43 protein-coding genes (1 of these 43 running past the window's edge) are annotated in these 57,671 nt (G+C 36.3%); 36 read left to right on the top strand and 7 right to left on the bottom strand.

Annotation, left to right across the window (positions count from 1 at the left end):
* Together FN817_RS12810 and FN817_RS12805 are read right to left on the bottom strand one after the other, a co-directional pair.
* Nucleotides 1-1,417: the 5' portion of a contractile injection system tape measure protein gene (locus FN817_RS12810; RefSeq protein ID WP_142718282.1), read on the bottom strand. Its footprint begins 26 nt before the window's first position; 1,417 of the gene's 1,443 nt are visible here — the first part of the coding sequence; its start codon is at nt 1,415-1,417; the stop codon falls past the left edge of the window.
* 46 nt (nt 1,418-1,463) lie between these two features.
* The gene (locus tag FN817_RS12805; RefSeq protein ID WP_142718281.1) at nt 1,464-1,784 is read right to left on the bottom strand and encodes a hypothetical protein; all 321 of its coding nucleotides are present in this window, start codon (nt 1,782-1,784) and stop codon (nt 1,464-1,466) included.
* A gap of 515 nt (nt 1,785-2,299) precedes the next feature.
* Between FN817_RS12805 and FN817_RS12800 the strand changes: the two genes are divergently transcribed.
* The 17 genes from FN817_RS12800 (at nt 2,300) to FN817_RS12725 (ending at nt 26,677) form a co-directional block, all read left to right on the top strand.
* Nucleotides 2,300-2,884: a DUF4255 domain-containing protein gene (locus tag FN817_RS12800; protein WP_142718280.1), complete on the top strand. Its 585-nt coding sequence runs from the start codon at nt 2,300-2,302 to the stop codon at nt 2,882-2,884.
* Between the two features lie 54 nt (nt 2,885-2,938).
* Nucleotides 2,939-4,657 (top strand): phage tail sheath family protein, encoded by a 1,719-nt coding sequence (locus FN817_RS12795; RefSeq protein WP_142718279.1) that lies wholly within the window; start codon nt 2,939-2,941, stop codon nt 4,655-4,657.
* Nucleotides 4,658-4,743: 86 nt separating this feature from the next.
* A complete protein-coding gene (locus FN817_RS12790) occupies nt 4,744-6,468 on the top strand; it encodes a phage tail sheath family protein (protein ID WP_142718278.1) in 1,725 nt (574 codons plus the stop codon).
* Nucleotides 6,469-6,503: 35 nt separating this feature from the next.
* Nucleotides 6,504-6,935: a phage tail protein gene (locus tag FN817_RS12785; RefSeq protein ID WP_142718277.1), complete on the top strand. Its 432-nt coding sequence runs from the start codon at nt 6,504-6,506 to the stop codon at nt 6,933-6,935.
* A gap of 24 nt (nt 6,936-6,959) precedes the next feature.
* Nucleotides 6,960-8,333, top strand: coding sequence for a phage tail sheath family protein (locus FN817_RS12780; protein WP_142718276.1), 1,374 nt, complete (start codon nt 6,960-6,962; stop codon nt 8,331-8,333).
* A 35-nt stretch (nt 8,334-8,368) separates the two neighbouring features.
* Nucleotides 8,369-8,800, top strand: a complete 432-nt coding sequence (locus FN817_RS12775; protein WP_047378138.1) for a phage tail protein — start codon at nt 8,369-8,371, stop codon at nt 8,798-8,800.
* A gap of 2 nt (nt 8,801-8,802) precedes the next feature.
* Entirely contained in the window at nt 8,803-9,270 is a 468-nt protein-coding gene (locus FN817_RS12770) for a phage tail protein (protein ID WP_047388278.1), read from the top strand.
* A 202-nt stretch (nt 9,271-9,472) separates the two neighbouring features.
* Entirely contained in the window at nt 9,473-9,634 is a 162-nt protein-coding gene (locus FN817_RS23170; RefSeq protein ID WP_167498859.1) for a DUF5908 family protein, read from the top strand.
* A complete protein-coding gene (locus FN817_RS12765) occupies nt 9,634-10,353 on the top strand; it encodes a CIS tube protein (protein ID WP_142718275.1) in 720 nt (239 codons plus the stop codon). The genes FN817_RS23170 and FN817_RS12765 overlap by 1 nt, the downstream gene beginning before the upstream one ends.
* A 1-nt stretch (nt 10,354) precedes the next feature.
* The gene (gene vgrG / locus FN817_RS12760; protein ID WP_142718274.1) at nt 10,355-12,100 is read left to right on the top strand and encodes a type VI secretion system tip protein VgrG; all 1,746 of its coding nucleotides are present in this window, start codon (nt 10,355-10,357) and stop codon (nt 12,098-12,100) included.
* 2 nt (nt 12,101-12,102) lie between these two features.
* A complete protein-coding gene (locus FN817_RS12755) occupies nt 12,103-12,393 on the top strand; it encodes a PAAR domain-containing protein (protein ID WP_047421512.1) in 291 nt (96 codons plus the stop codon).
* 155 nt (nt 12,394-12,548) lie between these two features.
* Entirely contained in the window at nt 12,549-12,959 is a 411-nt protein-coding gene (locus FN817_RS12750; protein ID WP_142718272.1) for a GPW/gp25 family protein, read from the top strand.
* An 89-nt stretch (nt 12,960-13,048) separates the two neighbouring features.
* A complete protein-coding gene (locus tag FN817_RS12745) occupies nt 13,049-16,099 on the top strand; it encodes a baseplate J/gp47 family protein (protein WP_142718271.1) in 3,051 nt (1,016 codons plus the stop codon).
* 24 nt (nt 16,100-16,123) lie between these two features.
* On the top strand, nt 16,124-18,967 hold the full coding sequence (locus FN817_RS12740) for a hypothetical protein (RefSeq protein ID WP_142718270.1): 2,844 nt from the start codon (nt 16,124-16,126) through the stop codon (nt 18,965-18,967).
* Nucleotides 18,967-21,966 carry a PKD domain-containing protein gene (locus FN817_RS12735; protein WP_142718269.1) on the top strand — a complete coding sequence of 1,000 codons (3,000 nt, stop codon included), beginning with the start codon at nt 18,967-18,969 and terminating at the stop codon, nt 21,964-21,966. Before FN817_RS12740 ends, FN817_RS12735 begins: the two co-directional genes overlap by 1 nt.
* An 85-nt stretch (nt 21,967-22,051) precedes the next feature.
* On the top strand, nt 22,052-25,663 hold the full coding sequence (locus FN817_RS12730; RefSeq protein ID WP_142718268.1) for a PKD domain-containing protein: 3,612 nt from the start codon (nt 22,052-22,054) through the stop codon (nt 25,661-25,663).
* A gap of 105 nt (nt 25,664-25,768) precedes the next feature.
* Nucleotides 25,769-26,677 carry a hypothetical protein gene (locus FN817_RS12725; RefSeq protein WP_142718267.1) on the top strand — a complete coding sequence of 303 codons (909 nt, stop codon included), beginning with the start codon at nt 25,769-25,771 and terminating at the stop codon, nt 26,675-26,677.
* Nucleotides 26,678-26,751: 74 nt separating this feature from the next.
* On the opposite strand, the gene FN817_RS12720 is transcribed toward FN817_RS12725, so the two are convergent.
* On the bottom strand, nt 26,752-27,414 hold the full coding sequence (locus FN817_RS12720) for a S24 family peptidase (protein WP_047421519.1): 663 nt from the start codon (nt 27,412-27,414) through the stop codon (nt 26,752-26,754).
* 753 nt (nt 27,415-28,167) lie between these two features.
* Between FN817_RS12720 and FN817_RS23165 the strand changes: the two genes are divergently transcribed.
* From FN817_RS23165 to FN817_RS12655, 15 genes are all read left to right on the top strand, one after another.
* Nucleotides 28,168-28,326: a hypothetical protein gene (locus FN817_RS23165; RefSeq protein WP_156106583.1), complete on the top strand. Its 159-nt coding sequence runs from the start codon at nt 28,168-28,170 to the stop codon at nt 28,324-28,326.
* A gap of 385 nt (nt 28,327-28,711) precedes the next feature.
* A complete protein-coding gene (locus tag FN817_RS23160) occupies nt 28,712-28,879 on the top strand; it encodes a hypothetical protein (RefSeq protein ID WP_156120969.1) in 168 nt (55 codons plus the stop codon).
* A 64-nt stretch (nt 28,880-28,943) separates the two neighbouring features.
* Nucleotides 28,944-29,312, top strand: coding sequence for a hypothetical protein (locus tag FN817_RS12715; protein WP_142718266.1), 369 nt, complete (start codon nt 28,944-28,946; stop codon nt 29,310-29,312).
* A 350-nt stretch (nt 29,313-29,662) separates the two neighbouring features.
* On the top strand, nt 29,663-33,673 hold the full coding sequence (locus FN817_RS12710; protein WP_142718265.1) for a hypothetical protein: 4,011 nt from the start codon (nt 29,663-29,665) through the stop codon (nt 33,671-33,673).
* A gap of 6 nt (nt 33,674-33,679) precedes the next feature.
* Nucleotides 33,680-34,213, top strand: a complete 534-nt coding sequence (locus FN817_RS12705) for a hypothetical protein (RefSeq protein WP_142718264.1) — start codon at nt 33,680-33,682, stop codon at nt 34,211-34,213.
* A 149-nt stretch (nt 34,214-34,362) separates the two neighbouring features.
* Nucleotides 34,363-34,773 (top strand): 5-fold beta-flower protein, encoded by a 411-nt coding sequence (locus FN817_RS12700; RefSeq protein WP_142718263.1) that lies wholly within the window; start codon nt 34,363-34,365, stop codon nt 34,771-34,773.
* A gap of 409 nt (nt 34,774-35,182) precedes the next feature.
* Nucleotides 35,183-36,040 (top strand): hypothetical protein, encoded by an 858-nt coding sequence (locus FN817_RS12695; RefSeq protein WP_142718262.1) that lies wholly within the window; start codon nt 35,183-35,185, stop codon nt 36,038-36,040.
* A 524-nt stretch (nt 36,041-36,564) separates the two neighbouring features.
* On the top strand, nt 36,565-37,302 hold the full coding sequence (locus FN817_RS12690; RefSeq protein ID WP_142718261.1) for a hypothetical protein: 738 nt from the start codon (nt 36,565-36,567) through the stop codon (nt 37,300-37,302).
* Between the two features lie 367 nt (nt 37,303-37,669).
* Nucleotides 37,670-37,876 carry a hypothetical protein gene (locus FN817_RS12685; RefSeq protein WP_142718260.1) on the top strand — a complete coding sequence of 69 codons (207 nt, stop codon included), beginning with the start codon at nt 37,670-37,672 and terminating at the stop codon, nt 37,874-37,876.
* Between the two features lie 103 nt (nt 37,877-37,979).
* A complete protein-coding gene (locus FN817_RS12680) occupies nt 37,980-39,296 on the top strand; it encodes an ATP-binding protein (protein ID WP_142718259.1) in 1,317 nt (438 codons plus the stop codon).
* Nucleotides 39,297-39,372: 76 nt separating this feature from the next.
* Complete coding sequence (locus FN817_RS12675; RefSeq protein WP_142718258.1) at nt 39,373-39,942, top strand: hypothetical protein; 570 nt, start codon at nt 39,373-39,375, stop codon at nt 39,940-39,942.
* Nucleotides 39,939-40,379, top strand: a complete 441-nt coding sequence (locus tag FN817_RS12670) for a lysozyme (protein ID WP_142718257.1) — start codon at nt 39,939-39,941, stop codon at nt 40,377-40,379. Before FN817_RS12675 ends, FN817_RS12670 begins: the two co-directional genes overlap by 4 nt.
* Nucleotides 40,380-40,703: 324 nt before the next feature.
* The gene (locus tag FN817_RS12665) at nt 40,704-41,543 is read left to right on the top strand and encodes a hypothetical protein (protein ID WP_142718256.1); all 840 of its coding nucleotides are present in this window, start codon (nt 40,704-40,706) and stop codon (nt 41,541-41,543) included.
* Nucleotides 41,544-41,557: 14 nt separating this feature from the next.
* On the top strand, nt 41,558-42,577 hold the full coding sequence (locus FN817_RS12660) for a hypothetical protein (RefSeq protein ID WP_142718255.1): 1,020 nt from the start codon (nt 41,558-41,560) through the stop codon (nt 42,575-42,577).
* Nucleotides 42,577-47,631, top strand: a complete 5,055-nt coding sequence (locus tag FN817_RS12655) for a hypothetical protein (protein WP_142718254.1) — start codon at nt 42,577-42,579, stop codon at nt 47,629-47,631. Before FN817_RS12660 ends, FN817_RS12655 begins: the two co-directional genes overlap by 1 nt.
* 172 nt (nt 47,632-47,803) lie before the next feature.
* On the opposite strand, the gene FN817_RS12650 is transcribed toward FN817_RS12655, so the two are convergent.
* Nucleotides 47,804-48,250, bottom strand: a complete 447-nt coding sequence (locus tag FN817_RS12650) for a hypothetical protein (RefSeq protein WP_142718253.1) — start codon at nt 48,248-48,250, stop codon at nt 47,804-47,806.
* Between the two features lie 527 nt (nt 48,251-48,777).
* On the opposite strand from FN817_RS12650, the gene FN817_RS12645 reads away from it, so the two are divergent.
* From FN817_RS12645 to FN817_RS12630, 4 genes are all read left to right on the top strand, one after another.
* Complete coding sequence (locus tag FN817_RS12645; RefSeq protein WP_142718252.1) at nt 48,778-49,629, top strand: hypothetical protein; 852 nt, start codon at nt 48,778-48,780, stop codon at nt 49,627-49,629.
* Nucleotides 49,630-49,631: 2 nt separating this feature from the next.
* Nucleotides 49,632-51,050, top strand: a complete 1,419-nt coding sequence (locus FN817_RS12640; RefSeq protein ID WP_142718251.1) for a phage tail protein — start codon at nt 49,632-49,634, stop codon at nt 51,048-51,050.
* Nucleotide 51,051: 1 nt separating this feature from the next.
* Nucleotides 51,052-53,682 (top strand): pyocin knob domain-containing protein, encoded by a 2,631-nt coding sequence (locus tag FN817_RS12635; RefSeq protein ID WP_142718250.1) that lies wholly within the window; start codon nt 51,052-51,054, stop codon nt 53,680-53,682.
* Between the two features lie 307 nt (nt 53,683-53,989).
* Entirely contained in the window at nt 53,990-54,661 is a 672-nt protein-coding gene (locus tag FN817_RS12630; protein WP_142718249.1) for a hypothetical protein, read from the top strand.
* Nucleotides 54,662-54,731: 70 nt separating this feature from the next.
* Here FN817_RS12630 and FN817_RS12625 read toward each other — a convergent pair whose 3' ends face one another.
* The 3 genes from FN817_RS12625 to FN817_RS12615 all read right to left on the bottom strand — a co-directional run bounded on the left by FN817_RS12625 (nt 54,732) and on the right by FN817_RS12615 (nt 57,387).
* Nucleotides 54,732-55,976: a radical SAM family protein gene (locus FN817_RS12625; RefSeq protein WP_142718248.1), complete on the bottom strand. Its 1,245-nt coding sequence runs from the start codon at nt 55,974-55,976 to the stop codon at nt 54,732-54,734.
* A gap of 22 nt (nt 55,977-55,998) precedes the next feature.
* Nucleotides 55,999-56,964: a hypothetical protein gene (locus FN817_RS12620; RefSeq protein ID WP_142718247.1), complete on the bottom strand. Its 966-nt coding sequence runs from the start codon at nt 56,962-56,964 to the stop codon at nt 55,999-56,001.
* A gap of 126 nt (nt 56,965-57,090) precedes the next feature.
* Nucleotides 57,091-57,387: a hypothetical protein gene (locus tag FN817_RS12615; protein ID WP_142718246.1), complete on the bottom strand. Its 297-nt coding sequence runs from the start codon at nt 57,385-57,387 to the stop codon at nt 57,091-57,093.
* Between the last annotated feature and the right edge of the window lie 284 nt (nt 57,388-57,671).

Genomic DNA, 57,671 nt, shown 5'->3' with positions numbered 1-57,671 from the left:
TCTGCCATGGCAGCTTGACAAGGCCAATGCCCCAGGAAAGCTTTTCCAGAAGAATGTCCTGTGTTTTTCGTTCTACAGTAAGTGTGTAATCAGCGTCAGTGATAACTAATTTCCCTGGTCGTTGGAAAAACTCGTTCTGTAATAATGCAGCAGATGATTTTTTCATGGGAGCCCAGTTGTGCTGCACACTTTCTATAACATTTTTAGCCTGCGTTTTATGCTTGCGTGAAAGCTTAATATGCCTGTTAATCGTTTGATGCATCGGAATATTACATAGGAATTTTTCAAAAATCATGTCATATTCAGGAGCATTTGTTCTTCCGGTTGCGATATAATGCAATAGATGGGCACACAACTCCGGATCCGTGAGCTGCTGAGTTTTTGAGTCAATGAGCTCACAATGTTCAAAGAGGGTTCTGACAAATGGATGGATTAAAATAAGTCCTGCATTCTGAATATAGTGTCCTTCATCCCGGATTGCACTTTCCTGAATTATTTCATTTTTTTCCTGAATGGTTTCTATTGAAGTTCTCACATTTTCAGGCTGATCGGCTGCATTCGTTGTGAGGCTTTCTGAAATTTCGTTTTCTGTAATAAAAGGGAATATCTTAACCAGTGTTTTCCTGTTTTGATGATTGCTTTTTGCTGCTGATAAGCTAATCTGTTTTTTTGTTGAAATTTCTTGTAAAAGATACTCCCTGAGATGGTTATCAGATGTATCCAAATACTCCGATATTACATGAAAGACCAATCGCCATATTGCAAATCTATCTGTATGATCTAGTTTCGATAGATGACGTATTGTATCGCTGTCCAGGTTAATGTTCAATTCATTATTTTTCAAAATTGCCAGGCATAACTGTGCAGTTTGTTCATTGGAAAGCTGATTGATTATCCGGTTCCGGACATTTTCTTTTGATAAGGCAGGTATAATGCTTTTTTGAAAATTTCCTGTCGAAATAATGTGATCAAAAACCGTTGATTCCAAAATAGTCATGCTATTGCTCCCCGAATTCCACCAAGGCATAGTTCCTTTTTCTAAAAAATAGATAAAAGCTTTGAGCATCTTTTCCTGATCATCTACAAGATGAGCTTTAGTATTATTTTTTGTTTCCTGGGGGGAAGTTTCAATGGGTTTGGTAATTTCTGACAGTTCTTCTTTAAAGAGTTCGGCTATTTTATCTTTTAACTCAATATTTAATGCGCTGCTTTTTACATCCACATTTAATTCTAAACGCGGAATCTGCAGGGTATGACCGGCTAATTTATATTCTAAAGCCCTGATATGGTTTTCTATTTCCGGAAAAACATCAATAGACAAAAAACTATTAATATCATCTTTTATACTCAATGCTTTTGCTTTGTTGTTCACGGTAATTTCAACAAAAACTTTCTGAATGATATGATCTTGCTTCACAGTAAATAGGTTTACATTATAAAATATCGGGAATTGTCAAATAATTTTACTTTTGGTCGAACTCTCCACCCCAGAAACCTGCAGGACAAAGACTAAATCTGGATCTCTGTTTGGCGCTCAATCTGCATCCGCAGCCTCTGACAAATCCATCTTTTGGACCGTCTACCACTTCCAGCGTATCTGGATTAAGCCATTTCATCGCATTGCAATTGTTGCCGTTTTTTAAAGGACATGCATTACAGATTTCTTCTCTTAAAGAGAAAATCGCTTCTTCGTTTTGATTGGCCGCACCCAGTTTTGAACGTAGTTCGTTAAAATGGCCTTCAATGATTTCATTGCGCTTGCTGAAAAGATTTTTAATATTCATAGGATTAAAGTTTTTAAAATTATTGGGTCAAAATTAGAAAGAAGAGGTCCTATTTTGCGAATGATAAGGGCACTCTATTCTGTCTTTGCAGTAAAAGAGAAAATTATTTCCTGCTGATGCAGGGTTATAGTTTTTAGAAATTATCGGTACAAAAAACCGGATACTCCTAATCAGAAAAGCATATCGTTTTTTTGGGAGACTGATATTTTAGACACTCAATAATGAATGGACAATTTTATGTTGAAATACGATGATTTTTGAAAACAGAATGGTACTCAATTGCCAGACGAAAATTGAGCCATAATTCGGAAAGGGAAATCTAAGGACTAAAATTTAATTTTTCAATATTGTTTTTAATGTGATTATTTTCAACTATTTAACCGCCATGTTTTTGATTTTTTTCTATAAGAATGAAAATCCTATTTACTGCAAAGACTGTATTGAGGACCCAAAATATTTGTCTTTTGAGGGGCCGTGATTGTATGTTTGCACCATAATAATTAAGAACAGAAATTATGATTAATAAAGTATTAACAGTTTTAAAAAATCAGCTAAATGCTCCGGATGGTTTATGGGATCCCAATGTTCCTGGCGAAATAGAAATTGCTGTTGTTGATGACATCGCAAAACAGGATGAGAACGCTGAAGGAATTATTAACAAAGTAGTAATCAGTCTGCTCAACATTGAGGAAGAATCGACATTGAAAAACAGATCAAGGTATCAGCAGGTTGTGGTAGACAACAATCCAGTCCGATACGATAAGGAAAGTACTCCGGCTTACTTAAACTTGTATGTGATGATTGCTGCCAACAGAAGTACGTACAGCAAATCTTTACTGAGTATTTCAAAAGTTATTGAGGTATTTCAGGCAAAAAATGTTCTGGAATATGTGGATACTAAACCGGAAAATAACTTCAGTTTCAGAATTGAGCTGCACTCTATTCCTTTTGAACAGCTAAGTTACGTCTGGGGATTATTAGGCGGGAAAATAATGCCTTCTGCTTTATATAAAATCAGTGTGATAAAAATTGCGGCTAAGGATGTGGTCCCTGTTACATTAATTAATGAGGTTAATATACAAAGTATTAAAGTTGATTAATTATACAAGCAAAAACTAAAACTAAAAACTAATAACCCCTTTAAATTTTTAAACATGTTAAATTCAGCAACACCAGGTGTTTCTGTTGAAGAAATTACAAAACTTCCATACTCAGTTGCCTATATAGATACCGCTATGCCAGCGTTTATTGGGTATACTGAATTCCTTCCTGCCGGGTATAATGAGCCCTTCAGAATCAGTTCTCTTTTAGAATATGAACAGTATTTTGGAAAAGCAAAAAAAGAAAATATCCAGTTAAAAGATGTAGAAGGCCAGGGAACAACTATTGTGGCACCTCAGGTACAGTTTTTAATGTACTATTCACTGCAGATGTATTTTGCCAATGGCGGCGGACCATGTTATATCATCTCCGTAGGGGATTATACCTCAGCAGAGGTACAATTATCCTCATTGGAAGCAGGGCTCAATAAAATTGATCATAAAAATATTAAAGAACCGGTTCTGATTATTTTCCCTGATGCTATTTCGTTAACCAATGAATCTGAGTTTTATAGCATCTATAACCAGGCCATTGATAAAGCTAAAGATGAGACGAAAAACAGATTTGTTATACTGGACACTTATTACGGTAATTCCGTTACCAGGTCAAACAATCTTACTACTATTGAAGCTTTTAGAAATAATATAAACCCAACCAATCACGGGGCAGCTTACTTTCCTCACTTAAAAACCATTTTGAATTATACTTTTGATGAAACTCAAACTCCTATAATACATACCGGTTTACAAAAGGCCGGACAGGACAGTACTCTTTTCTATGCAGGTGAGACCGCTGCTTTAGATGAATTAAAAAGTATGGCAAGTGCTGAGATTTCAACCGGATCTGCCGATGCTTACGTCCTTGCTGATTTATTAGATCAGGCTATTGTGATAGCAGAAGAAGTGAATGAAAATGCTGATGCAGGTGATAAAAAAAATGCTTTAACAGCAGCAATTGCTGAGGCAAAAATTGTGTTGGAAGCTATATATGACGGAATAATAGATGATTTTATGGTCCCGGATAATTCAGATGAAAACACACCTGATTTCACTGGAGAATTTACGGCATTAAAAACTGCAATTCTCGAGGTAAAAGACGAAAAAGGAGATGCAGACGGAATAACGCTTAAAAATTTAGAATCCTCTAATTCTGCACTATATAATCAGGTAAAAAAAGAAATACAGTCATTAAAAGTTGTTTTACCGCCATCATCAGCCATAGCAGGAGCATACGGTAGAATAGACAGTATAAGAGGGGTGTGGAAAGCTCCGGCAAATGTCAATATCAGCAATGTCCTTGCTCCGACAGAAAAAATTTCCGATCACGAACAGGCTGCTTTAAATATAGATCCTTTCGGAAAATCAATCAATGCGATCAGAACTTTTACAGGAAAAGGAACCCTGATCTGGGGAGCCAGAACCCTTGAAGGGAAAGATAAAAATAGTGAAGGGAAAGATAACGAATGGAAATATATACATGTACGCCGCTATCATAATATGATCAGACAAGCGATAACAGAAGCACTTGATAAGTTTATTAATGAGCCTAATATTCCCCACACATGGTTACGGGCAAAAACAATGTTGGAAAACTTTCTTAACCAGCAATGGATGGAAGGTGCGTTGGCAGGCAGCACTCCGAAAGAAGCTTACGAAGTTACAGTTAAGGGAGTAGAAGGCACTACTATTATGAATGTTGATCTCAAAATAGCTTTAGTGCGTCCTGCAGAGTTTATTGTGCTCAAGTTCTCACACAAATTGCAACAGTTCTAAACCATAAAATCAATAAATCAATCACGAATAAATACCCGAAGTTTTACTTCGAGGAATAATTAATATTAACGTAAAATTTTTTAAAAATGAATTACAAAACCCCTGGAGTTTACGTGGAGGAACAAGGAAAATTTCCCCCTTCCGTAGCGCAAGTTGAAACGGCTATCCCTGCTTTTATTGGGTATACAGCGGATGGACCGAAAAATAAACCAACGAGAATTGCTTCGATGTTGGAGTATGAACAACTTTTTGGAAAAGCAAATCCGGAAATCTTCGCTGTAGCTTTCAAAGATGGTGTTGCAACAGCCACACAACCTAAAATAAGCGATTTTAAAATGTATTATGCTATGCAAATGTATTTTGCGAATGGCGGTGGAGCTTGCTATATTGTTTCGGTTGGAGGTTACAATGATGAGGTAACTGTTGGAACTTCTACAACAGAAGCCGGAACTTTATTATATGGTCTTGAATTACTAAAAAAAGAAGACGAACCTACTCTTATCGTTTTCCCGGATCTTCAAGGTTTGGTTGCCACTGCTGCTGAAGTTATTGCGGCAGACGATGCTTTACAAGCTTCCATGGATAATAGGAATGTAGCTGTTGCTGCTGAAGCTGCTGCTAAAGCCGTTTCAAATGCTGTTGACGGTGCTGATGTAGCTGCTGCTGTAGCTGCTGCCGTTGCTAAAGCTGCTGATTATGAAGTTACCAATCCTGGAAATCTTAGCGAAGTTGCTGCTGTTAAAGCTGCTCAAGATGTTGTAGCCGCGGTTAAAGTAACCGCTGCTGTTGCCAATGCTACTGTTCCTGCTGTTAAAGCTGCTGCTAAAGTTGTTGCAGATGCTTATAATGAAGATCTTGCTACTACTAACATTATTTCTGGTTTTGCTTCTGAAAATGCTGATAATGTTTCTGATGCTAACATAGATTCTTTTATTACTGAGGCCTATTCTGTATACAATAGTGCTTTGAATCAAGCAGAATCTATGAAAGACAGATTCGTTATCATGGATGTTCTTGGCAATGATACTATTTTTAGAAAAGAAGTAAAAGCTAAAGGTTTAAAGTATGGAGCGGCTTATTATCCAAAATTAAAAACGGTTTTGAGTTATGATTTTAATGAAGCTAATGTTTTAGTTACGGGTGCAGCTGGTATTAAAAATTTAGCAGAATTAAAATTAAAAAATTCAGAATTATATAACCAGGCTAAAACAGCAATTGAGTCTCAACAAGTGGTGCTGGCACCATCATCAGCTATTGCCGGAGTTTACGCCAAAGTAGACAGTACTTCCGGAGTATGGAAATCACCAGCTAATTTAGGACTTAGCCTGGTAGATGTACCGGCAGTAAAAATCTCCAATAAAGAACAGGAGCTGCTTAATGTAGATGCTACATCAGGAAAATCAATCAACGCGATCAGAACTTTTGCAGGAAAAGGAACATTAGTTTGGGGCGCAAGAACCTTAGACGGAAACAGTAACGAATGGAGATACGTATCTGTACGTCGTTTCTTCAACATGGTAGAAGAATCTGTGAAGAAAGCTACAGAACGTTTTGTCTTTGAACCGAATACAGCCAATACATGGATCCGTGTACAGGCAATGATCGAAAATTATCTTGATCAGCAGTGGAGAGACGGTGCATTAGCAGGAAGCAAGCCGGAAGAAGCTTATTATGTAAGCGTTGGTTTAGACAAAACAATGTCGGCTCAGGATATCCTAGAAGGAAGAATGAATATCGAGATCGGTATGGCTGCAGTACGTCCTGCTGAATTTATCGTACTACGTTTTTCACACAAATTACAGGAAGCATAAAATCAATTAAATAACAATAAAATTAAAAATAAATTATGAGTACATATCCATTAGTAAAGTTTGCCTTTGAAGTAGATTGGGGTGGAACAAAAGTAGGTTTTCAGGAAGTCAGCGGATTAAATGTTGAAGCAGCTTTAATTGAGTACAGACACGGTGCGAGCCTTGATTTCAGTAAGATTAAAATGCCTGGAATGAAAAGTTTCAGTAACATCACTTTAAAAAGAGGAACTTTTAAAACAGATAACGAATATTTCGACTGGTTCCAGAGTATTCAGCTAAGCACAGTAGAGCGCAGATCTATTACGATCTCCCTTTTAGATGAAACAGGGGCACCTGCCGTAACCTGGAAAGTGAAAAATGCATTCCCTCTTAAATTACAATCAACAGATCTGAAAGCTGAAGGTAATGAGGTAGCTATCGAAACCTTAGAAATTGCACACGAAGGATTAACTATTGAAAATAACTAACATTAACTTTAAAATTTAAAAAAAATGAATTACAAAACACCTGGAGTTTACGTAGAGGAAATTGCGAAATTCCCACCATCTGTAGCACAAGTAGAAACAGCTATTCCTGCTTTTATCGGGCACACGGATAAAGGACCAAGAAATGAACCGACAAGAATTTCTTCTATGTTGGAATTCGAAACGATTTTCGGAGGAGCAAAAGATGAAAAAACAGCGTTCTCTGTTACGATTGAAGATACTGTTGTAACTGCAAAAGTAGACAATACAAAGCTAAGTCCTTATAAAATGCATTATGCAATGCAAATGTATTTTGCTAATGGCGGCGGGCCATGTTATATTGTTTCAGTAGCTGATTATGATAAAGCTCCTGCATTAGGAACAGAAACAGTTGCCGGAGGTCTATGGTTCGGATTAAAATCACTGGAAAAAGAAGATGAGCCAACACTTATTGTTTTCCCGGATGCTGAAGTTTTAGGAGCAGATGCTTACAAATTATACAATAAAGCTTTGGATCAGGCAGAAGATTTGAAAGACAGATTCGTTATTATGGATGTTTTTGCAGATGCAGATGCTTTCAGAGCCGGAGTAAATGCTACAGGTTTAAAATATGGAGCAGCTTATTATCCAAAATTAGAAACCGTGTTAAGCTATAGCTTTGATGATAAAGATGTTAAAATTGATAGCTATAAAGAATTAAATGCAGCAGGAGTCCTTGTAGATGTTACAATGCCTCAAAATGAAAACAACCTAGCATGGTTGAAATCAAAAAGTTCAGCGCTGTATAACCAGGCTAAAAAAGAAATTGAATCTAAAAGAGTAGTATTGGCTCCATCATCATCAATTGCCGGAATTTATGCCAAAGTGGACAGTACTTCCGGAGTATGGAAAGCACCAGCCAACTTGGCAATCAGTAATGTACTGGCACCTGTTGTAAAAATTTCTAATGAAACGCAAGACGGTCTTAACGTAGATGCGGTAGCAGGAAAATCAATCAACGCGATCAGAACTTTTACAGGAAAAGGAACATTGGTTTGGGGTGCAAGAACCTTAGACGGAAACAGTAACGAGTGGAGATATGTACCTGTACGTCGTTTCTTCAACATGGTAGAAGAATCTGTGAAGAAAGCTACAGAACGTTTCGTTTTTGAACCGAATACTGCCAATACATGGGTTCGTGTACAGGCAATGATCGAAAATTTCCTTGACCAGCAGTGGAGAGACGGTGCATTAGCAGGAAGCAAGCCTGAAGAAGCGTATTACGTAAGCGTTGGTTTGCACAAAACAATGTCTGCTCAGGATATTTTAGAAGGAAGAATGATTATTGAAGTCGGTATGGCTGCAGTACGTCCTGCTGAATTTATCGTACTACGTTTTTCACACAAATTACAGGAAGCATAAGCTAAATTAAATAACAACTAAAAAATAAATACATTATGAGTACATATCCATTAGTAAAGTTTGCCTTTGAAGTAGATTGGGGCGGAACAAAAGTAGGTTTTCAGGAAGTCAGCGGATTAAATGTTGAAGCAGCTTTAATTGAGTACAGACACGGTGCGAGCCCTGATTTCAGCAAGATTAAAATGCCTGGAATGAAAAGTTTCAGTAACATTACTTTAAAAAGAGGAACTTTCAAAACAGATAATGAATATTTCGACTGGTTCCAGAGTATTCAGCTAAGTACAGTAGAGCGCAGATCTATTACGATTTCTCTTTTAGATGAAACAGGGGCACCTGCCGTAACCTGGAAAGTGAAAAATGCATTCCCTCTTAAATTACAGTCAACAGATCTGAAAGCTGAAGGTAATGAGGTAGCTATTGAAACGCTTGAAATTGCACACGAAGGATTAACTATTGAAAATAACTAATCATGGCAGTTTTATATCCTCCAACCAGTTTCTCTTTTATTGTTAACGGGATTTCAACAACAGAGGGTATTGACTCCAGATTTCAATCTATATCTGGTTTATCAACAGAAATTGGAACTGAAGAATATGCCGAAGGAGGCGAAAACAGGTTTACACACCAGCTTCCTCTGAGGCCCAAATATCCTAATCTGGTTCTTAAACGTGGGTTAATCGTAAGTTCCGGATTGATAAGCTGGTGCAGAAATGCGATGGAAAACTTCCAGTTTGAACCCAGAGACCTGATCATTACTCTTTCAGGAGGAATTCAGTCTACAGCACCCTTAATGGTTTGGAATGTAGTGGGAGCATACCCCGTAAGATGGGAAGTATCAGAATTCAACGCAGAAGAAAGCAAACTTGCTATTGAAACAATAGAACTGAAATATAGATATTTCACAATACCCTCATCGTTAGCAAGCTTAGGCTTGTAATTTCTAAATCAAATCTAAGCACCTGAACGTGTGTTAGTTTAAAGATAACTTTTACCCAAATCTTTTTTCACAAAAAATAACAGATTGGTCTACAACAGAGACTGAACACACCCTTCATGTGCTTGGATTTTTAAAAATAAACATGTTAAATCATTGGTTATTAGTGTTTTGAATATTAATGATCGATTAAAAAACAAACGAAATGCCAATAGAAATAAAAGAGCTTCACATTAAAATAAATGTGGACGAAAAAGCTACAGCTACCACAACTGCCGCATCGGTAGATGAAGCACTGCTTATGCGTGCGATCAGTGAAAGTGTAGAGCAGGCCGCAAAGATAGAACAACGTAAAAAAGAAAGATAATGAGAGGAGCAATTCAAAAACTGACAATCGGAACATACGAAAACTCTGATTATGATAAAAGAATTCAGAGCGGTGCTTTTAAAGCTTTTATCAATCCTACAGGTTTTTCTATGACCTATAAAACGAAATATAATAAAGACCAGGCAGATGGTAATTCTAAACCTAATTTAGGATATACCTCATCAGCATCACCTGATTTACAATTAGAATTTCTATTTGATGGGACAGGAGTTACGGAAGCGAATTCCGGTATCAAACTGATCAATAAAATTAGAGGAAAATCATTTGCGAAAACGGCCGTAACAAAACAGATTGAAGATTTTTATAAGGCGACAGGTGAGCTTGAAGGCTCTATTCATAAACCCTATAATGTTATCCTTAATTGGGGAAGTTTTGAATTTAAAGGAGTGCTTTCTGAATTAACTTTAGAATATAAGCTATTTGACAACGAAGGCCAGCCTCTAAGAGCTATAGGAAAGGCAACATTCAGTGAATCAACAAGTCCGAAACTTGCCGGTAAAATTGAAGATAAACAATCACCGGATCTTACCCACAAAAGAACAGTACAGGCCGGCGATACACTGCCATTAATAACAGAAAGAATCTACGGAGATTCCAAATACTATCTGGAGGTAGCTAAGGTGAATAACCTTGTCAATTTCAGACAGTTAAAACCAGGTCAGGAATTATTCTTTCCGCCATTAGAAAAAGTTTCATAATATGAATAACAGCGGATACATACAAACAGCAAAAAATCCAGATTTAGTCACCCATAAGGTCATGTCTGGAGGAACAGAACTGCCGGGGAAATACGGGGTGAAAAGCATTATCGTGGAAAAAGAAGTCAACAGAATTCCTTATGCCCGCATTGTTATTTTAGACGGAAGTGTACCGGAGCAGGATTTCAAGCTCAGTAATGAAGATCTGTTAATTCCCGGAAAAGAAATTGAGATTACCGCCGGATACCATTCCGAAGAGGAAACCATTTTTAAAGGAGTTGTGGTAAAGCACAACATAAAAATCAGAAACGGTTCTTCTTACCTCATCATAGAATGCAGAGATAAGGCAGTAAAAATGACCTTAGGAAGAAAAAGTAAATACTTCTACGAAAGCACAGACAGTGATGTCATGGAGGAACTCATCAGTAATAACGGGCTTACTGCCGATGTAGAAGCAACTTCAAATTCACATAAGGAATTGGTACAGTATCAGGCTTCGGATTGGGATTTTATGCTAACCAGAGCGCAGGCAAACGGTAAACTTTGTTTCGTTGAAGATGGAACTATTAAAATTACTAAACCTGATTTTAGTGGTGAAGCTGTAGAAACAGTGGTTTACGGATCATCTGTACATGAATTTGACGGAGAGATTGATGCCAGAGACCAATTCAGTAAAATTACTGCCAGAACATGGAGCTATACTGATCAGGAACTAACAGAAGTGGAAGCTAAGGATCCGGCGATTAAGCTCAATGGAAACCTTTCATCAGGTGATTTGGCAGATGTCTTCGGAATTGAAGATCTGCAGTTGAAGCATGGTGGAAATCTTACTCAAAGTGAGCTTCAGGAATGGAGTGATGCCAAAGCAACTTTCCAGCAATTAGCCAAAACAAGAGGAAGAGTACGATTTCAGGGAATTCCAGATGCCAAACCAGGAGTTTCGTTAACACTGCAAGGAGTAGGAAACCGATTCAACGGGAAAATATACGTAACCGGTGTCCGTCATGAAATTGCCGAAGGAAATTGGCTGGTGGACGCTCAATTCGGACTTTCTCCAACATGGTTCTCAGAAACCTATGATGTAAGTGAAAAGCCAGGCGCAGGAATTATGCCTGCCATAAGCGGATTGCATGTAGGGGTAGTATCACAACTGGAATCTGATCCGGACGGAGAAGACAGAATTCTGGTACAGATTCCTATCATTAACAGTGAGGAAGAAGGAATCTGGGCACGTATTGCCACCCTTGATGCCGGAGAAAACAGAGGATCATTCTTCAGACCCGAAATCGGAGATGAGGTGATCATCGGATTTATTAATGATGATCCTAACGATGCTGTTGTGCTTGGAATGCTGAACAGCAGTGCAAAACCAGCTCCTCTTGTAGCTTCAGATGATAATCACGAAAAAGGATTTGTTACCCGAAGCGAAATGAAAATGATTTTTAATGACGACAAAATTTCGTACACACTGGAAACACCAAAAGGGAAAAAAGTGATTGTAGACGAAGATGCCGATGTCATTACAATAAAGGATGAGCATTGTAATACTCTTACCCTGAATAAAGACGGTATCAGTATGGAAAGCGGAAAAGACATTAAGATCAAAGCAAAAGGAGACATTAATATGGAAGGAACCAATATCAATGTAAAAGCAAGTGCTCAATTCAAAGCAGAAGGCAGTTCCGGCTCAGAGCTTAAATCAGGAGCAGTAACAGTGGTAAAAGGATCACAGGTAAAAATTAATTAATCATGAAACCGGCAGCAAGAATTACAGATATGCATACCTGTCCTATGGTAACAGGAAATGTTCCCCATGTAGGAGGCCCTATAATGCCGGCAGGAGAACCCACCGTGCTTATCGGCGGAATGCCTGCAGCAAGACAAGGAGATAAAGCAGTATGTACCGGGCCACCGGACACCATTGCATCAGGCTCTTCCAGTGTTTTAATCGGTGGAAAACCTGCCGCAAGAATGGGCGATTCTACCGCTCATGGAGGAGTGATAACCGCAGGGGAAGCTACTGTTTTAATAGGCGGATGATATTGAAGGAAGCTTTTAACACAATCATAAGCTACCCTATAAATAAAACCTGACTAAAACTAAAAATGTAAAACATCAATAACAAAACGGTTAGAATAACCAAAACTCTATGCCACAGATGCAGGATGTGAACATTCAATATAACAAATTAACGTATGAAAATAAATACAGATTTTTTAGGAACAGGCTGGAGTTTTCCGCCTGAGTTTAACGAAACTGAAGGAAAACTGGCCATGACCACAGATGTGGAAGACATCAATAACAGTCTTAAGATTTTATTGTCAACGCGCCCCGGTGAACGTGTCATGTTCCCCAACTACGGGTGTGACCTGCAGGATATGCTCTTTAAACCACTGGACTTAACGCTGATTACCCAAATGAAAGGAATCGTGGAGCGTGCTATTTTATATCATGAACCCAGAATCAATATTCTAAGTATTGAAATTGATACCCAGGATGAGCTTCAGGGAGAAGTTTTGATACAGGTTGACTACGAAGTAAGAAATACTAATACAAGAAGCAATATGGTTTTCCCTTTTTACAAAGGAGAAGCTACCGAAATATAATGAATTACGGGATGTCTGTAGCCATTTTGAATACTACCAAACACTACAATAAGTATTGCATCTGACCATAGAAAGATAAATATAAACAAATGAAAAAAACAGATACATTTTCACATTATCGTGAAGGAAAATCACAAATGCAGCGCTTTTTAGCAGAATTAGATCCTGGGAATCTTGAGTTACACGATTTCGATTTGTTTGACTGGCTATTATTCGCCAACAATTTTGCAAGTCATGTAAACTATTTTCACAAAGATGATCATACAGCACCAAAAGGAAAATGGGGAAACTTCTTCCTGGGTGATGATGCCAATGCGATCCCACGTAGAGAAAGCGTTGAGTATAAAAGTATGAAAAAACAGGTTACAGATCTTATGTCCCAGTTTGAACAGGATAGCAGCCTTACGCCTCACCTGACATTATTTGTCTGCTTTTTAAAATTATTGGATTTCTCAAAAAAAGCCTTCAATAATCTGACGAAAAGACACCTGGATTTCTATTATAACGAAATTCTTCAGATTCAGAAAAATGATGCCAAATCAGACAAAGTCTATGTGATCTTTGAACTCGCCAAAAAAGCGATTCAGGAAAAAATTCCGGCCGGTACATTGCTGGATGGAGGTAAAGACGTTAACGGGAAAAAACGAGTTTACACAACAGGTGATGAAATTATTGCCAATCAGGCAAAAGTAGTGGAGATCAAAAGTTTCTTAAATGATGCTGAAAAGAGAGAACTGAAAATAGCTCCGGTGGCTAACTCTGCCGACGGTTTGGGAGATAAATTACCGGAAGATGGTAATTATTGGTGGCCGTTTGGATATAATTCCGATGAAACCAATTCAAATAAATCTATTTATAAAGAGCTTCCAAAAGCTAAACTTGGCTTTTCAATTGCCTCCTCGCTATTTGATTTAAAAGAAGGAGAACGTACAATCACCCTTAAGATTGATTTTAATAAAAATTCAACCCAGAAATTACAAAATCTTTCAAAAACAGATATTAAAAATAATATCAAAGTGCTTTGCAGCGGGGAGAAAGAATGGTTGTCAGGTGCTGTTTTGACGTGTATTAAAAACGAAGAAGAAAGATTAGAGCTTTCTATTACATTACCTAAAGAGTTCCCGGCAGTTGTAAAATACAATAAAGAAGTGCTGGCAGAAACATTTCAAACCAGTTTCCCTGTTGTAAGACTGATGATTGAAGGAGAAGAATATTACGAAATGTATGAAGCTCTTTCAGAAAAACTGATAAAAAATATAGAAATAGCAGTTGATGTAAAAGGAGTAAAATCTATTCAGATAGAAAATGACAACGGGGCATTAAATTCAGAAAAGCCTTACTATCCTTTCACCGCACAACCTGTTAAAGGATCTAATTTCTATATCAGATGTCCTGAAATGTTCTCCAAAAAATGGCAGAATGCAGACATTACGATCAACTGGAAGAATGCTCCGGACTCTATAAAAGATTTATACAGCGGATATGTTATTCAGCCTAATCAAAATATAAGTCTAAGCGATTTTGAGGGCTTAAAAAACTCCTCAATCGTAGGTTCTGATGGTTATTTCAAGGCAGATGTTGCATTGCTGGATAAGGAAATCTGGTACGAAAAGGCCAATGATATTGATGTGTTCAGTAAAGAAAAAGATGCTTATAAAATCCGGTTTTCTGTAAATAATGCAAGTAATAAGGCCGGAACAAGTGAGACGATCAGGGTAACACTTAATCAGTCATCATTACAGGATGTGTATCCTAAACTGTATACATTGGCATTATCAAGTAACCCGACTTTCAAAAAACTTATTCCCAACGAACCGTATATTCCTTTTGCTGAAGATATAGAGCTGAATTACAGCGCAAAAGAAAATGCATATTCGTACTTAGACAGAAAATCTGCAGGAGAAGCTTCAAAAAATAACGAAGTGCAGCTGTATCATGAAGATGCATTCGGACAATATGAAAAAGAAGTTGAAACCAAAAGTATTGTACCGGTGCACCAAAATGGAGGCGAATTGTACATCGGCCTGGAAGCAATGCCTCAGACCACAGTTTCACTATTAATTCAAATGCTGGAAGGAAGTGAAAATCCTTTAGTGGATACCTTCCTGGAAAAAGAATTTATAGAATGGCATATCCTTTCAGGCAATACATGGATGAGTTTGTCGGATTATATGCTGCAGAATGATACCAGAAAGTTCCTGGAATCAGGGATTGTCAAGTTCAAAGTGCCTAAAGATATTGACAAAAGCCATACAAGATTTACCGACGGATTAGTCTGGATCAGGGCAAAATCACAAAGAAGCTATGATGCAGTATGTAAAATTCAGGGAATCTATACACAGGCTGTTTTAGCAACATTCCAGAATCAGGACAATGATCTTTCTCATCTCAATAATGGGTTGGAAGCAAAAACCATTGCCAAGCTGATCTCCAGAGTTCCTCAGGTAAAATCTGTCAGCCAGCCTTATAACTCGTTTGACGGGAAATACAAAGAAGCAGATACCGAGTTTTACAGACGTGTGAGTGAACGGTTAAGACACAAGCACAGAGCTATCACACAATGGGATTACGAACATCTGGTATTACAGGAATTCCCGGAAGTCTTTAAGGTAAAATGTTTAAATCATACTTCCGAAACGTCCTATATGGCTCCGGGCCATGTAACCCTGATGGTAGTTCCGAATATTAAAAATAAAAATGCTTTTGACGTCTATCAGCCCAGAGTAAGCAGAGCGTCTTTGAATAAAATTCAAAATTATGTAAATGAATTAAATACAATGCATGTGACCGCTCAGGTGATTAATCCCAATTACAAAGAAGCAAAAGTAGAAACAAAGGTCAAGTTCTTTGAGCAGTATGACGAAACATTCTACATCAAACAGCTGGACGAAGATATTAAAAAATACATATCGCCCTGGGCTTTTACAGACTCTGAAAATATTGATTTTAATGTAGAGTTGAATGTTAATCAGTTGGTTAACTATCTGGAGCAGCTGTATTATGTAGACTACATTGATGATATTAAAATACTGGTGAATAATATTCCGCAAAGGAAATCTTTAATCGAAGTGGATCCAAAATCAATTCTGGTATCTGCCAAGCAGCACAATGTCACTATTACAGAACAGGTATGTATTTAATAATAAATAAGAAGAAACATAATCATGTCAGAAAATAAACATATTAGTATATCAAAAAATATAGAAACCGGGGATCAGACAGATTTTCATTTTCTACGCAAAACAGGGATTGAATACATAGAAAAGTTAGGAGGAAAACTCTGGACCGATTATAATTCTCATGATCCTGGGATCACCACTTTGGAAGTTCTAAGCTATGCCATCACGGACCTTGGGATGAGGATGAACCTGAACATGGAAGATATCTTAGCATCTGATGATGTAAAAACAGACATTCATACTCAGTTTTTAAACGCTGCAGAAATTTTACCGTCAAGACCTTTAAACGAGCTGGACTACAGGAAGCTGTTTATAGATATCAACATGGCAGGAAGTCTTAAAAGACCGATCCGTAACTGCTGGTTAGTTCCTAAAAATGAAAAATTATACGTTGATTGTAAAACCGGAGATTTAGACTTTAAGCCTATCGGAGACAAGACACAAAGCTTTAATGTAAAAGGAATATATGACCTTTATGTAGATTATGCTGAAGATATTGATAAAGATGGAATCGGATGTGAAAAATCTAATGTTAATATCAAAATATTAAACAGTTACCACGCTAACAGAAGTCTGTGTGAAGATCTGGCAGAAATTAAAGAAGTTGAAATCCAGAAAGTGGCCGTATGTGCCCGCATTGGACTTGTCAGCAAAGCAGATGAAGAACTCGTACACGCTAAAGTAATCAGAGCCATCAATAATTATCTGTCTCCGGAGGTACATTTTTATTCATTGAAACAGATGCTTGATAAAGGTCTTACGACAGATCAGATCTTTGAGGGACCTCTTTTGGATAACGGCTTTATTGATACGGAAGAGCTTAAAAACAGCCAATTAAGAACAGAAGTTCGTCTTTCTGATATCATCAGTGAGATCATGAAGATTGAAGGGGTTAAAGAAATTCACGACGTTTCTATTGCAGGTTGTGATAACATCATCAAACAAAATAACGATTGGCTGATCTGTATTGAAAAGGGCAGAAAACCGGAACTGTGCGAGCTGAGCTCATTCAGCTACAGTAAAGGATCTCTTCCGTTAAATATCGATGATAAAAAAGTTCAGGATTACCTGGAGACTCTTAAAAGAGAAGAAGAAGTGCTTAGAGATGATGCAAGGCAAAATAAAGAATTGACATTACCTCAGGGAACTTCATATGATATTGCGAACTACGCTACTATTCTGAATGAATTTCCGGATACCTATGGAGTAGGAGAATCAGGAATTATAGGAAATCAATCCCCGGAAAGAGAAGCTTTGGCCAAACAAATGAAAGGGTATTTGCTGTTTTTTGATCAGATCCTTGCCGGATATTTCAAACATCTTGAAAAAATAAAAGAAGTATTAAGCATTAATGGGAAGTTAAAAAGAACCTTTTTTACACAGACTCTTAAAAATATTAAAGGTTTTGATGAACTGGTTTCTGAATATAATACAGAAAATGATGATCAGCTTACAGACTCATTGTATAAAGAGCTGGATAACAGTGTGGAACGCCGAAATGAAGTGTTGGACCATCTGATCTCCCGTTTTGCTGAAACATTCAGTGACTATACTTTCTTAATGAAATCACTGTATGGAAAATCTACCGATGAAATTGTCTTAAGGAACAAAGAAAACTTCTTAAAAGAGTATTCATCATTAAGTAAAGACAGAGGATTAGGTTATAATTATACCCTGATCGGAGATTCTGATCTGTGGAATACCAGTAATATTTCCGGTGTTCAGAAAAGAATTGCCCGTTTACTGGGAATTAAAGATTATACCCAGAGAAACTTATCCCAATCACCGGTATCCATCATTGAAACAATAGACAATGCCGGTAAAAAAACGTATACCTGGAAAATAAAAGATACCGGCAACAATATTGTCTTATCCTCTGTAAACAGCTACACGACTGAGCATATTGCAATCAAAAACCTGAATGAAGCCATTTATCAAACCATTCAGATTGATCAGGAAGATCTTGAAAATGTATTAGCCAGACTGGATGAGAGCAAGCCGGAAGAAACATTGGAAAAACTGAAAAATTGTGAAAAGGATTACTGTTTAATTGGAAATATTAAAATCCGTGTTTCATTAGGAGGCAATTATTATTTTGAAATTCTGGATGACCAGCACAATGTCATTGCTGTCCACAAAAAAACCAATCCTTACTCAGAATTGAAAGACCTGAAAAAAGGAATTGAAGAGACGATCAGCTATTTCAAATACGAATTTACAGAAGAAGGTATTTTCCTTGTTGAGCATTTATTATTAAAGCCCACTACCAAGGATTATAAGCTCATGGGAGGTATTGGATGTATGTCTGTTGGGGGTACTTTCAGAATCATGTATGACCTGGAAGAAGAAAATCCCACAACAGATCCTATAGAATATTCGGAAGCCTTTATGTCTTCCTGTGAAGAAGGTTGCGAAACAGATGTGTTTGATCCTTATTCTTACAGGGTAAGTGTTGTCCTTCCCGGGTTTGCGTATCGTTTTCAGGATCCTGATTTCAGACGCTATGCAGAAACCGTTATCAGGCAGGAAATTCCGGCTCATATTTTAGCCAAAATCTGCTGGGTGGGAGATCGTTTGAGTGAAAAACAAACTGCTCAGAACGATTTGGCTGAATTTGAAACAGCATTTAAAAAATATCTTTCAGATAAGTCAAGAAACAATATCCTGAATCTCGGAAACAGCATTACGGATTTATTGACCGCTCTTAGTCATTTGAACAATATCTATCGACCGGGAAGGCTTTTAGACTGCGATGCCAATGATAGTGACATTCTGGACGGAAAAATCATATTAGGACAATCCAACTTATCAAAAAAAATTGAAAAATAATGAATACTAAATTAGACAATGTAACAACCCAATATAGAAAGTTCAACGACAATCAGGCGTTAACAGAAGGGCAATTAAACGAATTTATAGATTATTTTGAAGATCAGGACAGACTATCAAGAACCCGTCTGAGCGGTGTAGGAATTGTGTGCGGTTTTCAATCAGAATATGTGGAACTTGAAATCTCACCTGCTTTAGCAGAAAAATCCTCTGGAGATAGAGATCTTGAGATTCCCTTTGATACGATTGCAATTACACAAGGAGCCGGTGTTACTACCGATGGAGACTTAATAACACTGCGCCAGGCGGGAAGCAAAAATTCAGAAGCTACCATTGACTTCAAGGCTAAAAATTACAGATACTACAGAAATTATGTTGATGTCGTAGGATATGAACATTTTCGTATCGGAGGGCAGCAAATCCCTCTTTTAGAATTATTTACAACACAAGAGTATACAAAGCTGGTAGACGGAGGTGCTAATGCCGGAGATTTTAAGCCGGTAATAGACATTCGTAGTTCATTAAGCGATAAAGTTGTAATTCTGTATTTAGAAAGTTATTCCAATGATGAGAATCCTTGTCAGGATGCTGATTGTGACAATAACGGAGCTGAGCAGGTTTCTAATCTTAAAGTGCTTTTGGCAGATACAGCATCCGTTTCAGAGCTTATTGAGAAAGGTGATGCAAAGGATACGATCTATAAACAACATAATTTTTATGAAAAGCTTTTTGACAGCTTACCGAACATAGAAGCCAAAAGAGTTATTCTGGATACACTTGTAAAAACAGCACCACAGCTAAAAACAAAATTTCAGGGTGCCATCAGTACTGTTGCAGAATTAAGTGACGGATTTACTTCCATTGCAGGAACTTTTAATGTAAACATGAATCTGGGAGGACAGACGCTCTTTGATAAATTGAATCCTTTACTGTCAGGCACTTCTCCGGGCTTGGAAGATTATCAGTACCGATATGATTTACTAAAGGATCTGATTGATACCTATAATGAAATAAAAGGTCTGATCCTGCATCTGAATGCTGAATGCTGCCCGGATATTGCTTCATTCCCTAAACACCTGATGTTGGGAAATGTTGGAGCAAAGCAGGAATTAGGAGGATATACCCCTTTACGCCACGGTTTCTATAATTCACCGGTTACTACCAGTGATGACGAGAATTATGAAAGAGTGGTAATGCTTGCCAACCGTTTTGTGCAGAAAGTTAATGGATTTCAATCCTATATCGGACGCATTAAAATTACTCCTTCAAATCTGAATGTAAGATTGGGTAATAAGGCAATTCCATATTATTATAATGTAGATAAATCCCTATTGGCTCAATGGAACTTTGAAAAAACAAAAACCGATAGGGCCGCTTACAATTTAAGCTATCACACAGCCAATTTGGCAGGAGAAGACTTTATTCAGAATCCACTGAATTATAACATTGACAATAATGACTTCTATAGAATTGAAGGTCATCTTGGAATGCCTTATAAAACAGCATTGCAAAACATCAATGATCTTAAAACACAATACGGATTAGCTTTTGATGTCATTGCACTCGTTCTGAATAAAGGTGAAAAACCTGGTGGTGAGCCGCCAATCAGGGAAAAAACAGTATCCATAGAAGAATTGAGAAAGCAATTGACATCCATTTCCAGTGATGTCAGCAACAGGGCTTTCAATTCACAGAATACTTTGCTGAACATCTCTAAGCTGGATGCACAGTTAAGATTGCTGAATCAGGCTGAATTCTCAAAAGAAGGATCATCCGAAGGAATTACCGTTGTAAAACAAGATCCTAAAAAAGACGATGTTGTAAGTGAGCTTTTAAGCGAATTTTTAGAAAGAAAATCAGGCCTGGAACATGTAGCCGGTGTAGAACCGGGTGGAACTTTTGCTTTGATTTATAATTCGGAAACTGAAAACCAGGTTCTTGCAGACTTTTCATTGCCCTACCTGTGCTGTTCTAAAAAGGATCCTGCATTCTTATCGTTACCGAAAAACAAACTGTGTCAGAAAGATGATCCGATTGCCATGACGATTGTTCCGCTAGACGGACAGGTAAAAGCATTTGTGAATGGTGCTCAGATTCCTGCAGTTACACAATCCGGAGGTCAAAGCGTATTCGATCCTGAATTAGTTAACGCAGCTTATTTTGGACAAACCATTACGTTTACTGTGAATGATGATCCAGTGGAAGCACAGATGATTGTGTATGCACAGCCAAACGTATCTGTTACTACAGGTACTGTGAGCTATGATGCTCCTACGATGGACGAAAACGCAAACAATCCGGATGCTACGGTTGAATTTAATGTTACCGGTGACTTTACAGGTCTTACATTTACCTGGAATTTTGATGATAATACTCCAATACAGCATAATGAGGCTCCTGCCAACAAAAAAACGCATGTATACCAGCTTGTTGCGGGAGAGGAAAAAACGTTCAATCCAATACTTACAGTAACCAACGCCAACGGTTGTAGTACAGTATATAAATTAGCACCGTTGAAATTAAAAGGTCAGTCGACTATCGCATGCTTAAGTGGAATGAGAGTGGTAATTCAGTATAGAGACAAGATAGATACAGGTCACGTTTGTAATGATGCTACTTTCAACTTAAAAGGAAATAATATTGTAATAGGAGGGGTCAATCCATACCCTGGCTTTATTGGAAATGTACATTTAAGTAATACAAATGGTAATCAGGATAGACATAATCGCCCAACCGGTGATACTACTTCGGCTAGTAGATACAATGAGATTATCATTACTCAGGCTGAAGCTAAAAAAATGGCATCACAAACATCGGATGGCTTTGTAGAATTCTCCCTTGAATGTGCATTGCCTCCAGGTAATAGACCACCAACTGGTTGTCACCAGGATGTAGCCTATACAGAGATCTTCTTGGCAAACGCTACAGTTCCTATTTATAAAGGATATCCAAACGGGAATTTCCTAAAAATAAACCCTTGTACAGGAGTGACAAAATAATAGTCAGATAATAACTTCATAGACAATTCAACCTGTCTATGAAGTTTATTAAAAGACCTTAATAAATCATTAAAAATGAACAATAATGAATAATCAATTAAGTAATATAACAGTTCAATATCGAAAGTTCAGTAAAGGACAGTATCTGGAGGATCCTGACCAGTTCAATGAGTTTCTGGACTCCTTCGAAGATCAGGACCGTTTGTCCAGAGTATTGCTGCAGGGGGTAGGTGTTGTATGTGGTCTCAAACCAAAACTTGTTTATAAAAACAGACTGTTAGACAGCATAGGGCTTTCCCAGGGAACCGCCATTACAACCGACGGAGATTTACTAACACTGAGTAATACCAGCAAGACGAGTGAAGATTTGTACATGAGCGATCTGAAGACGGTTGATCTGGAAAATAAAAACTTTACCCATTTTAAAGCATATGATAATTTTAAGATAAAATATCCGGCATTTTACGAAGGGACTGAGCAGATTGAACTATGGGAACTGGCAACAGCTCAGGAGTCAAAGTCTGATTTTCAGCCTGTTAATAATCTTACAAATTTAGAAGACAAATACTTACTGCTGTATTTGGAAGATTATGAAAAAGAAGTGAAACCTTGCAGAGGTGTTGATTGTGATAACCATGGAATACAGCAGATTAGAAATCTTAAAGTATTAGTTACTACAGCAAGTGGCATCACTCATATTCTTGGGGAAGATGGTTTTTCCCTGCCTGATCCTGTAACCGGTGAGGTTAAACCCAAAAGAAAAGACCATCTTCAGCCTCATCCTTTGTTTATAGAGGATATCATGGAGCCTGTAAAACAAAACCGGATTATTTTAGAGCGTTTTGTTTCAGAAAACAGGCTGAATGTCTCTGATTTAAAAAATGTGTATATCAAGGCGGTAGAGAAAGCTGATTATGGGAAGAGTGTTTTTGAAAAAACAGCAGCAATTGCCAAAATTCTAGGCGTTTCAAGTGCCGGCTATGACGTGTTCAAAGCATCAATAGACAGAGTTGTTAATCAGGAAACAGGCTTTCAGTATACTTACGATGTGATAAAGGATTTGGTGGATACCTATTCTGAAATTGTAGAATTACTTCCTAAAGCATTTACTAAATGTTTCCCGGATTTTGCATCTTTTCCTAAACATATTATGCTTGGAAAATTAATATCGGATACCCAATTGGATTCTTCAAGACATCAGTTTTATAATTCTCCTGCTTTAGATGATGAAAAAGCAACTCAAAAAGTTAAAACCCTAATCAAGCGTTTTAATCAGCAAGTGGGAAATTTTGATCCTGATACTATTATTAAAAATAAAGAACGGGTTAAAATTACTCCTTCGCAAAAATTAAATCCTCTGGGCAATAAGGCAGTTCCTTTTTACTATCATGTTACAGAAGAGTTTTTAAAAACATGGAATTTTGATAGAACAAGCAATCGGTCATCCGGCAATAATCTGACATTTGATACTGATTGGGTGTTAATAGGAAACTCCGAACAAGTAAGTCCTTTAAATCTCAATATAGATAACTATTCGTTTTATAATATTGAAGGTCATCAGGGAATGGATTATCAGGTTGCTTTTGAACAGATAAAGGAAATCAAGGATAAGCAGCAGCTGGGATTTGATATTATGCTCTTGTCTTTAGAAGAATTAAAAGGAAATAAAGATCTGACAAAAGCTTATTTCAATGAATACGTAGAAAAGAACTCAGGATTAGAACATAAAAGAGGTGTTGAAAGAAAAGGTACTTTTATTATGGTATATGATTCCATAAAAAATCCAAAAGTTATTGCAGATTTTTCACTTCCATACATCTGTTGTACTCCAAAAGCGATCATCAAATTGAGTTTGCCAACTTCTGTTATCTGTGCTGAATCTAACCCTATACCTTTTACAGTATCCCCTATGAATGGAGTGATCAAAGCAAGTGTTGGTAACGGCGTAAAAATCATCAATGGGCAATATGTCTTTGATCCGAAGGCTGTGGAAGAACAGTTCTATGGCCAGGAAATTACCTTTACTGTCAATGGGAAAGCTACAGATTGCAGCATTAAGGTGATTTCAGAACCGGATGTAAAAATAGAAGTCGTTGAACCTGTCATTTATCCTGGAGGAGATTCAACAGCAACAATAGTAAACGTTAAAGTTTCCGGGACCAATTTTGCAGACTATGATTACAGCTGGGATTTTCTTGGTAATGATGTTTGGGTTCCTATAAAACCTGATGTTCATGGATTTGTGAGTTATAAGTATTACAATCTGGATCTTAAAAATATTCCGGTAATAAGAGTAAAAGTGGACGGCAGCGGCTGTATTCAGGACGTTATCATAAGAGACTGGTACGACGCTCCGGTTCGGTTAAGTTTAGCAACAGATATTATTTGTTCTGCATCTGATTCTATACCTTTTATTGACCTGTTCCCTACAGATGGGATTGTGAAAGCAAGTGCTGGTGCTGAAGCCAGTGTTGTGTCCGGCAATGGCAGCTATTCCTTCAATCCAAATGCAGTGAATTCTGCCTTATATGGTCAATATATTACATTTACTGTAAACGATAAACCAACGAACTGCCGTATTAAAGTTATTCCACCGCCTAAAGTTAACATTAATTATACTGTTGATTACCCAGCTAACGGTTCAACAGAAACAACAATAAACATTGACGTTTCCGGACCATATTTTACAGAATATATGTACGAATGGGATTTCCTGGGTACCGGACAGTTTACTCCGCCAAAACCTATAAACGGTAAGATAAGTTATAAATATTCTAATCTGGATCCGAAAAATATTCCGGTGATAGGAGTGAAGGTGACTGGAGGAGGATGCTCTCAATACACGGCTATAAGAGACTGGTATGATGCTCCGGTTCAATTAAGTCTGCCGGTGAATACTATTTGTTCTGAATCCGGGGCTATACCATTTAACGTAGTACCCAGCAATGGAGTTGTAGCAGCTAGTACTGGTGCTGAATCCAGTGTTATATCCGGTGCCGGAGGATATTCCTTCAATCCGAACCTGTTGAATCCTGCATTACACGGTCAGGTAATTACCTTTACTGTAAACGGAAAACAAACCAACTGCAGTATTAGGGTTATTATGACACCGAAGGTTGGGATATCTGTTAAATCTGTTGATTATCCGGCTGGTAATTCAAATGAAACAAAAGTAAACTTTGTCGTTTCAGGGCCAGGCTTTACAAACTATACTTACAGTGTAGATGGTAACCCGCTTTCTCAGCCGGATGCTAATGGAAATATGAGTTATACATTGATGAATGTAGATCCAAAAAATACCCCGGCGATCAATGTGAAGGTGAGTAACGGTGAGTGTACCCAAACCATTACGATAAGAGACTGGTATGTTGCGATCAAAAAGATAGACTTATCAGGTAGTGTAAACTGCTGTCCTGCCACTCTGCCGATTATTAAAGCTGATGCCGGAGCGAAAGATCTGAGATTTTCTTTAAAACTGGGGAGATTTGGACTAAAAGGATCAGGTGATGGAGCGCCGGTACTTCTCTACTTCTGGAGCAAACTGGAAGGCCCGAATGTGAGGCTTATTAATGACCCCGCTAACGGAGAACTGATCGTTGAAGATTTAATTGCTGGTAACTATAAATTCCAGCTTCTGGTTAAGGATGCTAATAGTGATGCGTTTAATATTGATACAACAACCGTAACGGTGTATTGAGATTAAACCTAATCTGATATCATGGGGTGTTTTTTTCTTTAGAATGATTTCAACACCCCTTAGATATTGAATAAAATATAATATTAACAATAAAAACATAATATAATGGCAGCAGCAAAATGTGATGTTTCATTCAAAATAGGATATGAATCTTCATTGCCACTAACAGAGGCGACTGTGACTTATTTAAATCCGCCGGGACCTACCCATGATATAAAGCAATTGCTTGCAACTGGTGATACAATAAAACTTAATGATATCCAAAATGATATTCAAACTCCGGGTACATACGAATTGGAAGTGAAACTGGCTGTAGGTGGAATTGTTACTAAGAGAGAATTTTTCCTGAACGTTGGGAGATGCAACACATCTTCTACTTGTTATGTTCCTAAGATCTATGATATAAAAGTGCTGGATGACGGCCAGATTGTAATGAACTACTGGGTTGATGATACCACCAATCTTGCAACATTGGAATATCAGATCGCAAGAGACCCTGGTTTTACAGACATTATTTATTCAAAGGTGGGCTTTAGTGATACTTCATATACCCAATTTGAAAATATTGATATGAAGAATGGGAAAATTCCTGATAATACTAAGCTATACATAAGAATAAGAAAGTATTGTAAGCCAGATGGAATTTCTGATTGGTCAGATGTTGTTCAGTTTGATTCTAAAGAATGGAGTGGTGCAGTAGGAGCCTATTGCTTGTCTGGTGTAGATGACCTGAACCCAGATTCTATTTGTAATGGGACAGACCCTGCCTGGAAGACGAAAGTAATTTTGAAACCCTCTTCAGCGGATATAGGAACTTTGATTTACCTGACTAATGGTATGCTTGCAACCCCTGCAAACATAAAAGAATTTGAACCAAATGCACCCGAAAGCTTCAAAAGAAGTGGGATCAGATGGATAAGATTCCTAAGTTCAGATCTTAACCCAAGTGTCATTTATCGGGTAGATCCGGAAAATGCTAAAATAATAAGTATTGAAGACAAAGTGAGCTGTTAGAATATCTTATGATGATGCTCTGAAATGCCCCGATAAAATCCTCAAGAAATTGAGGATTTTATTCACTCAGGCAGTTATCTTCTGTTGTTTTTACGTCTGGTACTTATAATATTGAAAAGTTTCGCAACATCCTTCAGATGGATCTCGAAGTCTTCATAATATTCATTCAGGGAATGAAGAGTGATAAGGCCTTTCTCGACATCGTGGTTAACGATTCGTTTTACTAAAATTCCTTTTTCTTTGTGAACGATTACAAAATCCCACTTATCATAGTGCAGCTTACTCATCCAGTAATCCTGTCTGATGTTTCTGCATAGGATAATGTCACCTTCCAGATAACTTTCATACGATCCGTTATCCATACTGTCTCCTTTCACTTCAAAACACATGTATTCACCTCTGTGCTCTACATCGTCCGTAAAAGGAATAGTGGGTAAGCTTTCTATATATTCTTCATCAGCAAAATTACTCAGATAACCGGCTTGTGCATATTGATTTGCTAAGGGAACGTGCATGATCTTTAAATCTGAAAAAACAACCGGAGACGCGCTGTCATCATTAAGTTCCTGTTGCTTTAACAGTAAATTGGTGACGAAGTAAGCCGTTGTTTCCGGTATTTTTCGTTCGCCTTTTTCCCAATACTGCACGGCCCTGGTGCCCACTCCTATAGATTTTGCTATATCAGCCTGCTTCATGTTTAGTTTCTTTCTGATTTCCTTGAATTCTAAATAGTTCATTTTGATATGTTTATAGTTATTTGTAAAAAAAAATGAACAAAATGTTCGTTTTTATTTTTAAAAACGAACAATGTTCGTATATTTGTTTCATCATTATGATAGAACAATGCAAATGTACAAAATTATATTTAGAATTTAATATTTTTTTAATATTTAAAAACGACATTTTTGAATGTAATTATCTGTAATTAAAAAAGTTAAAAAATATTTTGCACGTAATGAATTCAAAATATGAATATTTTCCTCTTTTATTTTATTTCGGCGTTAATTGGAATGAGGAAAATTTTAAACAATCTATAAAGTGTAAAAATTGCGTTTTTTTGTATTGCTTTATTTGATTTTTGTTCGTTTGTTTATTGTTCTATTAATGATAAAAATGCGTTTATTCTTGATTGATACCTGAATAAAGCAATCATTTTACTCTTTGTTTTTCCTGAAAATAAAAAACAAACCTAAAATGTAGAAGAACATTACTGTTCAACATATAAAATATCGATTAATTATAGTTGTCAGTAAAGTAGCTATTACATCCTGAGTAACAAATGAAATTTAAAATAAAGAAGTCAGGGTAAAATAAATACCCGGTACCGGCTTCTGAAAAACAAAATTAATTGAATTAGAGATCTTTTTAAAAGGCGGAATTTTCGTCTTTAGGGATTCTTATGACTTTATGAAACGATCAACAGGTAAGAGAAGGAAGCCTGTCTGATGCAAAAAAAACTTTTAAACCAAAAAACTTTTAACCATAGAATTATGAAACGTAGTAAAGAATTAGTCGAAAAAAGAAAAGATTTTGTCATTGATTATGTAAAACGTAATCAGGATAAACAGATGAAAGTGATTGTTAATGAGCTGATGGAAATGTTGTTTTTGTCTGAAAGAACCATATATAACATCATTCTTCAGCCATAAAGCATGATCACAGAAGAAAGCTCAGTCCTTACCATATTAATATAATGTTGTAATGTGAATATCAGTAAGATAATGTTTGTAGATAGTGTTTATTCATAATTCATGTCTTGAAATTATTCATTCTAAAAAGATAAAAAAGGATTCCAGGTTATTGCGAAATCCTCAACAGCCATACATCAGATTAAAAGGCTGCTCTGATATCTTTCTCAAATTAAATTATAGGTAAAAAATAGTAAGGTGAAAAACGGTTTTTGCTTATTAGTTCTGTTGTTTTAAATGAAACATGAATTGTAAAAAGGAACCGTGTAACCTTACTGTATTGGAAGGTAAATCAATTTAAAAAAACTAAAAAAGCAATTATTCATTTAATAAAATTCTAGTAGCCATGAAAAAGAAAGAAAAGAAAAAAAAGAAAAAAGATAAAGAAAAACTGAAAAAGCCAGGCAGAGATATCAGTGATATTCTTGATGAGTTAGCGTATGCGGATGAGAGTGAAAACATCCGGAAAATCAGAAAATTTTTAGATGACATGTATATCCTTTCACAGGAATAAGTGAACATCTGAAAGTTGTTGAAAAATTAAAATTTTAATAAATAATATATAGAAAATAATGACTTTGGATAGTATAAAAGCCCTTTTGATCGGAACTGCAATAGCATTTTCAGGAGGATTGTTAAGGGTACTGGTCTCCATACAAAATAAAGAGAAAAAACAGCCCTGGGAGCACTTTATCACATTGGTGATAGTGGTGATCGTAGGTTTTACAATGAGCTATTTAATGAACAGAGCTGAGTTGCATGACAAATGGTATTCAACAGGGATATTATTTGTGCTTGGCTACGGTTATGATAAATTCCTGAAAATGATTACTACAAATCTCCCAAACTGGATTGATAAAGCTGTGAATCTTTTTATTGAAAACCGATATGGAGTGAAGACAGACAGACAGTCTGACGAAGAAGAAAAGAAAGGTGATATGAATTAAGAGAGAATCAATGGTGTGAAAATCTATCAAATGACTTGTAGGTATACTTAAGCATTACAATAGAAAAGAAAGTGAAAACTTTTTACTGCCATTACAGAATTGATCACTCCAAAAGAGCGATTGTAAGAACTTAAAAAACCAGAAAATTCAAAAACAAGAGAACAAACAAGGAAATGGTTCAGTGTTGCCTGTTTCTCAAAGTCAAATACCATTTCTATTTACTTACATTCTTAAAGAATCTACCACACATGGTATGATTTTTCTAACCCGGCAGGCATCCTATAAAGCATAACAGTTTGGTTGTGCTTTATAGGTCTTTTAAACAATATGAAATTAAAAAAACTAAGTCAATGAAAGCAGCAAAACCTGTAGAAATAGACAATAAGGCCCATAAAAACCAGAGCAAAAAGCAAAAGCCGAAAGATCGGGTGGTTGTACCTCTGTCTGAGGTGCAAGTGGCCAATGTACAGACACAAAAGGCAGGAGATTCATCCGTTAAAAATGGATCATCAAATCCCAACGATAACTTGCTTAGTCTCAATGGCACTATTGCGGGTGTTCATGATTCACGAGACATTTATGGACAGGGATCAGAAAAAAATTATGGAAAACTCCAGGAGAGTCTGGCAAAAACCGGCGATATCAATCATCCGGACACCAAGAATATTGAAAAAGGCTATATGGCCACTTTGAATGACAATCAAATACAAGATTATCATAAACTAAAATCGGGAAACTATCTGCCCAAAACAGTACAAGAACAAGCTGTAGTGTACCAAGAGAGCAAAAGCAATCAGGAAACAAAGGCTGGTTCAAAGGCGGTGGCAAAAGCCGGATCAAAGAAACCAGAAGTTGCTGCTGTAGAAAAACCACAGTCAGTCACTGCAGATAAAACGGTGGAGGCTGATACGGAAACTAAAACCTCTGCAAATGCCACAGACAATCCTGGATTTATGGAGTTGAGCGGACGAATCAGCGCCACGGCCCAGGTACAAAAACGCCACGAACCTGCAAAAAAATCATCTGAAGATGCACAAGCTGCGGCACCATCACCTGCCAATGAGCGTGAAAGTATGGCACAGGCCAGCCAGGTAGATACGATGGATGCACAAAAACCGGGTACATTTAGCAAAGAAGATTTTAAAGCTTTACTGAAAGCCAAAATCGAAAGTATTGAACTTCCCAAAGATGAAGCTGCTGCTGATGAATTTGAGAAAAACAACAATATACAGGAAGTGAATCAGAGGGCAATGGGCGATGTTAAAAATGAAAAAAATGCTGCTTCCAATGATATTGCTACTACAACATCTGCAAAACCTAATATAGCCGCACAACCAGTTCGCTCTGTTGCAAAAATGCCGACACCTGAGGTAGGCAAAGCTCCGGGTATCCCAAATGTAGCCAAAGCAATGCCTTCTAAAAGAGATGCCGCAGGGGTGGAAAATCCAATACAGGAACAAACAGCAGGTATTGATAATGAAATGAAAGCTCATAGAGTTACTGATGATATGCTCGCCAATTCCAACGAACCTTCGTTTAAGAATGCTTTGACAGAAAAGAACAAAGCTCAAACCCAAAGTACTGCTGCCACACAGAAATTTAGAAATTCAGAAGAAAAAGAACTATCTAAAACCAAGAATCAGGCTCAGGCCCAGGCAGTTCATCATATCACCGGAATGCACAGTGCCCGTAAAGGAGGATTAGGCAATGCCCACGGTGAGCAAAAGCAAACGGCTACTAAAGACAGCCAAAAACGTAAAGAGATTGCTGATCATATTAATAGCATTTATCTCAACTCTAAGAATGAGGTAGATACCATTTTAAATAGTCTGGATAAAACGGTAGCATCCAAATTTGACACAGGTAGTAAAGCAGCCAAAAAAGCATTTGAAGATCATATTGATAAAAATATGCGTGCCTACAAACTGAAGCGTTATGGAGATGCTGCAGCAAGTTATGGAGCTTTGGCCGCAGCAAGTTTATGGGTATGGGACAAAGTCACCGGATTGCCTAAAGAGGTCAATGCTTATTTTAAGAGTGGTAAAGAGGTATACATTAAAACTATGGACCGCTATATTGATGATATTGCTACCCATGTTACCAATCAGCTTAATGCTGCCAAAGGTAAAATTGCCAAAGGCAAAAAAGATGTACAAACCTATGTTAACAGCTTATCACCAAGTTTACGCAAGATAGGAAAAGAAGCTATAGCCGATATCCAAAGTAAATTCAATGCCCTGGAAGAAAGTGTAAATAACAAAAAAGAAGCGCTAATTGATGTGCTCGCTAAAAAATATGCCGAAAATGTGGCTGAAATTGATGCCAGAATCGAAACATTGAAATCGCAGAACAGCGGATGGGTCAACAAAGCATTGGGAGCATTGAGCGGGGTATTTGCCTTTATCATTGAAATTAAAAACACACTTACCAATTTATTGGCTGGTGTTGTAGAAGCCATCCAGGCAATCATTGCAGATCCGATAGGATTCTTTAAAAACCTTATTGCCGGAGTTTCACAAGGATTTACCAATTTCGGGAACAATATCTGGACCCACCTTAAAACAGGTTTCTTCGGTTGGTTAACCGGAGCGATGAAAGGTATTTCTATAACGATGCCGGAAGATATATTCTCATTAAAAGGAATTTTCTCCATCACAACACAGGTGCTTGGTTTAACATGGAGCGGCATTAGAGCCATCGGTTCTAAAGTGGTAGGAGAGCCTGTGATGAAAGTTCTTGAAACAAGCTTTGAAATGGTACAGATTGTTCGTAAAGAAGGTGTTGCCGGACTTTGGGAGCATTTGAAAGATCAGTTTGCTGATCTGAAAGAGACGGTAATGGACGCGATTATGGATATTATCCAGACACAGGTGATCCAGGCAGGTATTAAATGGATCATGGGATTAATGACTCCGGTAGGAGCCTTTATAAAAGCTGCTATGGCTATTATAGATGTAGTGAAATTCTTCATTCAGCGTGCAGCACAAATCATGGAACTGGTAAAAGCCTTTACTGATAGTATAAAAGCAATCGCCAGCGGAAATGTAGGGGCAGTAGCCAAAGCCATAGAAAATGCATTAGGTAAAGCTGTTCCTGTACTGATTGGTTTCTTAGCTTCCTTATTGGGAATTGGCGGATTAGCAGATAAAGTAGTAGGAGTAATACGCAAAATACGGGAACGTATTGTGAAGGCTATTACTAAGTTCTGGACTTTTGTGAAAGGAAAGGCTGGGAAATTGTTCAGCAAATTGGGTATTGACAAGAAAGGAGCGAAGAAAAACACTGAGAAGAAAGATGGAAAAACTGGTGAGAAGCTTGAAGATAGTGAAGTAGGAAAAGTAGTCCGTTTTTCTGCTGAAGGAGAATCCCATACACTTTGGATTGCTAAAAAAGGGAATAACGTTGAGGTAATGGTGGCCAGTATTCCTATGAGTGTAGGCAAGAAGTTAAAAGAATGGCAAGATAAAATAGATACTTTACCAGAAGAGAAACGAGAGAGGGCAAAAACTTTATTAGATCAAGCTGACGCTTTATATATTGAAACTCATCAGGAAGCAGAAGAAACAGATAAGGCTTTAGATAAAGCTAATAAGCAAAATGCATCTAATAATGAAGTTAAAAAAGCGAAGACTTTAGACGAAAGTGTAGAAAATAAAGAAGAACAACTTTCTGATATAATACAACAGTTATTTAATATATTTGGACAGATAAATTGGAGTGTAGATGAAAACACTAAATTAACCAAAACAGAGATTGATAAATTGAGATCATTAGAAGGAGGTAGTACTATAATAGCTAAAATAGAGCATCAAATGAAAACTAAACCTGATGATGGTATTTCAACAATAAAAGAGGTGAGAGTAATGATGAGCTTATCTGATGATGTTATTTTTGTAGGAGGAGCAATTCACAAAGATACTAAACATGTTTTCTTTAAAATAGGAAATGAAGAGCCTAAAATTTTAGAACATGGAGAAATAGATATTCTTTCAAATAAAGAATATATTGAGGTTAAAACAGGAAATTTTGTAATTAAACCTAATGGTTTAAGTGGTGGTGATATCGAAAAGATGGAGAAATACAAAGGTTATGTTAATGGTAAACCAAAAATATTTGATAAAGTTGGAAACCAAATAGATCTATCAAATAAAATATTAGTTTTACAGGTAGATCAAAATGCAATATCTCCAATGGTTTTGGCTCAAATGAGGAAAATTGGCTCTCCTGATATAATTAGATTTGCAAATGGTTCAGAAATAAAGATGAGTGATGTTCCATATGAAGGAAAATATAGAAAACCGGCAACTTTTAAAGGAATGCCAATAGTAAAATCATTGCAGGAATATTTAAATATAAAATAATAACTTATGGGATTAAGAAATAATTTTGACACAATAATTGTGATTAATAAAGTAGATGTAAAGAAAGTTGTTGATATAGTTCATCAGATTTTGTTGAAGAGAAACTTTATAGTGGAAGATGATGAGTATTTGTCTTGTCTCATATTGAATGAAGTGCTAGATGATGAACTTTTAGAAGAGAATTATGATAAAGTAAGAAGAGGATTAAATACTCAGGAATCTTTGGATTTATTAAAAAACCACAAAGGTGGTGGGTCTTTGATGTATAAAAAAAAGCTGTCTGAAAATGACTTTAATGTTATGGTGACTTTTAAATCGCTAAATAATATAGAAATAGAAGCTATTATTTTTGATGCTAATTCATATTTTAGTGAAACAAAGGATATTAATAATATAATAATAGATATTAATAATAGTGGACTTCAAGTAATAGGAATAACGCAAGGACTTCAAATGTTAAATGATTTAGATCAAGAAACAGAGATTGAAAATATATTAAATGGAAAAATTAATGAAAAATATAAATATATCATTGATTAAATAATCTAAACAAAAACGAAACCCGAAAAGGTTTCGTTTTTGTTTGTTCCAGTAAAGTATTAACTATATACCATCCAACATAAAAGAATAATCAATACTTTTGAATACATCAAATAAACCAAAGTTAATAATGCATTAAAATCTTAAATATGAAAAAAACACTATTCCTTTGCTCCCTTCTCTTCAGCCTTTCCGTTGCAAGTGCTCAAACTATAGAATCCGGAAGCCACAGTACCACGGGTTATATAAAAAATGACGGAACCATAGAAAACAGCAGTCATTCCACTGTGGGCTACATTAAAAATGATGGGACTGTCGAAAATAAAAGCCGAAGCACTATTGGCTACATTAAAAGTGACGGAACTATCGAAAATAAGAGTCACTCTACAGTGGGCTATGTGAAAGAAGACGGGACCGTAGAAAACAGCAGTCATTCCACCATTGGCTACATCAAAGATGATGGAACGGTTGAAAATAGCAGCCACAGTACTATAGGGTATGCAAAAGGAGTCAAAAAAGAATGGGCGGCGGTAGTGTATTTCTTTTTTAAGCTTGATTGATTATCATTTCTGCGGAAATAAACAAACTTAAAGCATATAAGCTGAAAAAGGCTCGGATTTTATAATCTGAGCCTTTTTTATTATAGATACAGACCAGGTTTTATTAAATAAAAACGCAGATCTGGTTATTTTACTTATTCGGAAAAGATAGGCTACTGCAACTACAGAATAGCGGGGCCAAAAAACTTTCACAGGAACAAAAAAAGTATGAATTTTGGGCAATGGAACTTAAGAAGTCATCATCCGGTTTCTTACAAGTAAACGTTACTGCACCTACAGCGGAACGAGGCTAAAATCCTTTTCCAGGGATAAAAAAGGATGAATTCAGAACTTTAAAACATAACATAAAATAATCATTGAAACCAAAGTGTAATTATGCTAAGAAGCATAAGTTATAAAAAAAAGTATTATGGAGGAAAATAAACTAACAACCAGAGACCAGTTAAAAATCTATTTTGAAACAGGGAAATACCCTACAGAAGGCCAGTTTGCGGATTTAATAGATTCTTTAAGGCTTAGAGAAGATGTCTTTACCAAAAGAGAACTGGCCATTTTTGCCAATAATTTAGCAGCTATTGACAACTTATACGTTAATTTTTTAGCAAATAATGTCGGAAATCTAAAATTTTCAATAGTGGTAAGCACGAATGATGAACCGGATCAGGTGATCTCATCTACTGATTTCAGAAGTTTTTTAGATAAACGTTATATTGTAGGCAGTGCACCGTATACGATAAAAGTAAAAGAGATCTTAGAAGGTGATTTGGGAGAAATGGAATATTATAATCTGGCTTATCAATTAAATCAGACCTATACCATTTACAGATTATTCGGAAATAATCTGAATACAGTTTCTGCTGGTTTTGATTTTGGAAAGGTGGAAAGTATCGGCTTACCCATACAAATCACAAAAGGAGGCTATGGAAAAAAAGTAAACATTTTAAACACTAATGTTAAGTTCGTTAATAAAACGGAAGTACCTATCCAATATAGAATAGAAGCCGCTGGATGGAGTGATCAGTATAGAGCTGAAGATACCATTACTGATCATTATGATCTGGGAGATTATTTGACCTTCTTTTATAAAGCAGACCTTACAAAAATCAATCAACACATAAAGTGTGAAGTTTATAATGCCGACAATGATACCCTTTTGACAACAGGTTATTTATCAGCGGGACAAAACCAGAATTCTGTGAATGGCGGTCAGATCAATGAAGTCAGAAATGTAAGAATCGAATGCAGCTATTATGAGAATGTAGAATAAGAAAACCTAAAAAACAAATAACTGCAACTACAGACAAGCGGGGGCAAAAAACTTTTACAAGAACAAAAAAGTGATTAATTTTAAACTGTCATCACAACATAAATAGTAATTACTATTTGGTAACAAAGCAAGTGGGGAATTAATCCGCTATATTCTCATTACTAAAAATACAACCTCAATTGGTTAAGATACTCTGCAGTGGTAATCTTTTTCCACTGGAATTTCATCCGGCAATAAGAATAAAGGGTTGTTATATCTATTTTTTTGAAAGCAAATAATAAATTCTGTGAAAACGGAAGGAGAAATTATATTGCAAAAAATGAAGAAGTATGAGCCATAAAGTTCAGGTGTAATGGTTTGTTTATGAGTGAAATGTAAGTTGCTGCAACTACAGGATAGAGAGGCCGGAAAACTTTTATAGGAACAAAAAAAGAATCAATTTTGAACTGTACATCGTAACTGACAATCAGCTCCGGAAAACGGATGTATTAAGAGTATAAGCAAATAAAGAAAACTAAAATATCATGGAAGAAAACAATACATTAACCCCAAGAGAGGAGCTGAAAACCTATTTTGAAACCGGAAAATATCCTACAGAAAGCCAGTTTGGAAGATTCATAGATAATTATCTTCATTTAAATGAGCTTAATTTCGGACTGGATGTAAAGGCATCAGCAGACTGGACTTCCAAATACTATCATTTTTATCGTGCCGGAAACATTGAAAAATCAGGACGGGGACATATCAACCTTGAAGCTGAATATGGAAGTGAACCACAGCCGATAGAGAATTACGCACATGCTTTCAGCAGAAGTGTAAGCTATAAATATTTAAAGGTAAAATTATCGAACGATTTAGATATCGATAAATACAAACCTAAGATTATCATCAAGCGTTACAAACAGAAAAAAAAGATCAAGGCTGGATTCAAAGATGCAGGTTTTTATAAAGAACAGCTGCTCGATGCACAATCCTTAGGCAGAATGTCAGAATATCCTGTAACATCTAAAGAAATGATCCTGGATATCAATCCAATTCATTATTTTAAACCTGGATCAGAGTTCAATGAATTCTATCCATCGGGAACACTTACCAGACCTGGTTCATTCAGACATACGGTTCATCACAGAAAACCATTTTCTCTTATTCAGATGCTTTTGGAAATTGAGATAAATGGCAAAAAATATACATCGTATCCCGTTAATATAAAAATTATTTTGGGACGGGACTTTAACGATTTGGTTAATTATATTATTGATTAATCACACACACATACCTCAATCGGAGAGATTCTCATTGGCAGGACACCTCTTAGCGCCTGGAATCCCGGAATTTTCTGATGTGAAAGCATTAGAATCTCCTCCCGGAAGCAGAATGATGGGTCTTCGGATCTGCTGTTCTCTTTCAGACGTAGATTGACTCTTTAAAAAAGCAGGACTCCAATGATGGAGCAACTTTCCAATAACAGCTGCTTTGGCAGTTGTGGAGAGATACTCGAATGTGAGCTACTTTCCGGTTGAGGTTTCTTTAAGCAAACTACCAAATATAATGTAACCATCCTTGAGATGTGTTGCCCACTATTTAAAAACATATAAAACATACAACATACCTCAATCAGAGAGATTCTCATTGGCAGGACACCTCTTAGCGCCTGGAATCCCGGAACTTTCTGATGTGAAAACATTAGAATCTCCTTCCGGAAGCAGAATGACAGGTCTTCGGATCTGCAGTTTCTTTCAGACGCAGATTGATTCTTTAAAAAAGCAGGACTCCCATGATGGAGCGACTTTCCAAAAACAGCTGTTTCGGCAGTTGTGGAGAGACACTCAAATGTGAGCTACTTTCCGGTTGGGGTTTCTTAAAATCACCACAAGGTAGGTGGAAGCATCTTAAAAATAAAAAGAAGCAGTACACCAGATCTTAAAAAGCATAAAAACCAATGGAGTCAGAACAATTACAAAAATTATTTACTCATTTAGAAAAGGTTATTACATGGCGTATAAACAATCCGTCAGAGGATTTTAATGTAGGAGCCCCTGAATTTAATACCAGTAACCATGAAAACTTTCAATTAGGAGATTTTATTTCAGGGAAAGAGCTTGCCCATCAAGAAGTTGTGATTCTTTTAATGGCCTTATTACCACGTTTGGATCCATCATTGCTGAAACGCATTTATTTGGAGTTCCCGGGTAGTGCGCTGTTTGACTTCTGTTCAACCAACGATAGCGGCAGGCTCTTTTATCCTACAATTCATGCTGCTCAATACATTTTAGGAGGAGAAAGTATTTCAGAACGATTAAAAGCACTGGATTATTTCGGTCCGAAGTCGGTTTTGAGTAAAGAAGAACTCATTGTTTTTTCAGGCTCAGCTCAGGAGAATGCGTCAATGAACAGTCAGATAAGTGTGCATGAAGAAGCCTTTAATAAGATCATTTTTGGCCTGGAATTATTACCGAAAATGAGCAATGATTTTCCGGCAGAACGAATACAAACCCATCGGTCATGGACAGATTTAATACTTCCTCAAACTACGCTGGATGAACTTAAGTGTATTGAGAACTGGTACAATAGCAGCCGGATTCTTATGGAAGACTGGGACATGCAGACAAAACTTAAACCAGGGTTCAGGGTATTGTTTCATGGAGAACCGGGAACAGGAAAAACGCTTGCGGCCAGTCTTTTAGGGAAATACACCCAACGCCCTGTTTTCAGAGTAGATGTTTCTATGCTGGTCTCAAAGTACATTGGAGAAACAGAAAAACAATTATCTAAACTGTTCGATAAAGCAGAAAATAAGAACTGGATTTTATTTTTTGATGAAGCAGACGCCATTTTCGGAAAACGAACCTCTGTAAAAGATGCTCATGACAAATATGCCAACCAGGAAGTTTCTTATTTGCTGCAAAGGATAGAAACATTTTCAGGGCTTATTATTCTGGCATCCAACTTTAAAAATAATATGGATAAAGCCTTTACGCGACGCTTTCATAGCTGCATACAATTCAATAATCCAAAGCATGAAGAGCGTCTGCGTATCTGGCAGCAAAACATACCGGAACAATTACAGCTTGAAGATATTGATCTGGAACAAATTGCCCGACACTATGAATTAACCGGTTCTAATATTATGAATATCATACAGGATGTGAGTTTAAAAACAATTGCATTAAAAGAACCAGGTTACAAAGTAAGTGTAGACATGTTATTAGACAGCATCAAAAAGGAGTATGTAAAAGAAGATAAAATATTTATGTAAGAATTTGAATTTCAATCAGATTTCTAAAATTGAAATCAAAGCGATAAACCTGTTCAATTTTTAAAAACTAAAACTAATGAAAGCAAAAATTCTGCTATTAATCACATTGAGCAGCTTTATGTTGGGCTGCCGAAGCAAACACAAAATCACAACCACATACAAAGAGAATACAAAAGAAACAGAAAAAGTGAAAGTTGATTCTTCAAGCTTACAAAGTTCACAATCAACTCAAAGTAAATCAGCTGATGTAACTCTGAAGGAAGAGACCAATCAAATATCCGGAGATCTGTTGATTAAAGGGAAATCTGATGCATCTAATCCCTTTGTTTTTCATAATGTAATAGGACGTGATACCATTCAGAGTATTTCCATCATGGGAAATGCAGAATATTCCATCAATAGCCATTATGCAAAGGTTAATCATGAAAAAGCAGAAGTTAAAAAAGAGGAATCCACCCATGTTATTTACGATTTAAATCAGAAAGCGAGTTCAAAAGAAACCATCAGAGAAGTGGCTTCAAAAGTCTCCGAAGAAACAAAAAATATTCAATCAAACGGATTTGAAATCGTAGCCTGGATTTTCATTACGATCCTTGGAATCACTTTAATACTCATCTTTTTCACCTATAAATATTTTAAGCTATGAAAACATCACAAAAAGGAATCAACCTGATTGTATCATTTGAAGGTTTCAGTTCAAAGCCTTATCTGGATTCAGCAGGAATTCCTACAATTGGGTATGGTAATACTTACTATCCCGGGGGAAAGAAAGTAACGATAAAAGACCCTGCAATCAGCAAAGAAAAAGGAATAGAGTTATTTTCAACTGTTTTACCGACTTATGAAAAAATCGTCAACAGTAAAATTAAAGTGATCCTTACTCAAAATCAATTTGATGCCCTCGTATCGCATACTTACAATACCGGAGGATCAGATGGATTGTTTTCTTTGATTAATAAAAAAGCAGATGAGCAGGCAATCAGAAATTGGTTTACCACGAAATACATTACCGCAGGCGGAAAAACATTAAACGGACTCATCCGCAGAAGAAAGGCAGAAGCTGACCTGTTCTTTTCTAAATAAACAATTCCCACCTGATAGTGGGGATTTTAAACCATCTGTTATCATTGGAAATAAATCTCCAAAACCATGTGCGGCCTTCCTTGTTTCGGCTTCAAACTGCTCATACAGTTCAAATTTCAAGCAAAGATTTTATAGCATCATTGTAATATTTTGAGATCGCAAAAGTGGAATCAGCTTCATTGATTCTTTCTAAGTGAATGCATTGCCATATAGCTTCATCTGCAAATATGGCCTTTTTCGCTCCTTTAAAATGTCACGCCATAGAAATAATCTTTAAGCCTTTCCCAATTATCAATTTTATCAAAACTAATTATCAATTATCAAATGAGTACACCATTACATACAATTTTCAGTTGGTTTGAAACTGGAGATTTCCCAACAGAAACCCAGTTTAAAGACACCTTTTTATCTTTTTATCACAAAGATGATTTAATCCCTGTGAAAGGTATTGAAGGATTTGAAGAAATTTTTCAATTATTTGCCAGTGCGGAAGCATTTCAAAAACACTTAACAGACCCGGCGGCTCATTCGGAATATCTGGCTTTACTGAATGCAGGTAATCTAACGCCAGCTCATATTGACAGCTGGAAACATAAACTTGGAATTAATAATGTTGCTACGGTAGACGGTCCTGAGCAGTTAGGCAATGTATACACTAAAATACAGGTAGACGGCTTTGTTGATGAATTGAAAGATACAGATAAAGACCTGACATCCGATATAGAAAAGATTAAAAAGATATTGTTGTCTAATGATCTTTCTTTGGATGAGCTTCAGGAAATAATCGATTTCATTAAAAAAAGTCGTGAAGATATTGAAGCTTTAAAAGCTGTTTCAGGGCAGACAAGTGAAGATAAAGTAAAGCTGTTATTTGACTACAATGGGGTAGGCAGCCCGAAAAATCAACAGGAATTTAATAAGCAGATCTATGATAAGGTTTTGCTTATCTCGCAAACCCCTGCAAGTGCAGTAGTGCAGGTTACCGGAAGTGCAGTATTTACTAATACCCTGGAAACGGAAAATGTGATCATTCAGGCCCGGGACAGTGTTACAGGTAAAAAAATAAATATTGACGATTATGCAACCAATCAAACCATAGAGGTTAAGATGTTAGGTGATCTCGCCAATCCAATTAATATTCTCATTTTAAAAGTTAAACCATAAAAAAATAAAAAGCTATGAATAATAACGCAGTAATAAGTAATAATGCACATCAGGATAATTTTTTTGGTGAGTTGCAACGTACCCGATTTCATTACCATGATACATTACCTGATACGACTGGAGTTCCTGCAGGTTGGATAATCGATTATAAAGGGCAGCTGCATCAATGGAACGGAACCAGTTGGATTAACCTGGCCCAAAATTATGTACATCCGGATTATCCACTGACCAATAATCCATTTCAGACAGACCAAACAAGCGGGCTTTTATTGCTAAGTCAGATCCTGACCAATAGTTCAGGGCATGTTATTAAAGTAGCAGGCCGAAATCTTACCAATGCAGATATTGTCTCTATTTTTCTGAATGATGCTACTCAGTCAGGAACCTATACATGGTCATCCAATAAGATTAAAACTTATATTGAAAATTTAGTAGGACAAAGCCTTACCGGAGCATTGATTTATCAGCCTGGAGGTTATACTCCTTCTACTACTCAAGGCTCAATGACGACTCCATCACCCGTTACATCAGCTACCATTAAAACAGGAATGGTATGGGTGATTACAGCAAATGGCTGGGTGGGCAATGAACCCGTTTCTGTTGGTGATCATCTTATTGCCAATACCGATGATGCTTCCAATACGCCTAAAAATTATCAGATTATAGAAAAAGGTATTCCTGACATTGTAGATGCTACAGATGCAGTGAAAGGACTGATTCAGATTGCTACAGATGTTGAAGCTATTGCAGGAGTTGATCCTAATAAAGCAATGACGCCAAGATCTACGAAAGCGGTTCTGGATGCAAAAATTAAATCCAAGACATGGCAGATCGGAGACGGCTCTTCCGTTACTTTTCCCATTACTCATGGCTGGAATACCCTGAATGTTGATTATATCTGTTACCGTAATACTGACAACAGAAAAATAAATATAAGCTGTGTGGCTACATCGGCAAATGATGTACAAATAGATGTATTGGCACCTCTTACCCCGAATGAATATAGAATTACTTTAACTGCAAGACTAGACTAATGATTGCTCCTGAATATTTTAACAATCACATCGCTGTAGAAGGCGAAATAATTGTGAAAAGTGTTCCAAACGATGCAGGTTCTGTAATGGTTTGGAATTCTGTAACGAAAAAAATCAGCACAAGAACCCATGCGGAAATAGTTGCTGATTTAGATTTAATGACTTTAAGTACAAATCAATTTGTAAATGGTCAGAAATATTTTATAAGTTCCGGAATATCTGATGAATATTCCAATAGATTGTGGGTAAGAAGTGAAGATGGCTCAGAGCCGGGAATAACATTTTGGAAAACAGGATTTATATCTTCTACTCTTACTTTAAGAAATGATGGATTTCATTTTGGGGTGGGAGCAAATAATCATTATGATCATGTAAAAGCTGAGGGCTTCAGAAAGAATGGTTCTTCGGATAATTTTTTCTTAACAGGAGGAGGTAATGATTATGACTCGAGGAAAAAAGAAGACTCCTGGGTTCATTCTGGAAGAAACTTTCCACAGGGGACATTCATTGAAACCGATATTGATTATTCAGCAACATATGGAGACCAGTTTCTTTTAGAAATGAAAGGGAATATGTACAGTAATGGTCAATATTTACCTTTAGATTCTAAAATTCAGGGATATATTTACAATGATACTATTATTTCAGAAGGAGGCTATTCTACTTTAAATTATTTTAATTATGTCATATGCTTAAACTTCAATGGTAAACTGGCCATTTGGTTTCCTGGTATGGGATATTGGCAAGGGTTTGATGCGAAAATAACTGTAGGCTACGGAGGTTTAGACCAGGGAAGAAACAGAGTGACTTCAATTACAGACAGTGGGGATCCGGGAGGAACGAAGAGAGTCCAAATTAATCTAAAGCATCTCCTTACAAAAGAAGAGCTTATTTCTGAAAATACATTTTGGGAGAAGAAGGATATTGGAAGCTATTGGGCCTTAGATTCAGATAAGCCTATAGCCGGGCTAAATGGTAGCGGGGCACAAGTCATTTTATCAGGTGGCCTGCTGGCTTCACCTTCTTACACTGATTCCCAATTTATTCCGGCTAATGGTATACATTCAAGAGGGTTTGTTCAATCTGATGAAGGCTTTCAGAACAGATTTTACAAAGTAAACGAAAGGAATAGAATCTGGTCATTTGCCAATGCAGATAGTTTTGGTATATCTTATTTTCAAGGGAGCGGGCATGTCCTAGGTGAAGGGATTAATTTTCACTTTGGTGATGCAGGCGCTACGGAGCATCAATTTTTTATACAAAATAATGGGAGGGTATTTTCTGAAGCAGATGGGAATTCTGGAGATTGGAAACATAAAGAGTATAATATAAACAATTATCTGGGTGCTGATTATATTAGTGGTGGCCAGGAAAAACCAAATTCAGCTTATTTTGGAGCAGGAAAATTAAAACTTCAGATGTTGGAAGCTGCTCAGATGGGGTTCTCCAATATGGGTTGGTCCGATGTCTTATGGATGTCTTCTTATAATGGGAGTGATGTTAAAAAATCTACAGCTATTGTTTCATCCAAATATAACAACAGAATAGGTTTTGTAAAACAGGATTATGATTCAGACAAGTGGGGAGAAGCCCACGACTTTTGGACTACCTTTAATCTCCCTAATCCGGCAGCGAAATCTGATTTAGATAATTATGTTACGTTAAATACCCAACAAACTGTTGAAGCAAAAAAAACATTTAATGGGGCTACTGGAAATAGTTATTCAGAATCTGCTATTATGGTTAATGGTAATGGTTCTACTATATATCCATCAATAGGTTTTCATCAGCCTGGAAATTACGCAGGAATTATAAGTTTGAGAAATTCGAATCAATTTTATTTTAGAAATGCTGATGATTCTGATTTCAATTATTTATTAGCTAAAGGATATGTAAAATCAGGCTCAGATGATTCTTATGTATTATTAGGGGGTGGCGGACATCTGCCTGTTTCAAGTTTTAATTCATCTAACTATATTGATTATGTAGATGATAGGGAGATGTCTCCAGGTGAAATAGGGCCAACGAAATTTAGATATGGCTTTACTTCATGGGATCAAAATAATAGTGCTCCATGGGCTGACTTTTTACATTTTGGAGGCTATTCTGATGCTTCAGGAGGAGATCAGAATTTAATTGTATTTAAAAAGAATGGTTTCGGCATTAGACAGTATTTAGGAGCATGGCAGGATACCAATAAATATAATGCTTATGTAGAATATTGGAATTCCGATCATTTTTCAAATAATGATATAAATAACTGGAATAATTTAGTTGCCGCATCCAGTAATTATGTTACTTTAAATACTGAACAATTAGTAAATGCCAGAAAGGCAATACAGGGAGCCACAGGAAACAGATATGACCAAAGTGCGATTGAAACAAGAGGTAATGGTTCCACTATATATCCATCAATAGGTTTTCATCAACCTGGAAGCCATGCAGGAACTATTAGTCTAAGAGACCCAAATCAATTCTACTTTAGAAATACTGATGATTCTGATTTCAATTATTTATTAGCTAAAGGATTTGCAAAGTATGGTTCAGATGATGACCACTTTTTAACAGGGAGTGGCGGTCACTATCCCAAATCAGGTAAAGATGATGCGTTTATTCATTCAGGTAGAGACTTTAGTCAAGGGACTCGGATACTTACTAATATAGATTACTCGCAATCTACTGGGGCAGCATTTCTTTTAGAAATTAAAGGAAATATGTATGGCGGAGGAATGGTAATGGATTGTAAGGTACAAGGTTATATTTATAATGACACTATTATTAATGTTAATGGCTATTCTACACATCCGCTTTTAACAGAAATTATTGCTTTAAATCTTAATGGAGAACTTTGTTTTTGGTTTCCGAGATTATCTTATTGGCAGGGATTCTCTGTAAAAGTAACTGATGTTACCTCAGCAGGTGGAACAACTACAACAAACAAAGCATATCAGATAGCTGATACAACTGACCCTGGAGGTACTAAAAGAGTAAGTATTCCAATAGTTACTGTAGCTACTCAGAATTGGGTTAATAACCAATCATTTGTTACGACCAATACAATACAAGCTATAACAGCACTAAAGGAATTTTATGATAATCTTGCTATAGCTAATGGTCAGTCTATTTTGCTTAAAGGTTCAGCAGATGCAGCACATTATATTAAGCATTTTTCAGATGATACAGATGGATTTGGTGTGAGCACAGGATTTGCTGTTAAAAACTATTCTACACTTGAAAATTTATTTAACGTTACATCAGTAGGTTTTGGTAAGTTTACTCAAAATGTACAGGCAGGTGGATTCTTAAAAACAGGTTCATCAAATGATTTTGTACTATTAGGATATGGGGATCATAAACCTTTAAGTGATTTTTGGACTGCAAATAATTTCAATCCTGATACTAAAGTTGGTGCTTGGGAAAATGCTACAGCACTAGGGTTTAGTAATGGAGTTCCAAACAATGATAATAATCCACCATATATTTATAGTAATTCTAATGATAGTTATACTTTCTTAGCTACTCAGTCTTGGGTAAATAATAATTTTACTACAGCTCCATTTATAGCACAAAATTATGCTTTAAGATCAGGTTCCAATGCAACGGGTTCATGGATTAACGCCGCGTATGCTTTAACAAACAATCCTAACATTCCAGGTAGAATTAGAAATTCAGCAGGTGATGTTTACCTTAATGAAGCTACTTATGGTGATGTAATGGGAATGATTAATAATTTTGGTACGGCATCAGGCAATCCAACAGATCAATGGTATCATAGAATCAAAATGCTGCATTCTAATGGAGCTGGTTACTACACTGAGATTGGAGTACAGATGACAGGTGGTAACTCTATGCAGTATAGAAGATTGGAAAATGGTAAGTTTGGTTCAGATGTTAATAATGGCTGGATTCAAGTATGGGATAAAGAGAATTTAACCCCATCACATATGGGGCTGTGGGATTTAGCGTATAATTCTACCTTAGCTGATGTATCAAACTTCAACGACATCAATGGAGACTGGACAAGGTTCTATAGACAAGACGGAAGTTCATTTGATAGATTAAAAATGGGTATGGGAATAGTAGATTCCAGAGTTCAGGGTAATGGACTGGGTGGAAATGGTTCACCTGATTTACCCAACTCAGGAATAGCAGCACTTAACCATAAAGTATTGCCGTTATTCCATTCTACCACGCAATTAGGCTGGAGTTCTTCTTTAATTTTTAAAGGATGGACAGATTCCTACAAAGCCTGGAAAATAATGGGGCCCGCTGACAATAATAATACAGAACAGGATTTTTATTTAAGTCAGACAAGATCAGACAACGGGCAGTGGATGACTGAAAGAAAAATATGGACTTCAAAAGATTTCAACCAGTCTGATGTTAACGCCTGGAGTAATTTGACCAATGCTGTTATATTAAACCAGGAATTCACTCATAATACAGATTATGGTATTGGTATTGTGGATTATACAAGTGGAGAATCTGGTCTGTATGATATGCGTAATAAAACTATGGTGGCTGGTAGATATGGAGAATATAATAAATATGGTTCTTACTATAAGGGGTATGAAGGATTGAACTACCATTGTGAAAAGCAACTATTTGGAATGGGCAGACCAGCCAACGATACTGATAAATTAACTGTAGAAGGTTCAGTGAAGGCGGGTGGGAACTTTAAATCAGATAATGAAGACCCTAATACGTTATTTATTGCGGACGGAAGTTTAGCCTTTCTTAATGATGAGATTACCCGTGAAGACGACAGAATGAGATTATCTCATGGCATGATTGAGCAGCAGCCGGGAGTTCAATATTATGATTCTGATAATAGAATGCTGGTAATCAGATGCGTCTATGGTGAGCAATTTACATTAGGAAAATGTTTCCGGGGTCAAAGAATATTAGTAATTAATGGTAGTGACAGCTATGGACAGGGATTTAACATTGAAAGTGCAGGGTATTCATATAAAATACCACCTTATAGCTCTATTCAATTATTTGTCTGGGATGAAAAGACCGTTTATAAATATGCAGAAAATAAGATGTATTAAAAATGATCAGTCATACCTCATATTAAATGACGTCACTTATCTTAAAGTGGCGTCATTTGCCCGTTCGTGATCATGCCGGGATTATCTTCAGGCACTTTTATAGGTGATAAAATTCCTTTGAAGCAGATTAAAGGGCAATGACCGTTATTTATCAAATAAAATTGGTTCTAAATTAATGAACAAGCGCCCAAATTAAAACACCTATTCCGGCATAAACAGTAACCGTAATGATATCAGCTATGGGCTGTGAAAAGCGTTTTTCTGCAATTTTTTCACTGTTGATCTGATTCTTATGAAATTTCAGAACTTTTTTAGGATTATAAACAGCATGGGCAACCAGGCTGTCGCTTTCCCATCTTTCAACTATTATTTTGTAGCTCTTTCCATCAACGTCAATCTTAACATTCTTGTTAGGAGCAAGCTTCTCCTGAATATTAACCGGAGCAGGAGGTTGAGCGGCTACATTTTGTAGCTGCGTTGAGGTATTATTAGCTAATTCAGGTGTCTTTTTTTGTCCCTGCTTATTATCAGTTGTTATATCCGGCTGTTTTTTTACCTGGTAAGTATAGCAGCTGGTGAGAGAAAATGATATGATGATGAGATAAAGATACTTTTGCATTAGCCAAATTTAAGAATTAAACGGAATATTTGGCATTTTCTTTTAAAAGATCCTGTTTTTATAAAAATCTTCTCTGATAAATGATTGGGTTCGTTTGAATCTGTTGAATGGTAAGTTTACTGCAACTACAGAACGGAGAGGTCAAAAAACTTTCACAAGAGCTTTAAAAACAAGAATTTTGAACACTGTAATTACAAACAGTATCATTCCTGTTTTCCGAAAATAAAGTTTACTGCAACTACAGAATGGAAGGGTCAAAAAACTTTTATAAGAGTATAAGAAAAATGAAATTTGAACTCTGAATCATGTGAAAAGTCAGTGAGTTCAAAAGATAGCACACTAAAAGAGCTGGCAGGAAGTATTGTAAAAAATGTAGTTAAGTAATCCACTAATTGACAAGGTGATAAAATAAGGGTGAATCAAAAATCGCTCAAAAAATATAAAATTCCATTTAAGGCGATCAGCCTATAAGACTTATAGGTTTTCCGAATGATCAATTTGATCAAAACTAATTTTCAATAATTAAAATGAGTACACCATTACATATAATTTTCAGTTGGTTTGAAAAAGGTGATATCCCTACAGAATATCAGTTTAAGCAGACCTTTTCTTCATTCCGTCATTTAGATGAAAAAATCAAAATGGATGAGGTGGCAGGTTTATATGAAGCTTTTCAAAAAACACTGTCTGCCTCAACTTTTACCGATCATCTGGAAGATCAAAACGCACATATTTCAGTGCTGGCAAAGCGTAATGCATCCAATCTTACGGATGCCAATGTAGAGGAATGGAAAGAAAAATTAAAAATCAAATTAGCCGCTACTATAGATGGTAGTGAAGAGACTGGAAATGTCTTTACAAAAGAGCAGATCAGGGAAATAGTCAATGTATTTCAGGCAAAAGATGATGAAATGCTTGAACATATCAGGAGAATTAATGAAATATTAGCCTCTGATGATGCCAATCTTGATGAACTCCAGGAAATCGTAGACTATATCAAAGAAAACAGGCAGCAGATAGAACTGCTTAAAGAAGCTGTTATCAGAAATATTTCAGATGATACAATCAACCTTGCCGGGATGTATTCAAACTGGGGGAGCATTACTTATCAAAATCAGTTTAATGATTTGGTATACAGTAAGATTAAAAATATCGAAGATGCAGCCAGCGCCGAAAAAATTAAACATGAAGAAAGAGTTAGGGGAGACTCCAGGATAAAACATGATCTTGATACTTTAAGCTTTGTGATTGATGCTTACGACACAGTGACAATGTTTACAATACCCATTAAGGTAAGAAGAATAGACACCAATACTATAGAAGTACTGTTTGACTCATTACCACCCAATATAATTCAGTTAACAATTAAAAAAATATAATTATGGACATTAAATACGCTTATTATCGAAGCTCTGTAGGATACAAAATAGAGGGGAAAACAGACAATGATATTGTAACCGCAGGCGGCGGTACAAGGGCTATCAATTCTTTCTGGCATGACGGAAATTTAAATCCGTTAGATTATGTGCCAAAAACAAGAACTTTAACAATTAACGGTACAGCCTATGATTTGTCAGCCAACAGATCATTTACAACGCCAGATACCATTACGCGTCTGAAAGGAGGTACATCCGGTACATTGGTTTCCGGAGATGTTACCCTTGCGGCAGGTGCTAATATGGCTGTGAACCAGACCGGAAATACAATTACATTAGTCTCTACGGACACTACCTACAGCGCGGGTAATGGTTTGACATTGTCAGGAACTTCATTTTCCTTACCAATTACTACTTCAGGTACAGGAAATGTGGTTACGGGGATTACCCAGACAACCAATGGAATAACAGTAAATCTGGGTTCTATGCCCACTTCATCAGATTTAGCTAATTATATTCCGTTATCACAAAAAGGAGCCGCTAATGGGGTTGCTGCACTGGATGCATCAGGACTGGTGCCTGCATCTCAATTGCCATCTTATGTAGATGATGTTTTGGAGGGATATTATAAAACTGCTGACGGGAAATTTTATAAAGAAGCCAGTTATACTACCCTTATCACTGGTGAGACAGGTAAAATTTATGTATCTCTTGATACCAATAAAACCTACCGATGGACGGGAACTACGTTCGTTTATATCACCTCAGGAGCTGTAGATTCTGTAAATGGATTAACAGGTGTTGTAGTCTTAAACAAATCTCATGTAGGCCTAGGGAATGCTGATAACACGGCAGATGCAGCAAAAAATGTTCTTTCCGCTACAAAATGGACTACAGTAAGAACCATTACACTTTCAGGTGTTACCGCAACGGCACAAAACATTGACGGTTCCGGAAATGTAACAGTACCTGTTACTGCTGTTCCTGCGACATTATTAACGGGAACTGCAGCAGTGAATACAACCGGATCAGCTGCAAAATTGACAACACCAAGAACCATTTCTGCTTCAGGTGATGCTACATGGACCGCAACTTTTGACGGTTCTACCAATGTTACCTCAGGGTTGACATTAGCTGCAACAGGAGTAACTGCCGGAACTTACGATGAGGTGACCGTTGACGCTAAAGGTAGAGTAATTGCCGGAAATAATAATGTAAAATCATACACGACCTCTATTTCCGGATCATCAGGTGTGGTACACAATTTAGGAACCAGAAATGTAGATGTTGCCATGTATGATACGGTAACCTTTTACAAAATAGATGGCAGAATAAAATTAACCGATCCGAATAAAATAGATGTTGAATTCGATTCTGCTTTACCTAATGCTGTATCCATAACAGTAACGCGTAAAGATATTTAACATGGATGTAAAATACGCATATTATAACACCTCTAAAGGCTATAAAGTAACGGGCGGCACAGCTGCCCAGTTTTTAAAGGCGGATGGCTCTCTGGATAACAATGCTTATGTTAATAGATCGGGAGACCTGATGAGTGGTACCCTTACGTTTAATCATACTGCCAACAGTACAATAAGAAAAGATTTATCTACAGTAACGGCAGCAACCGGATTTTCAAGAGATATTTTACAGTTAGCGGGTTCTAATGGCGTAGTGGATACTGTTGCATGGTTTGGTGCAGTAGAAGCAGATGGGACTGTAAAGATGTCGTATGGCTATTTCGGTGCCACAACTTACAATGCTACTAAGGCGCTTCTCTGGACATCAGATCAGAGAGTAGGAATCGGATTAAACGGATCATCATTACCACTCGATGGATATAGGCTGCATGTTTCAGGGAATAGCTATACATCCGGTAATATAGGAGTAGCAGGAACAATTAACAGTACAGCAGGTGAACTTCAGGTTCAAAGACAGGGAGTAAACAGAATTAGAACAGGATCCGCATTTACATTAATTTCAGGAGATGGAACTTCGGGAATCGTTTATTTGAGGCCTCAGGGAGATTCAGTAAGTGCAGGCCAGGTAGTGATTAATGCTAATAATACTCAGTTTGTAGATGCTTATAATTTGTTATTTGGTAGTCAAACGGCGGCAGGGTCAGCTATTTTCCATACTAATCTGTCTAATACGACCCATGGTTATGGGGTATGGTTAGGCCAGAATTTACAATTTAATGGAACTGATTTTACCCAACCAAGAGGATCATTAAGCTCATGGGGGCTTACAGTGAATAACCATAAAAACTTTTCATTTAATTATGGGAGTGCCACCGGTACAAATGGAGATATTCCGGCATTAACTGAGGTTGTAAAAATTAATAATACAGGTAGAATTACAACACTCAATGATGGAACTTCTGCAGATTGGATATCAGCATACAACACAGGTTTTCTTTACAGAGGAATTTTAGGTCCTACCATAGATTTAAATAGTATTACTTCTACAGGATGGTGGGTGCAGACAGGAAATGCAAATGCAACTTCTGCAAATAATTATCCTGCAGGTTTAGCTGGACAATTAAGAGTTTACTATACGTCAACCCATATAGTTCAGGAATATACTACTTATGCCAATAACAATGATGTCTATAGGAGGTATTGTTTCAGTGGAACGTGGTATCCCTGGACGAAAGATTGGGATTCAAATGATTTTTCTGCAGCCAATATAAACAACTGGAATACCGCATTCAATTGGGGAAACCATGCTAATGCAGGATATCTTTCGAATGCTGTATTATCTAATTACTACACAAAAAGTGAGTCTTTAAATGCATTCGTAGGAAAAAACGGAGTTGAAACAATAAGCGATACCAAGACATTTACCCATAGTCCCGTTATTCCGGCAGGAACTTTAGAGACTCATGCAGTCAACATAAAGCAACTAAATACAAAAGCTAATGGTCAGGAAAATGCTATAGCAGTGGGATTTTCGTCCGGAAATATACCTACTTCAGATGGGAATGCATTTCCGTATATGTATCATAGCTCAGGATTATATGTAGCATTGGCAACACAGTCTTATGTACAAACAAACTTTTTAAGTACCCCGAATGGTACATCTGTTATCATTTCAGGTACAAATCTGAATAATTACCTTAAAACAGGTTTTTACAGGGGAGTGGGCTTAACCAATGCGCCTTTAAATAATAACGGCTGGTGGTATGTGATCATTGAAGCCCACGATGGTACCTGGGTAAAGCAGACTGCAACTTCATTTGGGTCGAGTAATACAAGTAACATAACCTACCAAAGGACTATGAGTGGAGGCAGCTGGTCTGATTGGGCGCAAATCTGGACTACTCAGGATTTTAACATAGGGAGTATTCAGCAATGGAATTATATGGCTCAGTACGGGTTACAGCTCAACTCGGACTTTACAGTAAATACCGGATCAGGTTTAGCTATTTCAGATAATTATCTCAATAGTGCTGAGTCAGGTATTGTAGATATTCATCAGAAAAGATTGTTAGCAACGAAACGAAACGAATATTATTCCTATGGTTCTGAGTATAATGGGTTTGGAGGTTTAAATTTTCATACAGAGTTGGGCCACTTCGGAATGGGAAGAGAGGCGAATGGGGGTGATAAGTTAACGGTAGAAGGGTCTGTAAAAGCCAGTGAAAACTTTAAATCTGAAGATGAAAACCCGGATACAATGTTTATTCCTAATGGCAGAACAGCGAGTCTCAAAGATGAAATTGTTAATGATCAGTCTGATCCTAAGGATTACGCCGTTAGATTAGATCCGCATGAATATGAATTCTCTTCCAGCAATCTTAGCATAGATGATAGAAACAGGCTTATCCATGTTATTGGAGAGCAGATTAAAATGGTGGTGAATTTCAAAGAAATCTACCCGAAACAGCAGATCGTTATTTATAACTTTGACAATGGCGGAGGTACCATGGGAGTTGATGTATATGGCAAAAGAATCTATAATATCAGCCCGGGCTGTTTTCTTAGATTGTATGTAACAAAATCACGAAGAATAATTGCAGAACAGGAACAAAACTGCAAGTTTATCTGGTAAGAAAATAGAGTAGTTATCTGTGGATATAGATTAAGAAACTTTTTACAATACTATAAGATAAAACCCACAGTCAGAGAATGAAAGTCTTCTGATTGTGGGTTTTGTGTTGTATTACTGTGTGAGCTGCCAATATAAATCTGGTATAACTCTCTGAACAATATTGGTTTTATAATCAACCTTGTTTATTGGTATTAGAGTAGAATTAACATTTTTGTAAATATAATCGGGCACATCCAGGTAAATCATGCCGTAATTTTTTATATATTTAGAATAATTATATCACTATAAATATAATATAAAAAAGACAATGCCGATAAACCCAATACCACCGGACGGAGGCCTGTTGTATAAAGAAACAGATATGGCTCATTTTTTCCCTGAGCCCTTGAATGCAATCACTGCCATATTATTTTTAGCCATAGCCATTTTCTGGACCCTTAAAATGAAGGGTAATTTCAAAAAATATCCTTTTCTAACCTATTGCCTGGTGTTATTATATATTGGTGCCATAGGAGGAACGGTTTACCATTCCTTCAGACAGTGGCCGGTATTTATTATGATGGATTGGCTGCCCATTATGGTATTATGCCTCTCTGCCGGGTTTTATTTTATAGCACAGAGTACCAGATGGTATTATGCTGCTGTCATGGTTCTGGGATATGCAGTACTTATGTTCGCTTTGAGAAACTGGATTTTGGTAGATAACCCTTCTCTTTTTATCAACGTCAACTATGCAATCATGGCCTCATTTGTAGTTTTCTCGGTACTACGGTATTTGATCTATACCCAATGGAAAGCCGGCAAATGGGTAGGCTTTGCTGTATTGTCGTTTGTTTTTGCATTAACCTTCCGTATCGCTGATAAATGGGAATGGTTCAGTTTCGGAACCCACTTTTTATGGCATACTTTCGGGGCGATAGCGACGTTTTGTATGTTTAATTATATTAGTCTTACGGGGAATATAATTAGGAAGGTATAGGTGGTTTTTATTTCTCTGCTGTGCAAAGTCTAGAAACTTAGAAGAGCCAGGGAGTTGAAAATTACTCTTTTTATTTAAAACGATTAAATTTTAGTGTTTTAGCAAGATGAAAAGCTTCTTGCGAAATTTTGAATATTTTCATTCCGTCATTATCAAATGTTTTAGTATCTATAATGCCTTGAAAAGCAAGTGGCCCATAACCAGAAGTTGCATTATTCCATTTATGAGCCATAAATTTTTTAATATTATTTTCACCCTCAATTCTTGTTTTTGAATTAAGATATCTTTTAATTGATCCTGATGGAGCCCATTCTGAATTAAGATGATCATATGTTAGTAACTGACTATTATCGGATAATGCATTTCTGATTGCTTGGGGAAAAGTATATGTATAATAATTACCAAAGCCTTCAACTTCTGCTGTTCCAGAGCAGCAAGCATTACTACCATCAAATGGTAACAAATCAGTATCAGCAGATGAATATTGTATATTATATCGGGTTGCAATTTTTATCAGTTCACTATGAAAATGATTTGCATAATCATTATTAACTAAAAACTCCAGTCCACTGATCTTCTTGTCCGAGTAGTATCTACTTATATCAGCATTTAAAGATTTATTAATAGTTTCAAGCAGTTTTTTTTTCCCAATAAAGGGGATTTTAAGAAATTCAACAGAAACATGTTTAATCCCAGCCGATGCTAATGTAATTAATGCCTCTTTAGCACTTTCTAAATTTCCAGGAATCATTGGCTGAAGCCTTGCAGAAACCCAACAAGATGAGGCAATAAGCTTAATCATTTCTAATCTTTCTGAAGGTAAGGGGGTATTAATTTCTAATTTTTTCGAAAGTTCATCATTTAATGTACTAAACGAGACTTGTATTACAAATTTGCCACTAGAAATTAAATCTATATAATCTTCTTCAAAAAGAAGGTTTCCCTTAGTAGAGATAATTGTTGGATATTGAAAATGTGATAAAATCGTTAAAGTTTCAAAAGTTTTTTTCTTTAATGATTCATAAGGCATAAATGGGTCGCTCATACCTCCAAAATGTAATGGAACTTTTCTTCTTAAAAATTGAGAAATGACATTTTCACGATTATTATCTTCTTTTAGACGTAAAAAAATATTCTCAAATGCTTTTGTATTGATTGTTTTTATCCCTTTAGGGGGATGATTTCCTCCTCGGTTTTTAGCAAAACAATAAGAACATCTAAATGAACACTTAGAATAGGAATCAAGTCTTAAAGGCAAGCTACAATGTGAAATTTGGGAGCTTACACTTAATGCATAATCATAATTAGTTACCATATTATAAATAATTCAAAATTGACTATTTCCCAGATATATTATCAATTTTTCTCCTTTCACCCGAATCTATTTTTTTTGTAGAATCTAATTTTACTCGAGGTTTTCGATCTGTTTTTAGTTCTTCAGCGGAGGTATAGTGTTTTGATATATTCATATTTATCGGTATAGTAGTCTCATCTTTTGCTGTAATTGGAATGTCTGATAAAAATGCCCGTGAAAAGAGTGATATTATTATTGCTAGGATTACCACCCAAAATGTAAAATTAACTCCCTTAGACATAATATCTGTTAATTGTCTCTCAAATTTATTTTTATAAGCATTATGAACTAGTAATAGATATGCATGTTTTAAGTTTTGGATATATAAATCACGAGGAGTTGATTTTATAAAGTTTTCGAAATAGAAACTTGCCCCACTAACATATCCATCAACACCAATTTTATCATGCTCAAGCTTTTTGCTTTTTTTCCAATCTGAAGAAATGAAAGGAATTTTCGATAATCCTTCAACACCATGATAAAACCATTCCCAGCTGTTTCCTAGATTTGGAATTTTTGTAGTATCAATTTTTAAAAAGTGATATCTATCTGATTTTGTTTGCCAATAAAAGCATGTGATGACACGGAAAGCTGTAATAATCATTGTAAAAAGCCCCAAACATATAGAGATACTAATTAAAAAAACAAGTGAAATAGATGAAGATGTGATAAATTTCAATAGTAATCCAAGACCAGTAAGCCCTATAGCAACAAGTTGTAAAGCAGCCTTATAGTAGTCGCCTCTTCGTTGATCCAAAACCTTAGTTAGATCAAGATAATGTTTTATTAAACCTTCTGCCGTTTTAGATTTTGTTTCAATTACCTTTAATACTTCTTCGTCCGTACTTTCAGGGATTTCAGCAAAAAGTTTATCAATTTTCTCAAATTCAATACTCATTCTATCAAGAAATTCTTGATCCGGTTTATTTGTACCTTTCCACCAATCCATAATTTTGTTTTTTTAGTTAACTTAAATAATACTTGTGATAAAAATATATAGATTAAACGACAAAAGCTGTCGCATTAAATTTTATTTATATTTTGGATTTAAGTTAGGGTTAAAATTTTTACATATTTATACATTTTTTTTTATAAATTTTTCCAAATCAGACCTTAATATTTTATAAACCCAACCTCTAATGACGCAAAAATCATCAGCTTTTGCTATTTTCATATTAGGTAGTAATTGAACTGTATTTAATCCTTCATTGATAAGAAAAGCATCAAGTGAAAATGGTCTTAGAATGGATACTTGATCATCTTCAAATGCTTGATCTCGACTTTCAATATCATAGTAATAGAATTTGTTTATCTCACTTGTAGAACGGCGATATCCAAACATACCCCGCTTTAAAATATCAGAATCTTTCATATAAAAAAAATATTCATGTGGTATATTTTTATAAAATGAAAATTTTTTCTTAAAAGTTGGGAAAAAATCTTCTACAAATTTCTGATATGCATTTTCTAAATGCCTAAAAAATGTTTCTATATATAATTTTGCTTGATCTTCACTATATTGGAAGGTTCTAAGCTTATTTAAATTGTATTCATTAAGTTCTGTAAGTCTTCAAACTAAATTGGACATTTTGTAATAAGTCCTTAAGGAGTATTTAGGTTTATAAATTTATTAATTTCTGTTGAAAATACAATTGT

This window comes from Chryseobacterium rhizoplanae, from assembly GCF_900182655.1.
GTDB lineage: Bacteria > Bacteroidota > Bacteroidia > Flavobacteriales > Weeksellaceae > Chryseobacterium > Chryseobacterium rhizoplanae.
This window is presented reverse-complemented; position numbering and strand designations above follow the sequence as displayed.

Coding starts and splice junctions, on each gene's coding strand:
- FN817_RS12785 (WP_142718277.1), top strand. CDS start 6,504: ATGAGTACATATCCATTAGTAAAGTTTGCCTTTGAAGTAGATTGGGGT.
- FN817_RS12695 (WP_142718262.1), top strand. CDS start 35,183: ATGGAGGAAAATAAACTAACAACCAGAGACCAGTTAAAAATCTATTTT.
- FN817_RS12635 (WP_142718250.1), top strand. CDS start 51,052: ATGGATGTAAAATACGCATATTATAACACCTCTAAAGGCTATAAAGTA.
- FN817_RS12680 (WP_142718259.1), top strand. CDS start 37,980: ATGGAGTCAGAACAATTACAAAAATTATTTACTCATTTAGAAAAGGTT.
- FN817_RS12675 (WP_142718258.1), top strand. CDS start 39,373: ATGAAAGCAAAAATTCTGCTATTAATCACATTGAGCAGCTTTATGTTG.
- FN817_RS12630 (WP_142718249.1), top strand. CDS start 53,990: ATGCCGATAAACCCAATACCACCGGACGGAGGCCTGTTGTATAAAGAA.
- FN817_RS12790 (WP_142718278.1), top strand. CDS start 4,744: ATGAATTACAAAACCCCTGGAGTTTACGTGGAGGAACAAGGAAAATTT.
- FN817_RS12755 (WP_047421512.1), top strand. CDS start 12,103: ATGAAACCGGCAGCAAGAATTACAGATATGCATACCTGTCCTATGGTA.
- FN817_RS23165 (WP_156106583.1), top strand. CDS start 28,168: ATGAAACGTAGTAAAGAATTAGTCGAAAAAAGAAAAGATTTTGTCATT.
- FN817_RS12625 (WP_142718248.1), bottom strand. CDS start 55,976: ATGGTAACTAATTATGATTATGCATTAAGTGTAAGCTCCCAAATTTCA.
- FN817_RS12735 (WP_142718269.1), top strand. CDS start 18,967: ATGAATACTAAATTAGACAATGTAACAACCCAATATAGAAAGTTCAAC.
- FN817_RS12620 (WP_142718247.1), bottom strand. CDS start 56,964: ATGGATTGGTGGAAAGGTACAAATAAACCGGATCAAGAATTTCTTGAT.
- FN817_RS12765 (WP_142718275.1), top strand. CDS start 9,634: ATGAGAGGAGCAATTCAAAAACTGACAATCGGAACATACGAAAACTCT.
- FN817_RS12640 (WP_142718251.1), top strand. CDS start 49,632: ATGGACATTAAATACGCTTATTATCGAAGCTCTGTAGGATACAAAATA.
- FN817_RS12795 (WP_142718279.1), top strand. CDS start 2,939: ATGTTAAATTCAGCAACACCAGGTGTTTCTGTTGAAGAAATTACAAAA.
- FN817_RS12650 (WP_142718253.1), bottom strand. CDS start 48,250: ATGCAAAAGTATCTTTATCTCATCATCATATCATTTTCTCTCACCAGC.
- FN817_RS12645 (WP_142718252.1), top strand. CDS start 48,778: ATGAGTACACCATTACATATAATTTTCAGTTGGTTTGAAAAAGGTGAT.
- FN817_RS12800 (WP_142718280.1), top strand. CDS start 2,300: ATGATTAATAAAGTATTAACAGTTTTAAAAAATCAGCTAAATGCTCCG.
- FN817_RS12725 (WP_142718267.1), top strand. CDS start 25,769: ATGGCAGCAGCAAAATGTGATGTTTCATTCAAAATAGGATATGAATCT.
- FN817_RS23170 (WP_167498859.1), top strand. CDS start 9,473: ATGCCAATAGAAATAAAAGAGCTTCACATTAAAATAAATGTGGACGAA.
- FN817_RS12805 (WP_142718281.1), bottom strand. CDS start 1,784: ATGAATATTAAAAATCTTTTCAGCAAGCGCAATGAAATCATTGAAGGC.
- FN817_RS12655 (WP_142718254.1), top strand. CDS start 42,577: ATGATTGCTCCTGAATATTTTAACAATCACATCGCTGTAGAAGGCGAA.
- FN817_RS12730 (WP_142718268.1), top strand. CDS start 22,052: ATGAATAATCAATTAAGTAATATAACAGTTCAATATCGAAAGTTCAGT.
- FN817_RS12740 (WP_142718270.1), top strand. CDS start 16,124: ATGTCAGAAAATAAACATATTAGTATATCAAAAAATATAGAAACCGGG.
- FN817_RS12670 (WP_142718257.1), top strand. CDS start 39,939: ATGAAAACATCACAAAAAGGAATCAACCTGATTGTATCATTTGAAGGT.
- FN817_RS12750 (WP_142718272.1), top strand. CDS start 12,549: ATGAAAATAAATACAGATTTTTTAGGAACAGGCTGGAGTTTTCCGCCT.
- FN817_RS23160 (WP_156120969.1), top strand. CDS start 28,712: ATGAAAAAGAAAGAAAAGAAAAAAAAGAAAAAAGATAAAGAAAAACTG.
- FN817_RS12665 (WP_142718256.1), top strand. CDS start 40,704: ATGAGTACACCATTACATACAATTTTCAGTTGGTTTGAAACTGGAGAT.
- FN817_RS12770 (WP_047388278.1), top strand. CDS start 8,803: ATGGCAGTTTTATATCCTCCAACCAGTTTCTCTTTTATTGTTAACGGG.
- FN817_RS12745 (WP_142718271.1), top strand. CDS start 13,049: ATGAAAAAAACAGATACATTTTCACATTATCGTGAAGGAAAATCACAA.
- FN817_RS12710 (WP_142718265.1), top strand. CDS start 29,663: ATGAAAGCAGCAAAACCTGTAGAAATAGACAATAAGGCCCATAAAAAC.
- FN817_RS12720 (WP_047421519.1), bottom strand. CDS start 27,414: ATGAACTATTTAGAATTCAAGGAAATCAGAAAGAAACTAAACATGAAG.
- FN817_RS12615 (WP_142718246.1), bottom strand. CDS start 57,387: ATGAAAGATTCTGATATTTTAAAGCGGGGTATGTTTGGATATCGCCGT.
- FN817_RS12775 (WP_047378138.1), top strand. CDS start 8,369: ATGAGTACATATCCATTAGTAAAGTTTGCCTTTGAAGTAGATTGGGGC.
- FN817_RS12705 (WP_142718264.1), top strand. CDS start 33,680: ATGGGATTAAGAAATAATTTTGACACAATAATTGTGATTAATAAAGTA.
- FN817_RS12660 (WP_142718255.1), top strand. CDS start 41,558: ATGAATAATAACGCAGTAATAAGTAATAATGCACATCAGGATAATTTT.
- FN817_RS12690 (WP_142718261.1), top strand. CDS start 36,565: ATGGAAGAAAACAATACATTAACCCCAAGAGAGGAGCTGAAAACCTAT.
- vgrG (WP_142718274.1), top strand. CDS start 10,355: ATGAATAACAGCGGATACATACAAACAGCAAAAAATCCAGATTTAGTC.
- FN817_RS12700 (WP_142718263.1), top strand. CDS start 34,363: ATGAAAAAAACACTATTCCTTTGCTCCCTTCTCTTCAGCCTTTCCGTT.
- FN817_RS12780 (WP_142718276.1), top strand. CDS start 6,960: ATGAATTACAAAACACCTGGAGTTTACGTAGAGGAAATTGCGAAATTC.